This is a genomic window from Vibrio hyugaensis (assembly GCF_002906655.1).
Lineage (GTDB): Bacteria > Pseudomonadota > Gammaproteobacteria > Enterobacterales > Vibrionaceae > Vibrio > Vibrio hyugaensis.
The window spans coordinates 1,095,756-1,153,426 of record NZ_CP025795.1 but is presented as its reverse complement, the minus strand read 5'-3'; the positions used below and the strand labels follow the sequence as shown (position 1 = coordinate 1,153,426).

Below are 57,671 nucleotides of genomic sequence, written 5' to 3'. Positions count from 1 at the left end.
GTCTTCAGTTACTTACCGCTTGGCTTGTTTTGAACATACTTCTTAGATACGTCCACAACAGCAACGTCGCGGAAGAAGCTTCGACCAAGCAGGATTGGGAAATTCATGTGGCCTCGCTCAGCCAGTGTGAATTCCGTTTTCTCTTTTAGATCACCAACTTGAATGTAAGCCACAACAACAGCGCGCTTATCTACTTCTTCTGAAGAGGATTGACGAACTTTTGCCCAACGCTCGACAGGTAACTTGAACTCTTTGCTCGCTTTACCATTAATATCGATTTTGAACTTAACCCAGTCTTTACCATCTCGTTCAAACGGCACTATTTCTGTCGCGCTGATTGATGATGTGGTTGCGCCGGTATCGACGCGACCTTTAAATGTTTGGTCAATGTCTGGTACATAAACCCACTCTTCCGAACCAAGGATCAACATGCCATCAGGTGTTTTCTTTGCCTGTGGTGGTTTTGCCGGTTTAGGATCGGGTTTCTTCTCAGGCTTAGTTTCCGGTTTTTGTTCGGGCTTCAGCTCAGGTTTTGTGTCTACTTCTGGTTTTACATCCGGTTTTTCTACCGGTTGCTCCACGACTGGTTTTTCTGGCTCAACAGGTTCAGTGGTCGTCGGTGTCGACGTACAAGCAATAAGACCGCCGCTCATCATTAGCGGCAGAATCAGTTTCCAGTTCTTCATTAACTCTCCCAATTAACGTTGAGATATTTTTTGGATCGCGTCAGCAACGTAAGGAATATGAGTTTCGGTTAAACCAGCGATGTTGATACGACCATCACCGACACCATAAATGCCATAATCTTCACGCAGTTGCGCCATTTGGTTTTCACTAAAGCCTAGCACAGTAAACATGCCTTTGTGACTCTCAATGAAATCAAATTGATCTGTATTATGGTTGTTTCTCAATTCGTTACACAAAGTTTGACGAAGATTCAACAAGCGCTGCTGCATTTCGTTCAATTCTTGTTTCCAAACGGAAGTGAGGTTTGCATCTTGAAGAATGGTTTTTACTAATGCTGCGCCGTGATCTGGCGGCATAGTGTATGTTGAACGTGCTAGCGTAAGCAGTTTACCTTTCGCATTCGCCACATCTTTTGCATTCTTACCGATCACAATCGCTGCACCAGTACGTTCACGGTACAAACCAAAGTTTTTAGAACAAGAAGTCGTGATCAGCATTTCTTCAACGTTGTCAGCCATAAAGCGAAGACCTTTTGCGTCTTCTTCTAAACCGTCACCAAAACCTTGGTAAGCAATATCTACAAACGGAGTAAAACCATTCTTTTGAGAAAGCTCAGTGATTGCCTGCCACGCTGAAAAATCAATATCTGCACCCGTTGGGTTGTGGCAACAACCATGGAGAAGAACTACATCAGAAGGGCCTGCTTTAGATAGGTCTTCGAGCATTTTTGCTGTATCGACTTGCTTGCTTTCTGGAGAGAAGTAATGGTAGAACTTCACTTTCAGCCCAGCAGCTTCCATCACTGGTTTGTGATTTACGTAGCTAGGGTTTGAAATCCAAACCGTCGTATCTGGTTGTGCGACCTTCATTAGGTCACCCAGCATACGCAATGCACCACTTGCCCCAGGCGTTTGAATAGCAGCAACGCGATCTGTGGCTGACGTTCCCGTTAGAAGGAGATCGATCATGCTTTGGTTGAATTCTTCACAGCCTGCAAGACCAACATAAGATTTGGTCTTTTGGTTCTCGACGACCACTTCTTGTGCCATTTGAATGGCTTTCATGATTGGTGTTTCGCCAGCGCTGTTTTTGTATACGCCAATACCAAGGTCAACCTTGTTCGGACGCTCATCGCCGCGATATGCGACGGAAAGAGATAAAATAGGATCTAATACAGGAGTTGGTAGATTAGAAAGCATGAAAGTCATAACCCTTTGAAATTCAAGTATCGACCCTCACGGTAACACTTTCGTTAAAAATGGCGAAAGGATTTTTAACGGATTTCATCAATTAGAGGACAAAATACTGGGAACCAACGCGTTTTATGATCTCAATCGGTTATAAAAAGAACGATTCACTCATCCGAGTTTGAGTCAAGTTTACCGTTCTTTCTAAATTCACGTGGGGTCATGCTCGACCAGGCTTTAAAACGGGTACTGAAGTTCGCACTAGTAGGATACCCAACGATTTCACCAATGTGTTGAATTGACCATTCTGTCGAACGCAACAATCGAGCTGCATATTCCATCCGCATGCGTGTGAGATGTGCTATGGGACTTCTTCCAAATTGTTGCTGAGTTAAACGATGAAGGTGCGGCTCAGAACAAGGATATAACGCCGCGAGTTGTTCAACTGTCCAATCTTTATGAAGTTGCCGTTGCACTAGATCGAACACACGTCGTAGTTTTAATTGATTACGCGAAAGGGAATCTGAGTGTGGCATATTTAGCATAAGCTCTAACTGAGCAACGCTGTGAGCTCCTACCTCACCTCCGTAGTCAATAGGCAAGTTGATACTGCGCAGTAGAGTTTGAATGCAGGAATACAGCACTTCTGGTGCAGGGGTCAGTTGGTACTCGATCTCTTCATTAACCATTGGCCATTCTTTATCTTGTGAAAGGAAAACCCAAGCGATTTGCCATGTTTCATCTTCCATCCCGAAGCCATTTTCAATGCCTGCTGGCACGATCACTAACGATCCTGGCTCAAGTTCATAACGACAAGCTCCGCTCTCCAACCAGCCTTTGCCACGAACCGTGTAAAGCAACATGTGTTTCTTCTGGTTTTTGCGATAAACCGAAAAGAAATCTCGGCAAGTCGCGATGCCGCATTGGACGATCCCTCTTTCTTCGAGGGCAAGTACTCGAGTGTGATCGACAAATTCTTGATAGGTCTTATCTGAAATAGCGTAGCGTTCTTGTTTTTCTTCCATGGGACGACAACTCACAAATGCACTCAAGGCAAACGTGTTTTATCAAAGCATCGATAAAGACTGGATAGTTTGACAAAACTTTTGGATGTCTTTGAAAAATACACCGCAAAATCATACGGATAAACTACTCGCATTGTTCTTAGAGGAGAAATGCGATGCTCTTAACACGTCAATACATAGACAAAGCATTTTGGAAAAAATTGATTGCGATCGGTGTACCTGTGTCACTGCAATCCATGCTGTTTTCGTTACTCGGTGCCATCGATATTTTTATGGTGAGTCAGTTAGGTGAATCTGCAACAGCAGCTGTTGGCGTTGGTAACCGAATTTTTTTCTTTAATCTCGCCGTGGTGTTTGGATTGTGTGGTGCAGTAACGGTTTTAGCCTCTCAATATTATGGCTCGGGAAACCTTGCAGGAATAAGACGAACACTCGCCCAATCCTGGTTTATTTCGCTGGTAGTGACTTTGCCATTCATTTGGCTGTACGTGGTTTATGACAAAGAAATCGTCTCTTTTATGGCGGACGATCCTGAGTATGTTGGCTATGCGAGAGAATACTTAGTCGTCACAGGTTTGAGTTTGATAGGCACGGCAGTTGTTGTGCCTATTGAATCGGTGTTGAGATCCGTCGGTGAGGCAAAGATGCCGACTTACGTCAGTATTGCCGCTATCATCGTGAACATTTTCCTTAATGCGGTTTTGATCTTTGGCTTACTCGGTTTCCCGCAATGGGGCGTATTTGGCGCAGCAGTGGGGACTTTTATTTCGCGCTTTTTCCAAACTGCGGTGCTGGTTTACTTCTTTTGGCGTCGGTATTCACATCTGCTCCCTACTCGTTCAGATTGGCGTGAAGGTACAGTCAAGAAGTATCGAAACAAATATTTCAAAGTTTCTATGCCAATGCTGATCCACGATGCGTTGTGGACTGGCGGTTTGATTGTCTACAGCATCATTTACGGTCAGTTGGGCGTAACAGAACTGGCGATTATCTCGTTCTTATCTCCGATTGAAGGCGTGTTGATTTCAACCTTTATGGGATTCGCTGTTGCCGCGTCTGTACTGCTGGGGAATGACATTGGCGCTCAGCAATATGACCGTGTAGAGAAAACGGCTTGGTGGTATGTATTAACTAGCGCAGTGTTGGCAACCATTTTGTTCTTTGCCGTATGGATTTGCTCGCCTTTGATTTTGAATTTGTTAGAGATGAGCCCGCTCACAGACACACAAATGGCGTTGAATGTATGTTTGGTGCTCGCATTAGGCATGATACTGCGCGTGTTTAATATGGTTGGTATTGGAGGCGTATTAAAGAGTGGCGCTGATATTCGCTATAGCATTTTCATCGACACGTTTGGTCAATGGGCGATTGGTATTCCGCTTACCTACTACACTGGGATGGTGTTAGGTTTACCACTGCATTGGGTGTTGATGTCCCTACTGGTCGAAGAATTAGTAAAAGGCATTCTAACGACTCACCGAATTCAATCTAAGCGATGGATTAATAACATGGTTGATGATGACTCCAGTGTGACAGCGTAACTGAAGCGTTGTGCTATAGTTGTTGAGTTAACCCTCACACCGCACGATTTCATCAATCAAAGCTTTAAAAGAACTCACACCAAAAGGGCACATTCGAAATATCCGAATGTGCCCTTTTTATATTTGGCTTTTCTTGAGTTGGAACGCTTAAAGCTCAGTGAATCGATGGATAATTTGATTCGAGCTGCCTCGCCATTCTAGATTGAGGTCTCGTTTATCTTGCTCGTATTTGCCATCGATTAATGTGTCAATGTACTGCGTTACTTCACGCTGCGCATCGTCTAACTCTTCAAGCGTGTAACCTGTCCAAACCCAAATATCTTTGCCTGGGCACTCTTCTCTTACGCGTTTTACAAGCTTAAGAATGTGCGGCACGTTTGCTGGATGCAAAGGATCACCACCGGACAGAGATAAACCGCGGCGTTTGATGCGCGTGTCGTTTAGGTCTGCAATGATTTTGTCTTCCGCTTCTTGCGTGAAAAACACACCAGAATCCAAGCGTTGCGTCGACTGGTTATAACAGCCGCGGCACTGGTGTACACAGCCCGACACAAATAGCGTGCAGCGTGTACCTGGTCCGTTAACAACGTCAATTGGATAGTATTGGTGGTAGTTCATAATCGTGCCTTGTTTTGCTGGCTAGAAAAGAAAATCAACCCACGACAGGTTGATTTTCATTATTGGGTTTGAGCTTAAGTAAACCTTACAGGTGTTTAACTCGACGCTTCACTTCTTCTTGCTTACCGAAGTTAAACGGACGTGCATCTGGGCTGCCTAGGTAGCCACAAACACGACGTGTCACTGACACTTTGGTTGAGTCATGGTTGCCACAGCTTGGGCAAGTGAAGCCTTTACTTGTACAGTCAAACTCACCGTTATAGCCACACTCGTAACACTCATCAATTGGTGTGTTTGTACCGTAGTAAGGTACGCGGGTGTAACTGTAGTCCCATACGTTTTCTAGTGCTTCGACGTTACGTTGCATGTTCGGGAACTCGCCGTAACAGATAAAGCCGCCGCTTGAGATTTCTGGGTAAGGCATCTCAAAGTCGATCTTGTCGTATGGGTTCACCTTCTTCTCAACATCTAGGTGGAAGCTGTTGGTGTAGTAACCTTTGTCTGTTACGCCTTCAATGACGCCAAACTCTTTCGCGTCGATGCGGCAGAAACGGCTACATAGGTTTTCACTTGGCGTTGCGTATAGGCTAAAACCGTAACCAGTATCTTCCGCCCAGCCGTTTACTGTGTCTTTCAGGTGCTTGATGATTGCTACTGCTTTTTCACGCAGAACAGCGTCATCGTAAACGTGCGCTTCTGTACCGAATAGCGCGTTAATTGTCTCGTGTACACCGATGTAACCAAGAGAAATAGACGCACGACCGTTCTTGAAGATATCTGCGATTGAGTCGTCAGCTTTCAGGCGAACACCACACGCACCTTCCATGTAAAGGATCGGAGCAACACGTGCTTTCACGTTTTCTAGACGAGAGATACGTGTTTCTAGCGCTTTGCGAGCAAGACGTAGACGATCGTTTAGAAGCTCGTAGAATTTCTCTTCACTGCCGTTTGCACGGATAGCGATACGAGGAAGATTCAAGCTTACTACACCAAGGTTGTTACGACCTTCGTGAATCAGTTCGCCGTTCTCTTCGTAAGTACCAAGGAAGCTACGACAGCCCATTGGCGTTTTGAATGAACCAGTTACTTCTACTACTTTGTCGTAGTTAAGAATGTCTGGGTACATACGCTTAGACGCACACTCAAGCGCAAGTTGCTTGATGTCGTAGTTTGGATCTTCTGATTTGTGGTTCAAGCCATCTTTGATGCCGAATACAAGTTTAGGGAATACCGCTGTTTTACGGTTCTTACCTAGACCTGCAATACGGTTCTTCAGAATAGACTTCTGGATAAGGCGTGATGCCCAGCTTGTACCAAGACCAAAACCAAACGTAACGAATGGGGTTTGCCCGTTCGCCGTGTGCAGTGTGTTTACTTCGTATTCTAGAGATTGGAACGCGTCGTAACACTCTTTCTCAGTGCGTGATTTTGCGAACTCTTCTGGCTCAGCAATGTTCCACTCTTTTGCGATCTCTAGGTGTTTCTCGTAGCTTGTCATTACGTACGGTTCTAGTACTTCATCAATACGGTTGATGGTTGTACCGCCGTATATGTGGCTCGCTACTTGAGCAATGATCTGTGCCGTTACTGCTGTTGCTGTCGAAATTGATTTAGGAGTATCAATCTCAGCGTTACCCATTTTAAAGCCGTGCGTTAGCATGCCTTTAAGATCGATAAGCATACAGTTAAACATTGGGAAGAACGGAGCGTAATCCAAATCGTGGTAGTGAATATCACCTACTTCGTGCGCTTGAACTACATCGCGAGGAAGGATATGTGTCTTCGCGTAGTGTTTCGCTACAATACCAGCCAACAAGTCACGTTGAGTCGGAATCACTTTACCGTCTTTGTTCGCGTTCTCGTTGATTAGATCCAAGTTGCTTTCTTCAATCAGACCTTCAATTTCGCGAGTTAGCGCGCTTTGCTTCTCACGAGCAATATCGCGATCGTGGCGGTATTCAATGTAAGAGCGAGCTAGGGCTTTGTAAGGACCTTGCATGAGTTCATTTTCGACTAAGTCTTGAATCTCATGAATGTGAACTTCATCGTGATCCTGAAGCTGTAACTCAACTGCCAGAGCAACATTTAGTGCATAAATGGCGACATCTTTGTCTTTGTTTTCCGCTGCAGCTTCTACTGCTGCTTGAATACGATCCCTGTTAAACGGAGCTCTTGAGCCGTCACGCTTGATTACGATTGGTTTCACTTTTTCTCCTTACCCCAAAATACTCACAGACTTATCCACAAATACACTATATGGGGTTATTTCTTATTCTGATGACACAATATATTGTGGCGTATTTAACGAGAAGCACCAATTGAAAACATTGACTTTGATCAATAAAAAATGGGTAGCGAACAAGAACAAATCGATCTTATTGGCGTTGATCTCAGTTGCGAAGAAAACTGTGAAAATTGCAAAATTGGAGCGAAATCCACTTGCTTTTTTTAGAGGTCTTATAGGATAAAGGATGGAAAGGAATGCGCTAAAAGATAGGAGTGCAATAGACCAAAATGCGATCACTTTTTGTTACGACGATATTACTTTTTAGTTCTTTTTCATTTGCTCAAAATTCCGTCAACTTAACCAGCTGGAATATAGAATGGTTATCTATAAGTGGTGGTAAAGTCTCGAGAACACCACAAGATTTTGAAAAACTGGCCCACTATGTGGATAAAACACAAGTTGATATTCTCACTTTTCAAGAAGTCGAAAGTGCAGCTGCAATCCAAAAAACGGTTGGTAATGACTTCACTATTTATCTGTCTGATCGTGCGAACGCTTCTAATCGACATCTTCAGTTCAACGATACTAACCAATACACAGGTTTCGCGGTACGCAATGGCGTAAACGTATTAGACAAGCCTGACTTTTCTATCACACGAGGCAACAGCAAGCTCCGCTTCGCCAGCTACCTTGTTTTGAATCCACACCAAGACAACGAGACTCACCTACTCTCTGTGCATCTAAAAGCGGGTTGCAGTGGTGCCTATCGCAATAACCGCGATTGTAAGATAGTGAAACAACAAGGACAGGCACTAGCCAAGTGGATGAAAGCGCGCGAGGACAATAAACAACACTATGTCGTGCTTGGCGACTTTAACCACAATTTGGGGTATCGCGGAGATTGGTTATGGGACGTGCTATCGGACAAGACCGATGCAAAGCTAGTGACCAAAAACACCAAAGCGGAATGCAAAGTGCGCTCTAATCGTAATCCGAATAAAATTCACCAATTCCGCTCGGTGATCGATCACATCATTGTGAGTGGTGATTTAAAGGCGTCGTCTGGTGTTCAGACCGTTTTCAAAACACAAGATGCGCTCGACTATAAACTGAGTGATCATTGCCCGGTTTCTACGACGCTCTCTTTTTAGCGTTGAGATACTCTTTTTAGGGTTGAAGTTCGCTCTTTAGCGACGAACGATTCTTTTAGCGGTGAATGACCCAACCAACATTGCCGCTATAAAGAGCAGAACTTGAGTGTTGCCAGTGAAAAGGCTGGCAACCGCAGGACCAGGACATACACCCAGTAAGCCCCACCCAATACCAAACAGTGCCGCACCGCCGACTAACTTTTTGTCTATCACTTTAGAAGTTGGACAAATAATCTCATCACCAAACACAGATTCACTTCTTGGCTTTATTAATAAAAGATAAGCAGGAACGAAAGCCGCAAGTGCTCCGCCCATAACGAAGGCTAAGCTTGGATCCCACTCACCAGTAATGTTTAGAAAGCCAATCACTTTTGCCGGATCAGCCATACCGGAAATCACCATACCAATGCCAAAAAGCACACCAGAAAATGTAACGATGGAAATTTGCTTAATACTTTTCATTACGTGAGTTTTCATAACGACACTATTCCTCACGATACTAGCAAGACGGTTAACATGGCTGTGGCCATAAAAGTACACGTCGCGACAACAGAACGGACAGAGAAACGCCCCATCCCACAAATACCATGACCACTTGTACAACCATTACCGATACGTGTACCGATTCCGACAAGCAAACCAGCAACGACAACCAAACCAAGAGAACCGCTGTACTCAGTTGGTACGTGTCCGCCAAGGGCATAAACAGCAAATACACCGCCTAATGCCATGGCAATTAAGAACACAATTCGCCAAACGCGATCTGTATTCTCAACAGCGCCATTTAATATCCCGCTGATTCCCGCCGTCTTACCAGTGAAAAGCATCAATATGACCGCTGATGCGCCGACCATGACTCCGCCCAAAAGCGACATCCAAGGAACTTCAAACATAACAACCACCAATATAAAGTTTGAATTATTGCTTACAGAAAACTTGGTTAAACGCTTCAATCAGCGGAGCGACTCTCCCATCAGAGATCGAATAAAACACCTGCTGAGAAACCTTTCGAGCTTTGATGATGTCGTGTTTTCTCAATACGGTGAGGTGTTGTGAAAAGGCTGATTGGCTTAATGTTGAGCCTTCAAACAGTTCGCCGACTCCTTTTTCGCCTTCAATCAGCTTGCACATCACGATTAGGCGCTCCGGATGAGCCATAATTTTAAGTAGCTCACTCGCTTCGGTCGCGCTTTGTAGCATACTGTCGCCCATTCTTATGCCCCTTCATCAATACGTTAAGTTTTATTAGATATTACTAATTAATATTATTAAGTCAATGCTAATGTAGCTTAATTAACATTAGACACAACTAATTTATTTAAGTAAGGTGTAGGCGTTTTCGATCATTCAGTAGGAGAAATCCATGAGCAAAATCGTGATTATTGGTGGTGTTGCTGGCGGTGCATCTGCAGCAGCTCGCGCTCGTCGTCTTAGTGAAGACGCAGAAATCATTATGTTTGAACGCGGTCCATTTGTGTCATTTGCAAACTGTGGCTTGCCTTACCACATTGGTGGCGATATTCAAGAACGAAGTAAACTGCTTCTTCAAACGCCTGAAAGCTTTTTAGCGCGTTTCAATGTTGATGTTCGTGCGATGAACGAAGTGGTTTCAATTAACCGCCAAGATAAAACGGTTACGGTTAAGAATTTGCTTGATGGCTCTGAATACCAAGAGAGCTACGACTTTCTTCTACTCAGCCCTGGTGCAGGTCCAGTTGTGCCGCCTATTCCGGGGATTGATAACCCACTAACGCACTCGTTGCGCAATATTCCTGATATGGATCGCATCATTAAAACGATTGAAACCAACAAAGTTGAACACGCTACGGTCGTTGGTGGTGGCTTTATCGGTTTGGAAATGATGGAAGCCTTCCACCAGCTTGGCGTAAAAACCACATTGGTTGAAATGGCGGATCAAGTGATGACCCCCGTTGACCGAGAAATGGCTGGCTTTGCTCATGCTGAAATCCGTGAGAAAGGCATCGACCTGCGTTTAGGCGTTGCTCTATCTTCAGTTGAATATGTTGCGAACCAATCTGTCGCTAACACTGAAGCGGGCGAAGATGATGCACACCAACACCTTCAAGGAAAGCTGACACTGTCTCTAAACAATGGTGACCAGCTGGATACCGATATCCTGATCATGGCAATTGGTGTTCGCCCAGAAACAAAACTAGCACAAGAAGCCGGTCTTCAAATTGGTGCGCTGGGTGGTATTTACACAAACGAGTACATGCAGACTAGCGATCCTTCTATTTATGCCGTTGGTGATGCGGTTGAAGAGAAAGACTTTGTCACTGGTGAACAAACACTTGTTCCGTTGGCAGGTCCGGCAAACCGTCAAGGTCGTATGGCAGCAGACAACATGCTTGGCCGCCAAGAAACTTATCAAGGTACACAAGGCACGGCGATCTGTAAGATCTTTGATTTAGCCGTCGCTTCTACAGGTAAAAACGAGAAGCAGCTTAAACGTGAAAACATCGCTTATGAAAAAGTGTATGTCCATACAGCAAGTCATGCGAGCTACTACCCTGGTGCAGAAACTGTGTCGTTCAAAATGTTGTTTGATCCAGCAACCGGGAAGATATTAGGTGCACAAGCAGTAGGCAAAGATGGCGTTGATAAACGTATCGACGTAATGGCAGTTGCTCAGCGTGCTGGTATGACGGTAGAACAGCTACAACACCTTGAACTCACTTACGCGCCACCGTATGGCTCAGCGAAAGATGTGATTAACCAAGCTGCTTTCGTTGCGAACAACATCATTAAAGGTGACGCAACAGCGATTCATTTTGATGAAATCGACAACCTCTCAGAAGATCAAGTGCTGCTTGATGTTCGTAATCCGGGAGAATTGGAATCTGTAGGCTTCATTGAAGGCGCAATCAATATTCCTGTCGACCAACTTCGTCAACGTATGAACGAACTGCCAAAAGACAAAGAGATCGTGATTTATTGTCAGGTTGGTTTACGCGGTAACGTCGCTTATCGTCAACTGGTCAACTCAGGCTTTAAAGCACGCAACCTGCTTGGCGGTTACCGTACTTACAAGTTCGCAAAAGCTTAATCTCTGACTTTGCATAGGCAAAGGGGCACGTAATGTGCCCCTTCTTACATTTCGGATTCGACCAAATGAATAATCTTGGTCGCTTTTTCGAAGTGGTCGAGTTGATGAGTTTGAATCCACCAAGTTGCCGCTTCCATCAATAACTCAGGATTGTCATTCTTATTGGCGAAAAAGGCATAAAAGGACACACCAACATTGTCGCCTTTCTGCTCTATTTTCTTCCTACACACCTGAATGATTTTGTCTCTTAACGCTATATTCATTGCCTTTCCCTTTCTCTTTGCGATAGCAAAATTAACCCAAAACAAGAATAACTGCATTTATATACAGTTATTCTTGGTAAGGCAAATAAACATAATCATCTAGATGAATATTCTCGCACGCAAACCTAACACCCAAGTGCTGCTTTTGTTCGAAAATGCAGGGTCTTTGATGTACTGAATATCTGGCGTTATTTGAATGTAGTCGTTCAACTGCATGTTGTAGTAAAGCTCGGCAGTGAACTGTTCAGAGTCATCCAGACCATAAGCGTGCTCTAAGTTATCGTTAACATGGCTCCAGTTGACCGCGAAGCCTAGGTTGTTTGTTGGCTTACCTAAACCAAAGTAACCAATCCCCACCGTTAGAGAGCGATCATAAAGCGCCACATCACCTTCAGAGAAACCACCACGAACAAATGGCATTAATTGTTCTGTTGCAAAGTAGCTTGCTGAAAAGTTGATACCCTGTCCGCTATCTTTATTCGTTAGGTTGTGTTGCGTGTCGCCATCCAAATGCCAAGCCGTTAGGTGAACATTATCGGTATAGATTTGATCTTGTGACGCCGTCCAACCCAGTTCGAACGTCGTAAACAATTTATGATCGTTGAATAAGGTATCGAAGCCATCAAATGGCTCATCTGAACGCCCTTTACCATCAGCCACACCTGCAATTATATAGAAATTGTCTGACAACATGTGACCGACTGCTAACCCAAGAATCCCATCATCCGGCAGACCAATAGAGCCACCACCAGTACTGAATGCAAGGTTGGTAAATCCGGTCCAAGGGCTTGCTAATGCATAGGCATCAACATAGTCAGTCGTATCTAGGAAACCAACCATGAACGAGGTCTTGCCATCATTCAGTTTTTGCTTCCAATATAGGTTGGTTAGACGAGCTCCTTGATCGCTGTACGCTGGGCCAATCATGCCTGCGTAACCTAACCCGTTACCAATAAAGCTAAATTCTTTCGGTGACAAATCGCTATAAGCATGGCGGTGTTCGACTTTCCAAACCAATCCGCCCGTATTGCCAGATTCAAGGCCGATCAGATTCCAACTACCGTAGAAGCGAGCAACTCCAGCGCTTGCTGTATCTTCACCACCACTTTGAGGGTCTGAGGCAGTTAGACCAAGGAATTGATAGTCCAGACCGAAAGTAACATTGTGTTCCTCTGCTAATGACTCACGCCATGAGCGTTTTTCTCGAGCATTTTCTGCAATAGTATTGTCTACCGTATCAGGGCTACCAAAGTTCGCCGCGTTAACCGATGATGCCATTACAAGTGAAAGAGCGATAAAACTAAGCTTGGGAACAGTTACTTTCATGTCTGGGTTCTCATTAAATTGATTTCTAGAAAGAGATTTTAATGATTCAGAGTTTTGAAAATTGCCATTAAGCGACAGCTCACTGCTTTATGTCATTTCGATAATAGACTCTTATTGGTAAGGTCGGATAGAAACCTCGTCCATTTGGTAGATTGTTTCTACGTTCGCAGCACCATCAGAGTATGAAACGTCTGCTTTGGTCTTTTTCACGTGCAGATCCCCTTTCACCCAAATTGGCTCGTAAAGAGAAGTCAGTTTCAAACCTTTCGGGTAATCAACCAACACAATCTGGTTTGCTGGAGGTGGTGGTGTATGGATACATGCGCCCATGGTGGGAACAAGGAAGAATTTTGTGACAACGTCATTGTTAAATTCTACTGGCGTTACAAAGCCAGGAATTTCATAAGTATCTTCGGTAAGTGTTGCGTTTGGCATTGATGCCAACATACGACGATGTTCAGTAATTTCGTTGCGCTTTTTGAACAACCATTCAATGTCTAAGTCGTCAGCTTTTAAACTGTCTTCTAACTCTTTCATGGTTTGCTTCTGTTGCTCATTAAGATTTTGAGAATCGCGGTATCTTGCAAGAGAACCAAGTTCAAAAAGCTGTTGATCGGTAAGTTTTACAAATGGGTCTTCAATTTGAGGAACATTGACTGGCAATAATTGCTGCCAACTAAGTTGGTCGGCGGATACATTTGATGAAGCCAGCAAAACTAAGCCAGCTAATAGGTACTTCTTCATACGTTCCCTTGAATCGTTCTTTGTCTTTTAGAGAAAAATTTGGGGACAACCTCCGTCCCCAAATAGTCGAAAGAGTTTACTACAAGGTGTTCTTGTGGATCTTGCCGTCTTTCATAATTACTTTGAATTTATCTTGGTAATCGTTAAGAACTGTGATGTCTTGCAAAGGATTTCCATCCACCAGCACCACATCGGCATAAGCCCCCGACTCTACAACGCCGAGTTTTCCGTATTTATATGGGTTCATTCCGCCTGACCAACTCAGTACTTCTGCTGCGTTCGATGTCCCCATTTTCATGATCTGGTATGGAGTGAAGCCGACTTTTTCCATCCAAACCATGTTGTCTGCTTGGCGCGTATTGTAAGACGGGCCAAACATATCGCCGCCCGTTACAATCAACAAGTCGTACTTACGCGCCCACTCAAACATCTGTTTCGCGCCTTCGTTTACCTTGGTCGCTTTGGCTTTTTGATCGGGACTGAAGAAGGTGATCTTTTCTGGCTCTGCAAAGGCTTCGAGAGACATCACCGCTTGAGCAGAGAGCGCCACGCCCTTCTCTTTCATTCGCTTAATGGTCTCTTCGGAAATCAAGAAGTTATGCTCAATCACTTTAATGCCAGCATCAATGGCACGGTTAACCGAACGGTCATGATAAGCGTGCGCCATGACATAAGTGCCATAATCTTCCGCTACACCCACAATCGCTTCCATTTCTTCTTTGGAGAATTGCGTCATATGGATTGGGTCAAACTCACTCGCAACACCGCCGCCAGCCATGATCTTGATTTGAGTAGCCCCCGAACGTAGATTCTGACGCGCAGCACGACGAGCCTCTGTTTCACCATCAACGATATAACCAAAGCCATGGCGTTCAAGATCGTCAACACGTCCTGGTACATCATTGAAGCTGCCAGTATCCGCGTGACCACCGGTTTGACTCAAGAAACCGCCCGCTGGGAATAATCGAGGGCCTTCTAGCAAACCATTGTTGATGGCTTTCGCCATACCAAGAATATTACAGCCAGCGTCACGAGCCGTAGTAAAGCCTTGGTCGAGGTACTGCATCATCGAAACGTGAGCACGAGCGCCCATCGCCATTTGGTCATAACCATCGCGCCCTACCAACATGCCTTCCTGAATACACATGTGTGAGTGCATGTCGATCAAGCCAGGAATCATGGTTAAGCCTTCGCCGTTAATCGTCGTGGTTTGCTTATCCGTTTTAATTGGCTTTGGGGAAATCTCTTTAATCAAGTTATCGACAACCAGTACGTTCTGATTTTGCAGTAGCTTTTCATCCTTACCGTTGAAGACATCAACATCGGTAAACAGCGTTGATGTTGCATTCGCGTTGAGCGCAAACGCACAAGATAGCGCAACTAAGGAAAGGTTCTTCTTAGAAATTGTCATTATTACACCTATGTTTTGGATATTTGGGTCCATTTCCCATAACTTCCCTTACGAGAACAACGGTGTTATGAGAAAGCCGATTCCATAAAAACTACATATGAAACAGAGCACTTACACTCAAAACATAGAAGTTATAATGCCGGACTTCAAGGTCGGTTAATTGCCTTTACACGACAACATTCGCAGATTGTGTGGAAATGTGAGTTGCTACGGAAACCTCCGATAATTCAGAGGCTCTATGTGTTACGAATTAAGATAAAGACTGGCGATACGCTTTAGGCGTCATTTTCATCATCCGCTTAAACGCACGAGTGAAGTGGGCAGAGTCTGAATAGCCTGTTTTGAGCGCAATATGCGTGATGCTGAGGTCTCGGTCAGCCAAGAGTTCAAGCGTTTGTTTAAGCACTAAGCTTTCAATCACTTCGCGGTAAGACGTGCTCTCGCTTGCTAGTCGTCTTTGGATCGTGCGAGCGTTCATATCAATAAGCTCCCCAGCAAACTGAATAGAAATTTTACCCATGGATAGATAAGGTGTTAGCGCCCTAGCCAAGGCGTTACTGAACTTATCATCATCACCTCGCGAGCCTTTATCCAGAACCGTCTGAGATGGAATATAAGCTATCGGCTTGTTAATCCATTCATTAGGGATTGAGATTGCAGTAACCGGTCTACCAGTAAAGAACTGCGCGCTCTTCATACCCGGTAATTGATTGAATGGCTCTGCTTCTACGTCTTGAATCCCGACTTCTGCCAGTTTCCATTTCGAACCAACTAGCCTCTTGAGCAGTTCATTCATGAACATTGCAGAGAACATTTCTGCATAACGAAACCACTCTTTCTCAGCGTTTTGCTTTTCTCTTACTAACCACCATTTTCCGCCGCGAGATTGGACCGAAATACTGACGTTATCGGAGATCTGTTTGAGCAGCTGCGATACCTCTTCTAATGCTGCTTTAAGCGAATGCGTCAGGGTAATTTGATTCGCAAATCTAGGCACATAGATGTCGTGACAAAGCGTCCAAGTGAGCAAAGCAAACTTCTCTGGTGATGCGCGTTCACCTAACGTTTGGAAGACTGCTTTTAGCGCGCTCTCGGGAACAAACGCGTCAAGGGATTGGTTAGACAAGATATCCTGTGGCATTCGGGCGGATTCAAGTAATGAGTGAATATCTCCATCAAGCTCATTGAGCATAGTGGCAAAAAGCTTTACTTCTTCCGAGTGAACCAAAGGAATATCTGTATTGGGCATGCAAGCTATCATCTTAAAATACCGAGGATTACTCTAGTTTATGCACAAACTTCCGAGCTGTCATTAATAGCAATCTAAGTGCCATTCCATATTGAGAGAGAACTCACCTGCAGGCATCTGATACTCGTTCATATCAACTCTGGCGCTGATTCGAACTTCTTTACTCGAATCTAATTGCTCAAGGTTTAGCTCAATGCCTTGCCGCCAGTAGTCAAGATTACCGACAAAACGTTCCGGCGTATCCACTTTAAAGTGAATACGCTCCGGACTGATGGTCTCTGCACCCATATCGATATTGAAATAGGACAAACGAAAATAGAGACGCTTATCTCGGTTATTCGCAAGTAGTTTGAGCGTTAGTGAATCACTACCAAATCTTCGACCGAAATGAATTTCGCCACGCTCTTTAATCACTTCAATGCCACAAGACTCATCGATATGTTTATGAAAATGAACTTGCGCCGCACGAGAAAGCGAGCTCACGCTTAACAGCGCGACTGCTAATAATGAAATTAGAAATTGCTTCATAAGAAAACAAGCCCTATTAAAGGGCTTTCATTAATTTATTATTAATCACACTCGATAACCCAATTAGTGACTAATGTATATTGGTCCGCATCTAAATTGCTTTCATCCACATTAATTCGAGCAGACAAGTCAACTAGGTTATTATTTCGAATGTCATCACGGGAATATTCTATGCCTGACTCCCAATCTTTAGCATTCATATTTTCTTCATGGACACCGCCGGATTTAAACCACACATCTTCTTTATCAATATGGTTACCGAGTTCATGCTCTTTTAATGGTTCAAGGCTCAGCTCAATTTTTCCGTCGTCTTCGTTATTAATCAACTTAACTTGAGCTTTGGAATCGTTGTATTGCTCACCAAAAGCAAGATCAGCGTTCGCGATGGTGACATCAATGCCGCATTGTTCTTGAATAGTTGCACTAAACGTGACGTCGTCACTCGTAGCTTCGTCCTTATCTTTAAGCGCTTGAGCCTGTACACCAGTCGCAGCAATAAGGGTTGCTAACAACGCAATGCGGACCGGTCGTTTCTTGAGTTTCATGTTCACTCCGAAAAAGTGGTTTGAGTTTGCTTCATTCTCTTGAGCCTTTGTGTTTCTACTTGAATTTGCAAAAGCTTCAGCTCGTGCTCTGCCTGAGCGAGTTCTTCCTGCCGTTTTCTCTCTCGCAATTCGAATTCATAAAGACGAGTACAATCGACTCGTTCCTCACCACCGAATTGAAAAGTCAGTGACGCGTATACGCCCGCCTCATCTTGGTTTTGCTGGTAATAGTTGTTGTAGTAGTTATCACTGTCTTCTTGACCCGTTGCGCCATACGTACCGACCTGAAAGGTTTTACCAGTTGACACGGCTTGCTCACAGGTTGCGCCTTCAGACGTTCTGATTCTGTCTGTACCCGATGGGTTTGAAACACTGGGAATAGGATTTGCGATAACACCAAAACTCAGCAGTAACAAAGGCAAGCCACAATACAGAACACGCTTGCTAGCAATCGTGATCATGCTTTAATACCTTTTTAACCGGATGTTAGAACACACTTCGTAGCTATTTGGTGTGTTATTCACCATTCGAGTACAAATTTTCTTTTTGCTTATTTGGCCCGCAGGTGTTTTGACTCGAACGTTTAATGACACTTCTTGTTGAGGATCGAGTGTTATTTTACTGTTGAACGTCTTATCATCGATTCTGAGATAATAATCCGCTTTTTTGTTGTACTTATTCTTTAAAAGAAATTGAACTTCCGTCATATCGGTATATGCGGTGAACTCTCTCTCTTTCCAAATATGTAAATTTGCCGATGCACTGCCAGAGATTAGCATCGTTAATATAATCACCTTTCGTATCATGGCTTATTACCTTGAGAAGAAATCAGACAGTGATTTTATTTTGTGCAGTTTTTAATCCTTACCATTTTACGCCAAGGAAGAAACTAACTAGGTAACTGGATGCTTATTGCTCGAATTAAGGCTATCCCGCACAGAATGTGATGATTTTCACGCTTTCTTAATCAGCAATCGTTTTCTAGGAATTTTTCCTAGTCGATCTAAGCCCTCCTCTCATGTGGTTCAAAAGAGGACTCTCTACAATCGCCGACAGCTAAAAGAAAGCGAGCACGCAAGTGCATCACACTAATACAAGAGAGTTCACGATGTTAAAATTCCTTGAACAAGTCCGGAAGCCTACCCTCGATCTTCCTGTCGAAGTACGTAGAAAAATGTGGTTCAAACCATTTATCCAATCCTACCTAGTGGTATTTATTGGCTATTTGACCATGTACCTGATCCGTAAAAACTTCAACGTCGCGCAAAACGACATGATTTCAACTTACGGTTTGTCGATGACCGATCTAGGTTTGATTGGTCTGGGTTTCTCGATTACTTACGGCATCGGTAAGACCGTAGTTTCCTACTACGCCGATGGCAAAAATACCAAGCAGTTCCTCCCTTTTATGCTTATCCTTTCTGGTCTGGCGATGCTTGGGTTCAGCTTCAGCATGGGTGGCGGTAGCGCGAGCTTGTTCATGATGGTCGCATTCTATGCACTGAGTGGTTTCTTCCAAAGTACTGGTGGTCCTTCTAGTTACTCGACCATTACTAAATGGACACCGCGTAACAAGCGTGGTTCTTACCTAGGTCTTTGGAACATGTCTCACAACGTAGGTGGCGCAGGTGCTGCAGGTGTGGCTCTGTTTGGTGCTAACTACTTGTTCGACGGTCACGTAATCGGCATGTTCGTGTTCCCTTCTATCATTGCGATCATCGTTGGTTTCATCGGTATGCGCTATGGTAACGACTCTCCGGAAGCCTACGGTCTAGGTAAAGTAGAAGAGCTATTTGATGAAGCAGTCAGCGAAGAAGACGAAGCGGCTGAAGGCAATCAAATGACTAAGAAAGAGATCTTTGTTGAGTACGTTCTGAAAAACAAAGTGATCTGGCTACTTTGCTTTGCAAACATCTTCCTTTACATCGTGCGTATCGGTATCGACCAATGGTCAACGGTTTACGCATACCAAGAACTTGGTCTATCAAAAGAAGCAGCAATCTCTGGCTTTACCCTATTCGAAGTGGGTGCGCTTGTGGGTACGTTGATGTGGGGTTACCTATCTGACCTTGCAAATGGTCGCCGTGCGCTAGTGGCTTGTGTTTCTTTAGGTTTGATCATCGTATCACTTGAGTTCTACCAACACGCAACCAGTGAGTTCATGTACCTAGCGTCGCTATTTGTTATTGGCTTCCTAGTGTTTGGTCCTCAACTGCTTATCGGTGTTGCTGCGGTTGGCTTTGTTCCTAAAAAAGCAATCAGTGTGGCAGACGGCGTAAAAGGCACATTCGCTTACCTAATTGGTGACAGCTTCGCGAAGTTGGGTCTAGGTATGATTGCAGACGGTACGCCAATCTTTGGTCTAACGGGTTGGAAAGGCACGTTCGCTGCCCTAGATACCTCAGCAATGATTTGTATTGTTTTGCTTGCTTTCGTTGCTATCGCAGAAGAGAAAAAGATTCGTCAAAACAAGAAGAAGCTTGAACTCGCAGAAAACCAAGCTTAATCAAACAGCGCGCTTTGCTAGTCAAAGCGCGCTAGATCATTAAATAAACTTGGTCAATTTAGTATCATTGTAGGTTTTTATTGAGCTCTCTATATCAAAGGTGCCAAAGGATTGTCTCCTATCTAGCGCCAATTGGTATTGAGCTCATTTTCGTTTGTGTATTGCTGAAGTTTGGTATTTAAGATGATTAACGTAGCGCTTGTTGATGACCATGTCATTGTTCGTTCTGGATTTGCTCAGTTGTTGAGCCTTGAGACAGACATGAATGTTGTAGGTGAATTTAGCTCGGTAGCAGAAGCTCGAGTGGGATTACCTGCGTGCAAGCCAGATGTGGTTATCCTAGATATCTCGATGGCAGACGAAAGTGGGCTTGCCCTACTCTCCGAAATCCCTTCTGGTATTGCTTGTGTCATGTTGAGCGTACATGACTCGCCAGCAATGGTTGAAAAGTCACTTAAACTCGGCGCAAAAGGTTACCTAAGTAAACGTTGTAGCCCTGACGAGTTGATTCAAGCCGTAAGAACCAGTGCATCGGGCGGTTGTTACCTAACGCCCGATATTGCGTTGAAGCTTGCGACACCAAGTGACAAAGCGGCGACGCTGACTCAATTGACTCGCCGAGAAAACGAAGTGTGTCAATTGCTGGCTCGTGGTTTGGATGTGAAGTCAATCGCCACTGAGCTTGGCTTAAGCCATAAAACCGTTCACGTTCACCGTGCAAACGCCATGGATAAGCTAGGCGTAAAGAACAACGTTGAACTCGCCAAACTGTTCTCGCAAGAGTCGTTTTAATGCGTAGCTACACCATCACCTCTATTTGCGGTTTATTCATGACAGGATGCTCGTGGTTCTGTCTTTGGGTGATCGCTTATTACTTTGTGAACGATGCCGAGCTTGCGATCTTGTTGTTCCCCTTCGCGTTGCGTTTGGGATTAACACTGCACACGCGCACAAAGTATTGGGCAACGATTTACCTCGCCGAATGGGGATTAACCGTTGCACTCGCTCTACTTCTTGAACAGCCACAATGGTTGATGGTGTTGGTGGCCAGCGTATTGAGCATTCCCGTAGCGTACTTTGCTAAGCGTTATTACAGAGGCGATCAGAATCAGCACTTAGCGGTGATGGCGGTCGTGTTGCTCGTTACGTCTTGCATTAACGTACTTGCGGTTGGTTATCATGTTCAATCTGTATACATGGCATGGTTGGCAAGTATTGCTGGCGGTTTGTTGATTCTGCCAATGTGTTACCTACTCTGGAACTATCTCTTCCAGAGCCCTTGGTCGCCTTTGACCTCGAATCTACTGGCGAACGAAGTCCAATTCAAAGTTCGTCATATTCTGCTTTATAGCGTGCTGTTGATTGCCAGCATTTTGGTTCAAACCAGCTTGCCAGATGAGTTAAAACGCTTCGCGCCTTTCTGCATGGCAATCCCAATCATTGTGCTTGCGCTACGCTACGGCTGGCAAGGTGCACTGCTTGCGACCATGTTAAACAGTATTGCCTTGATCGCTGCGCGAAGCGGTGTTTCGAACCTAGAAATCACTGACCTGCTGTTGTCCCTTTCTGCACAAACCTTAACGGGCATCATGCTCGGTTTAGCAGTGCAGAAACAAAAAGATCTTAACCAAAAGCTACGTGGCGAACTGACGAGAAACCAAACCTTGTCTCGAAAACTCATTCAAGCGGAAGAGTCGGTGCGTCGTGACGTGGCAAGAGAACTGCACGATGAAATTGGTCAGAACATCACAGCGATTCGTACCCAAGCCAGCATCATTAAGCGGGTTGATAATGCCGAAATGAACACACGCTGTGCCGACATGATTGAAAACCTATCACTCAATGTTTATGACACCACCAAACATTTGCTGAGCAAACTGCGTCCGAAAATGCTCGACGATCTGGATTTGAAAGACTCCGTTCACCAGTTAACCCGTGAAATGGAGTTCGACAATCATGGCACTCGCGTTGTGCTTGATTGGCAAGGTGACTATGAGTCTTTAGGCGACACGCTAAAAGTCACCCTATTCCGTTTGTGCCAAGAAGCGTTAAACAACGCTGCGAAATATGCGAACGCGACGTCTATTGTTATCGAGCTGTCTATTGACGAGAACATTTCGTTGAACATCGCAGACAACGGCATTGGTTTCAAAACCGAAGACTGCATGAAAGGCATGGGCGTTCGTGGCATGCAAGAACGCGTACAAGCACTCGGCGGCAAAATGTATATCTACTCTTTGAACGATCATGTGGATGGCACACAAATCGCCATCACATTACCTAAGGTGTAACGAGCATGTTTGGATTATTTCAGTCTCCGAGCTACAACCAAGCTCCCCTTAGTAAAGACCAAGTGGATGAACGTTATCGTTATTGGCGTCTGCACATCATGCTGGGCATGTATCTCGGTTATGCGGGCTTTTACTTCACTCGCAAAACATTTAACTACGCCGCACCCGCGATGATTGCTGATTTAGGTTTAGATAAAGCCGATATCGGTATGATTGGTACGCTTTTCTACATCACCTATGGTTTATCGAAGTTTATCTCGGGCACCATTTCTGACCGTTCTAACCCTCGCTTTTTCATGGGTGTCGGTTTAATCGCGACGGGCTTGATCAATATCGCATTTGGCTTCTCTAGCTCTTTGGTTGCACTCGCAGCACTTTGGGTAATGAACGCTTGGTTCCAAGGTTGGGGTTGGCCTTCGTGCTCTAAGTTACTTACCACTTGGTATTCGCGCTCAGAACGTGGTTTCTTGTGGGCCATTTGGAACACCGCCCATAACGTAGGCGGCGCTTTAATTCCCCTACTTGTTGGATTTCTTACGTTCCATTACAGCTGGCGAGAAGGCTTTATCGTACCGGGCATTATCGGCGTCATTCTTGGTGTCATTGTTTGTTGGCGCTTGCGCGATAAACCGACCACTCAAGGACTGCCAACGGTTGGTCAATGGCGTGATGACAAGTTAGAACTGGCCCAAGAGAATCACGGACAAGGTCTTAACTACAAAGAAATCCTCAAACAATACGTGTTCAACAACAAGTACATTTGGTTGCTCGCATTCAGCTATGTACTGGTTTACATCGTCCGCACCGCCATCAATGACTGGGGTAACTTGTACCTGACAGAACAACACCACTACAGCCTAATCAATGCCAACGCTGCATTGTCGATGTTTGAAATCGGTGGCTTTGTTGGTTCTCTAGTGGCTGGTTGGGGCTCGGATAAATTGTTCGGTGGTAACCGAGGCCCAATGAACCTATTGTTTGCCGCAGGTATATTCCTATCTGTCGCAGCACTATGGTTAATGCCTTTAACCAACTTCGCGTTCCAAGCTGCGGGACTGTTCTCGATTGGCTTCTTTGTGTTTGGTCCACAAATGTTGATTGGCATGGCTGCAGCGGAATGTTCACACAAAGATTCTGCTGGTGCTGCCACGGGCTTTGTTGGTTTGTTTGCTTATATGGGAGCTGCACTTTCTGGCTACCCATTGGCATTGATTCTTGAAGGGTACAGCTGGACTGGATTCTTTATCACTATCTCGGTATGCGCAGCCGTTATTGGCTTGTTGTTATTACCGTTTTTGCAGGCTCAACCTTCGAGAAAGCCGCTCGCTCCCAAGCTTAGGTTATAGACATCTGATTGTAGAAGCGACTTCTACATCTTTTAGGGTGAGTTAACCGCTCACCCGCCCAATCTCCACTATTTTTTGCTTCCGATTCAATTCGGAGGGTTTTCTACGGGTAAAATTCATGAATTCGAATACTATTTCATCAAAATGCTTCTTTAAAATGGACAATAAGATCCAAAACTACGACTGGGGAAGCCGCACAGCTATCCACGATTTGTTTGGCTTTGCTAACGAAGCTCAGCAACCTCAGGCCGAAGTTTGGATGGGCACGCATCCGAATGGTTGCTCTATCGTTAAACAAGGAAGTACAAATGTGTCTTTATCAGAATTGATCAAGCAGGATCCGTCAGCATTTCTATCTCAAAGCACGGCTGAAGCCTTTGGTGACCTACCTTTCCTATTCAAGATTCTTGCGGCGGATAAAGCATTGTCTATTCAAGTGCACCCAAACAAGCAAGATGCGGAGCTCGGTTATGCAAAAGAACAACAGCTAGGTGTACCGCTGAGTGCATTCAATCGTAATTACAAAGATGCCAACCACAAGCCAGAACTGGTTTACGCACTTACTGAATACCAAGCAATGAACGGCTTTCGCCCGTTTGATGAAATCATCGCTGAGTTCCGCCTGTGTGACATTCCAGAGATTAACGGTTACCTAGAGCAATTTAAACGCAACCCTAACCAAGACGGCTTGTGTCAGTTCTTCGTGGAGATTCTTTCCATGGAAGAAGCACGCAAGTTTAACGCAGTGGATCACTTATTAAGTTACGCAGCAGCCAACCAAGCACGCCCTGTGTGTGAATTGATTTTAGACCTTGCTGAGCAATACCCGAATGACGTGGGTTTGTTTGCCCCATTACTGCTGAATGTTATTACGCTAAAACCCGGTGAAGCTATGTTCTTAAGCGCGAGAACGCCTCACGCGTACATTAAAGGTACCGGTCTGGAAATCATGGCGAACTCAGATAACGTACTTCGCGCTGGTTTAACACCAAAACACATGGATGTGGAAGAACTGGTTAAGTGTACCGACTTCATTCCAAAACCAATGAACACGCTACTAACCCAAGCAGTAATCGACGGCTGTGAGCACAACTTCCCAGTCCCTGTACAAGACTTCAAATTCTCTGTGTTCCAAGAGCCAAAAGATCAACAAGTTGAGATGAGCAGTGCGGAAATCCTAATGCCGATCGATGCAGACGTAACGCTTCTTGCAAAAAGCGGCGAAACATTAGTGCTTGGTAAAGGGCAATCGGCTTTCATTCCTGCTTATGTGGGTAGCTACACAATCCGTTGTGAAGGTCGCGTTGCTCGTGCATTTAATGGCTAAGTTCATTTCCTCTTAAAACAAAAATGGCGGAGACTTTTCCGCTCCGCCATTCATTTGTTTACTCACTCTGTGCTTGAGCCAAACGAATACTCACCAAACTTGCCACCATGATGGCTAAGTAAAAGCTCCCGACTATCGCTTCAAAGAAAACGAAGAATTGAGCCACCGGAACCGTCGGTGAAATGTCACCATAGCCCACTGTCGTTAATGTGATAAAGCTAAAGTACAAAGCATTAAACAAGTTCGACAGCCAAGGTTTTGCTTCTAATCCTGTGAAAGAGCTTGGGAAAAACTCCAACACCAACAAGTAAATTACCGCCCACGCAAGCCCTAGCAGCAGATAGATACAAATCGAACCGATGATGTGGTTTGTCGTGACCGACTTGGTCAAAACCACCTGCTTTAGCGCCGAGTATATATGTGAAAACAAGAAAACCAGTAATGCACCTAGCGTCAAAATGGACAGGTCTAAATGCTCTAAAAACGACATACCATAGGAGATGACGGCAACAATCAGTAACACACCATACCATGTACGATTGGATTTGTTCTTCTTGTTGATGCCTGCAATCGAAGCACCTAGCGTCACCACCAAAAGAGCAAGAACAAATTCCTGACCATCGGGATAAAACTGATGCATCACGGCACAGCCAAAAAACAACGCAATAAGTGCAAAGAACAAAAAGTAAAAGTTATCTTCCCTGGTCATCGGTTTCATGATGCCACCTCTGCTTTGTCTTCCTCCTTCGCTTTTTGGTCAATGCTCATTGCTTTGTTTGCTTCAGTGTCATCTTCATCTAACCAGTTCACCATCAACTGGTAAGTCAGACTCAGTACCACGGCACCAACAAACAGACCTACGATACCAGACATTGCCATACCACCCAGAGCACCTAACAATGTAACAAGCATTGGTGTGTCAGAACCACGGCTTAGAAGTACTGGTTTCAGTACCGCATCACTCGCGCTCACCAAAATACACCAGACTAGGAAGATGCCAGCAACCAGTGTCGATTCGACGCTAAACACGTAAATAATCGCAGGAATCAATGCCAGAATCGGCGGCAATTGAACAATCGCAATCAGAATAACGGCCACCATCCAAAGCGCAGCAGCAGGAACGCCTACTGCGACCATACCAACACCTGCCATAACCGATTGAATCAGAGCAACACCAATCACACCTTGAACCACACTGCGAACGGTCGATTTTGAAAGATCAATCAACGCTTCGCCTTTCTTGTTGGTGAGGCGGTCAGCCAGCTTGGTAAAGCCTTTCTGGCACACTTCTGCATTGCTCATGAACGCACCAGCAATCATGGTCGAAATAATGAACTGGATGAATCCACCACTTACCGAGCCAACGATGGACGCTGCTTGAGAAAGGAAGCCTTTCACTTGCTCGCCATACTTGACTAAGAAGCCTTCCATGTTGGTCGATGCGTAGTTAACCGCAACGAACAGCTTGTCGCCCACGACAGGGATCTCTTTTAAGCTTTCTTGTGGCTTAGGTACAACTAAAGTGCCATCTTGCAACCCAGTGACTACCTCGGTACCACTGGTATAAAGACCAGATGAGAGCGCGATAAGTGGAATTAAAAGTAACAGCACACCGATAGTGCTGAGGAGCGCACTCGCCTTACCTTTTGAGATACCTAAGCGATTATGAAGGGACATCATGACTGGGTTGAGAGCGATGGCAATAATGCCGCCCCACACGACCAACATAATGAATGGACTGAGGATAGAGAAACACCACCAGATCAGTAACGCTACGGCTCCGATCTTGATAGCGGCGTCTATCGCCTGTTTAGAGAAATCATTTGAAGCTTTCATAGCGTTACCTTTCACTGTCTGTTAAGTGTTATGTTTGCAAAAACTTCCATTGTCGGGTTTCCAAAAAGAGTGATGCGAGGATCATGTACGTCCCGACCAACACCAATTGGAAGATTCGGATAAATGTATTGCTGTCGATATCTCCAGAGCTCATTAGCGTGCTGCCGATTAAGACAAGCAGGGTACTGAACGCCGTGGCGAATATCGGTGCCTTCTCTGGCACGGTGTAAATCTTCTTCCCTATCAATACCGCCAATAACGCAATAAAGGCGGTGTAAAAGAATATGCTTGGCACAATAGCGAGAATCGAGAAAGCCAAGATGGCAAGTATCCCGCCAATACCGTTACTGATGATTAAGAACGCACTTAATTTGACTGACTTCTCTGACGTAATCATCAAAGACAGCAACGCGACAAACATCATGGTGAGCAGCGCTTCTGAAATCTGAAAGACAAAGAAGAAGCACACCACTGGAAATGAAATCAACATGGCTCGAAATGACGCATGCCAACGTTGTTCACTGCCAATTGGTGGAGCCGCATAACCAGCGAACTCGCTGTCTGGTTCTGGTAAATAGATATGAACCAGAGCAAAAATCGCCACCGATACCGCTCCAGAAATCGCCAAGCCACTTGCGAGAACCAAGGAAACCGCTGGATTGTTTATTGCCATAAATGGCAACATCAATACCGCAATCAACAAAATGGTCGCGAATAGATTCCATTTGGGGTCAGTAAACAAGTAGTAACCCCATGCCATCATCAGACCGACGGCAATCAATAGAACAATTGGATACTGAGTAATGCCTCCTGAAAGAAGCAGCCCCAACCCCATGGTGGCAATCAATGCCAGCAGCAACTCGTAAATCGTTTCTCGATGAAGATTTGGCTTATCGACCAAGAACTTCGCGGTAAATACCGGCGCGACAAACGCCAGTTGCCAATTAATCCAAGCAGCGAGAAACACCGCCAGACCTACACCAATGGTGAAGCGCAGAATCCGACGTTGAGTTGCGTTATCAATGCTCAGATTATCGGACATAAGACAGTACGCTCAGTAGACGAATCCAAAGTTTGCCAAGCGTGTTGAACACGAAGTTGTCACCGCTGTAGACAATCACATCTGCTTGCCCGCCAACACGTAGCATTCCTGTTACTTCTTCACGATCAAACTCGATAGCGATTGGTAGCATTTGCGTTTGGCGTAACCAACCTGTTTGTTGATTAGCTTGCGCGAGCTTACCCGCTTGTTGGTTTTGTCCCCAATCGACACCCCAGTCGATGCTGCTAACTTTGCCTTTGATGACTTTGCCAGGAACAAAATCGAGGGCGATTTCTACTTCGTCACCAATGCTGACGTTGCCTAAACTGTTTTCACGGAAGTACGCCTCAATCCAAATGTCTTCTGTCGACACGAACGTCATGATTGGCTGACCTGCTGAAGCATAGAAGCCTTCGGCCAAGCTGAAGTTTGAAACACCGCCTTGAGTTGGCGCACGAATCACAGTACGTTCTAAGTTCAGTTGAGCTTGCTCAAGTGCCAGCAATGCTGCTTTTACTTGGCTGTTATCTTCGCCTTCGGCACCCAGTTGTTGCTTCGCTTTTTCAAGATCCGCTTCTGCATTTACTACGTTCGCTCTTGCGGTTGCCAATGACGCTCGTGCTTTGTCTGCATCTGATTTAGAAACCACACCTTTCTCCGCCATCGCAAGAACACGGTTGGCTTGCGCTTCTGTGTTTTGGCGTTCAACAATCGCTGAAGTTAACCTTGCTTGTGCCGAAGCGATTGATGCGGTTTGCGCACCAACGTTTTGCCCTGCGATTTCAAGATTCTCTTCGGCTTGCTTCACTGCAATTTCATAATCTGATTTGTCGAGAACGGCGAGCTCGTCACCTTCTTCAACAAGTTGGTTCGGACGAACCTTAATATCTAAAACGTTGCCAGAAACCTGAGGTTTTATCGGCACGATATAGCCTTTAACGCGCGCATTATCAGTCACTGGAATGATGCGGTCTGACACAATGCTGAACCCGAGCATGACGACAATGAACAAAAGCAGATAGTTGGTAACCGTCTTTACTTTGTCTTTTTTATTCGTCTCTTTGTTTTCTGCCACTTCCGTTGGCTGTTTTTGTTTTTCGTTCTCGGACATGTTATCCCCTTGCCATTGAATAGATTGAACATTTTAAGAATATACCGTCCTGCTCAACCTTCAATTAATTGAATAATAAATAGCGAGCTATATCTAAAACCGTGCGTTATGCGCTAAGATAAAATGGTATTTATACCCAAGTGACCTCTTAGTGCCGGATTCAGAGCGCTGTCACTGGCTTAAGTTCAAGGAAAGCAACTGGGAAATAGCTAGCTATTTCCCAGTTGTTTGACGCGGAAATCAAGTCAGTGACACGCTCCCTAAGGGCGAGTTGGCTTGGTATGTATACTTTGTAGCACCACTAGATCTTCAAATCGTCGCCGCGTCTACAAACCAAGCCATTCTCGCTGAACCTCGCACTTAGAGGTTACTTGGGTATACAAGGAGTATCCGCTAAAATGCCAAATCAAACGTTTCATCTACCTGTCATTCAGACTAACTATGCTCGAATCCTAGTCGAAGTCTTTGCCGACTATGGCTTGGACAAGCATAAGCTACTGAGTGACGCTGGCTTACCAGCGGACTTATTCCAAACCGAGAGCGACTACATTCCGTCTGAATCGATAAAACGTTTGATTCATCTTACTTCTTCCCAACTTGGTATAACGAAATTCACCGACTTATTGGTGTTAGTCTTTCGCCGCCGCGTCATACCCAATGTCTTGCATCAGTTTGTGCCATTTCAAACCATCGGCGATTCAATGCAGCACATCGATGAAATCTTCAGTTTAGACTCGCCTGGCAGTAACGTTTCTTTCGAAACCCATCATGGTCATGCCTGGTTCTGTCGATATTCGGAACAGAAAGACACGCAAATCGCTAACTGGTCTGAAGCATTTGCTGTGATTTACATCATTGAGCTCATTAGCATTTTGACCAAAACCGCTTGGTATCCAAGCAAGGTACGCCTGCAAGGCAGCAACAGCGATATCGTAAAAAGTGTTGTTCCTAGCCAGTGCCAGATATTTGTGGGTCAAGAGAAGACCGGTGTTTACATTCCCGCGGACATTCTTAACGTACCAATCCAAATATCGGACTCACAGTTAGGCGCTGAACCGAGTCAGATTCAGTGGCATACAAGTTTTACCGATAGCGTGTTTGAACTCCTGCGCCCTTATGTCCGAGAGCGTAATTTGTCGATAGAAGAAGCGGCTCAGTTGCTGAGCTATTCTGTTCGAACCTTTCAAAGAAAGTTAAAGAATGAAGGCACTTCTTTTCGACATATTAAAGAGTCATTGATGTTCTCTGTTTCTTGTGAATTGATGGAAGAAGGACACTCTCTCACTTATATATCCAATCAACTTGGCTACACCAGTATTTCGCACTTTTCGCGCGCCTTTAAAAGAGTGTCCGGGTTATCTCCTAAAGTGTATAAACAGTCGATTGCGCTGAACGCATCCAGCACTTCGTGACGTTATACTGCTCAGTCCATATGAGGCTTGGTACTTGGTAATTGTTTGAGTTTGGCTTGCATCAGTGTTGCGAGGTCTATTTCATCACACAACACTTCTACGTCCTGAACTCGAAAGTAAACAATCATACGTTACCCTCAATTGAAAACGTGGGGCTATTATGCCGCGGCGCAAACCAAGTTATTTACCATTTTACGCCACTTGACCACATTTCAACCTATTATTTTTTTGTCTCAAATTAGAGTAGAACGCCCACTTTGCATAATCTTTACAGAAAGAAGAATTTTCTATTCAAGCTCTTCATTGCTCGACTTTAACCTTTCAAATCCGCCCACCCTTTCTCTTCTTTTCAATAATATAGCGGCAAAAGGTGCGAAAACCAGACGCTTTATACCAATCATTTAAGGGGCCATTTATTCGCCAAGTAAGATTTCAGTGAGTTTGAAGTTAAGCAGCCTTTTGTTGCAAAACGTATACGCGGGATTGTAATCACGTTTTGTATCACTACAATTCCAAACCAAATGAATAAAGAAACGTTTGTATGCCGAAATTAAATTTAGACAGCGCAAGGAATAGCTCTGCACTCTCTGATAATGAAACCTGCGAAAAAGTACAGTCGGCATTAGAACCGAAATACCACAAACCAGAGAAGAAACTTTGCCTCAGTGCAGGTCTGACGGAAAAAACACATCGAGCGCCGATGGAAAGTCCTCGAATCCATGACTGACAAAGATCTTCTTCTGGATCCTTTCACGCAATCGCATTACGACCAATACGCCAACAACATCGAGCACTTTATTGGCACGGTGAATCTGCCTGTAGGTGTTGCTGGACCTCTACGTATTAACGGCTTGTTCGCGAATGACGACTACCTAGTACCGCTCGCCACAACAGAAGCCGCTCTCGTCGCTTCTTATAACCGCGGCGCGAACTTAATTACCGCTGCTGGTGGTGCAAGTACCCTTTTGATCAGCGAAGGGGTCAGTCGTACACCTGTTTTTGGATTCCAATCACTTGCAGAAGCCGCGCAGTTCGTCAGTTGGGTGGTGACTCAATACGATATCTTCCGTAAAGAAGCCGAATCAACCACTACGCACGGCAAGCTGAAAGACATCAACGTCAACATCGAAGGTAATCATGTTTACTTGGTGTTCGAATACGTGACGGGCGACGCATCTGGTCAGAACATGGTGACCATCGCAACGCACAAAGTATTCCACTACATTCTTGAGCACAGTCCTATCCAACCAAAAGATGCATTCTTAGATGGCAATCTCTCTGGCGATAAGAAGGCAAATGCGCACACATTGCGCTCTGTGCGGGGCAAAAAAGTATCAGCGGAAGTCACCATTCCAAAAACGTTGGTTGAGAAATACCTGCATACCACCCCAGAAGCCATGGTGAAATTTGGAAAAATGACTATGGTCGGTGGTTTGCTTAGTGGATCGATCGGTATTAATGCACATTATGCGAATGCTCTCACTGCACTTTATATTGCATGTGGCCAAGACGCGGCATGTGTTGCCGAATCAGCAGTTGGTATTACAAGAATGGATATCGACACGAATGGTGATCTGTACGCCTCTGTGACATTACCAAACATCATGGTTGGCACCGTCGGCGGTGGTACTGGCTTACCAACTCAAAAAGCGTGTTTGGATATACTTGGCTTGCACGGTAATGGCAAAGCAAAAGCGTTAGCAGAAGTCGCTGCTGGCCTATGCTTGGCAGGTGAGCTTTCCATTGTTGGCGCATTCTGTGCCGATCATTTCTCTCGTGCGCACCATAAACTAGCGAGAAAATAAACCGTTAAGCATAAAACGTTAGAATATAAAGCCGCTCACTCATGTTAATACAATGAGTGAACGGCTTTTTAGTTGAAGCTCTTCTGCTTATTTCGTTATCGATGCTATAAGCAATTTCGCTTTTTACTCTGGTTGCGGTGGTATGTATAAATCCACAGTATCAACAAAATACGTACTCCACATCTCGTTCATACTCGTATCTGAGTACTCGTCAAAGATGATAACCGCAGCGCCATATTCACCTTTGAAGTAAGGTGCTATTAACCTGACGAAGTCATCTCCTTTACTCAGTTTCAAATACCCTTCTGACGTGATACTCCAATCCCAACCGAGATTTTCAGTATTGCCATCGGCTTTCCAAGTCGCGCGATCGGCCATGCCACCTTCATAGATGTCCCAGAAACGAACTTCGACTCCGTTTCCTTTGCGTCTCGTCAGTCTTGAATCGACAACATCATCCGCCGTTAATGGTTGAAGACCGCCACAGTTTGTCAGCTCCGACGACAACAGCACTGCATTCACCGATGCGCCAGTGGCATTGACCTCACAGTAATCGTAACCTTCACTGCGACTCACGCCACGGATAGACTCACCAATTACTCGCAACCAGATCGCTTGTTCAGACAGTCCTTCTTCGAGCCAACCGTCGACCAGTTCGTCTAAGTCTTCAATATAAGGACCGACGTACTCAGGATAACCTGTGTAATTGTCGTTGATCAGAGTACTGTATTTTTGTCCACCATCATTAAAGGTGTAGTCATACCCTTCAATTGCAAAGTGTTGCCATTCAACATGAGTACGAATATCTGTCTCTGACCAATAGGTTTTAACTTCATCCCAACGGTTGAACATCATGCCTTCACCGTTTTCATTAACCTTCTTAACGGTGTTAGCTTCGTCGAGAATGTATTTACCGCCAACGCTCGTTTCAACTGTTTGATAGTCGTCGTTCACATCTTTGGTGTACGTGTACTCTTCCCAATAGTTGACTCGATATTCCAAGTTAACCGAACCATCCCAGTTCCAGATAGGTCCAGCTGTAGTAAAGGATTCAGATCCGTCCGCATTGTTCATACTCGTCGTGGTTTCATTGTAAGACCCATCTGCATCCCAATCGTGCATGATGGTTTCTTTGTTACCTCCATCAACGTAGTCCCAGCGCTCACGGACTTGCGCATAGGTAGCGGCTTCTAATGGAACTACAGCATCTAGTTCGTACTCTTTAAATTCACGAGATTCGTAATCGTATTCGGTCGTTGTTTCTTCCACCTCAACCATGGTTTGCAACAAGTCCACACCGGACATGTCGCCAGCCATGACGGCTTCTGCCAGCAAATCAACTGTGCTGTAGCTTAACTCTCGTTCTGGGTCATCTGTAGTGACGCTGTCACCACCAGAATCGGCGGGGTTGGATTCATCAATATAGCGAGTGAATTTCCATTGGCTGCGCGTCTCTCCCTCATTCGCCACCCCGACATCATATACATGGCTGGTGAAATCAAACTCGCCATCGAAGTTCAAGTCTGCTTTAAACGTTATCTTGGCCGTGAACGCACCGTCATCTAGGTTCTGTACCGCTTCCTCTGTGAAGGTACTGAACACCGTTTTTACGCCGGCTCGTTCATAATATTCTGTAGCCGTCGCTTGGTAGGTCAATGTATTCGCTGTTTCATCGACGATCTCCGTTTCACTGCCCTCTACCGTAAAGTCCAATGAGATGTCCATGTTGTCTGGCGTACCATAGTAACTGTCGGTATACGAGTAATGGGTCACCTTGCCATCCGGATATTCATCTTCCAGTTCCTCGGCGACTCGCTCATCCGATATGCGTTCATCGACTTTGCTTTCGGCAAGTTCTAAGATCTCTCCCGAGTCGCCCTCAGCGATGAAGTCTCCCATCAAACGTTTTTTTAACTCCTCATCAGTCAGTCCACTGCCTTCGAGTTCCTCTTTTAACTCCTCAACGGCATCGTCAATCGCTTGGTTCACTAAACTACCGAGAGCGATAAGCAGTGCTTCCTGTTCTTCATCACTGAGTTCATCGACGTTTTGATCTTCTAATACGGCACTTACTCTAGAGGTCAGCTCTTCATGAACTTGGGTAGTAAAAGGATTAATAACCTGACCATCGAGTTCGCCGTCTTCAAGATCATCAAAGTCGGCTTGTGTTAAAGGGGGCATGCCTAGAACAATGGCATGACTATCTTCAGCATCTTTAAAGACTTTCTCAGCTTCATTAGCCGTAAGCTTCTGTTCCAACTCTTCCATTGTGGTTGGGGGTTCAATCCCCACATCGACAGAGTAATTCGTCAGTTGAGCAAGAATAGGCACACCGACTAAGGCACTCTTTTGCGCTTCTGTGATTTGAAATGAATATGTCCCATCGAGCCCAGAATTCGCCTGAGGTTCATCGGCATCGGGCTCACCATCTCTATCGATGTCCATCCAGACCAATGCGTTATAGATGTAGCCATCAACGACGGTGCCTTTGATCGTGTATGTTTGACTGGCGCTTTCGTCATTATCATCACTGCCACACGCGGCGACGGCAGATGCAATAACAACAGCAAGCATAGTTTTACGAGCTTCCATTTGTGCTCTCCTATCCAACATTTATTGTGCAGCTATTACGTCTCCCATCTTCTAGCTGCAACTCCATTAATGTCGACTGATCGACTTGATAAATGTTAGTAACAGATCGCATTCCCCTGTGTGATTTACGTACAATCGTGAACATATTCACGCTTTAGGCGCCCCAATTGGCATTTTTATTATTAGTGAGTTCGTGTTGGCATGTTTTTTAGACCAAATTTCCTTAAAAGCTCAAAGCAATCAAACTAAGCGTTATATTTGATGTAATTATCACCACGACTTTGACTTACCGATTCCTCATCTCACAGTAACGATTCAAAAAAGTTTCATATTTTATTTGAGTTAGCTCACATCTTATCGGTATTTCGATGATTCAGTCACTTATATATTTTTTCTCATCATAAATTAAGCGTACTCGAAACTATTTTCTGCAATTAATAACTTTGCTAGTGATTTTTACCGTCTATAATCCGTTCTGCAGCTGCTTGATTTCACTAAATTTATTAATTAGCTCACCATGAGCTTCATTACTCCCGTTAAATGGATTTAAGTCGTTCCTTGGGTAAGCGAGTTAACTATGAGACGTCAGAAACAAAACGAAATATCTTGTTGGGTGCTTGGCTTTGTCGCAATGTTGCTGTTCTTTGTAGGCCCTGTATCTGCCGATGAAGACGACCCAGATCGAGCGATCGCCCGTTTTATCTATCAAACTACATTTGGTCCAACGCCTGAATTGCTCAAGCAAGTTGAACAAATCAGTTATCAAGACTGGATTACAAAACAAATTCTTCTACCTCCTACTTTTCACAGCGATCTTTACTCCACGCCCTTCAATAAAGGTGCACAAGCCAATCGAGAAAATGCTTGGTATCAAATAGCACTTACCGCCGACGATCAACTTAGACAAAGAGCAGCATATGCTCTTAGTCAAATTTTAGTGGTTTCCCGATATGGTGGCATTCTGTCTAGCAAGCCAGATGGCTTAACAAATTACTACGATTTGCTGGTTGAACATGCATTTGGCAACTATCGAGATTTGCTTTTACACACCGCCAAGCACCCTGTGATGGGTAATTACCTATCTATGATGGGCAGCGCGAAAGAAAACACCGTAACAGGAGCCCTACCAGACGAAAACTTTGCTCGGGAATTAATGCAGTTATTTACCATTGGTTTGTACCAACTCAACCTTGATGGCAGCGTTAAATTTGATCAAGAAACGGGCCAACCGTTAGCGACGTATTCACAAACAGACATACAAGAATTGGCACGCGCTCTGACTGGTTGGAACATGTCAGATACTGCGTTTGTGAAGCCGATGCGGGTGATTAGCAACCGTCATGATACAGGAGAAAAAACGGTACTTGGCACCACCATCCCTGCTGGCTTAACAGCAGATGAAGAACTAAATCGAGTGGTTGATATATTGATGGCACACAACAATATTGGCCCATTTGTGTCTAAGTTGTTGATTCAACGGTTTGTGACTTCTAATCCAACACCAGAATACGTTTCACGAGTCGCGTCGGTCTTTAACAATAACGGTGAAGGAGTGAAAGGCGATTTAAGTGCGGTAATTAAAGCCCTTTTGTTAGATGACGAAGCCAGAGGCTTAACCACTCACCGCCCAATGAAAATCAAAGAGCCAATTCTTGTTCTTACCAATTTTCATCGTGCTGCGGGATTAACCCTTACCGCATCGCGATACGATGGCGCTGTGACGTTAATGAACATCGCTAATCAAGGACCTATGCGTTCTCCTTCCGTATTCAACTTCTACTCACCCGATTACCAACCTTCATCAGATTTCGTTTTCACGGGCATGGTCTCACCCGAATACGAGTTGTTTGATTGGTCTGTCTACAGCGAACTGGTCGACTTTATGCTCTATAGCGTTCGAAAAGAATCCGATGCCACTTATACCCTTGATATGGATGAACTCTACAGCTTGTTAGACAACCATCCAGCGTTGGTCGAAGCCATTGATACTCGCTTCTTTGCTAAAACCGCTTCTGCGGAGCTGAAACAACTCATGCTCGATGTACTCGATAATTATCAGACTAACTATGTACCAAAAACCAAACTAGCCTTGGTGATCTTTACAGCGATTTCTGGCAGCGAATTTTACATTCAAGATTAGGAGCGAACTATGAACACTTCACGACGAAATTTTATCAAAGGAACCGCTTCTCTTGGTGCATTAGCGACCGTTGGACTTCCGGCTTACACTCTCGCTTCCCCGAATGACGATTTTAGAGCCCTAATCTGTGTCTATTTGGCGGGGGGTAACGATGCGATTAACACCATATTGCCACTGTCTGATTTTCATTATGACCAATATGCAGACGTGAGAGGCAAGTTATCCGTTGCAAAAAACACTATTATTCCGATTGGGCTAAATGCGACAGACAAACAAGGTAATACCGTCCCTTTAGGGATGCACCCCAAACTTGCAAGGTTATCAGAGATGTTTGATAACGGTGACGCTACCGTTGTGCTCAATAGCGGAATTCTAGAGCAACCAATGACTAAGCAGGCGATTGAATCTGGTGAAGTCCCTTTACCAAACCAATTGTTCTCACATAATTCTCAAACAAATTCTTGGCTACGTGGTGGGATGGACGAATTTACCAACCTAGGTTGGGCAGGCAGAATGTTAGACGTAATGAACCCTTCTTCCGAAATTACGCCACTGTATAGCGTACATGGTGATTCCCTTTGGTTGCGTGGATTAGAACAACGTCAAACGGTGCTAAAAAAAGACCGAGCAGTACAACTGAGTGCCTTGGGCAATCCGTTATACAAAGAGATTTATGACCAACTCCAATCAACACCAACAAATAACCCTTTCAGTGGCCATTTCAATCTCATGGTTGATGAATCTATGACCATGAGTGGCGTTTTAGCTCAACAATTAAATGATGTTGATAACGCCCCTCTTTTTACTTCAAGTACGTTAGGTAAACAAATGCAAACCGTCTACAAACTGATTGCGAGCCAAGGTGCGTTGAATCAACATCGCCAAGTATTCTTCGTTAAGCACACTGGCTATGACGTCCATGATTCACAGTTGTCTAAGCATCCAGCATTACTTGGCGATCTCGCCACGAATTTGTTTGCTATGTACCGCGCCATCGAAGGTCTAGGCATGAGTGACAATGTCACGACATTTACTATGTCTGACTTTGGGCGAAGAATGACAAACAATGGTAACGGCACTGACCATGGTTGGGGTGGACATCAGCTCGTAATCGGTGGTGCGGTGAAAGGCTCTCAACCCATTGGAACTTGGCCTGAGTTGGTATTAGGTGGCGAAGATGACTATTCCAAAGGTCGTCTGATTCCGAAAATAGCAGCGGACCAAGTTGGCGCGACACTCACGCAATGGATGGGCATTGGTGATAACGCGGCGTTGGATTATGTATTTCCAAACATCCGTAATTTCTCAACCTCAAACTTAGGCTTCATGTCTTGATTTACTCAGTGACAAACACAACAAAGGGAGCGCGATGCTCCCTTTGTTGTGTTTCAGTTTTCATGAACTGCCACTATTTAACCAACTGGCTTAAGCATCTTCGCCACGTGGACGTTCATTACAAAGCTTGATAGCACGCTCTAGCAGTTCAAGAGCTGACTTATCTGATGGTGGTAATACAGCGTCGCTCTCAGCAACTGGCGTGACGCGGTCACCCCATTTAAGCACCGCAGCCCCCCATGTTAAACCTGCACCAAATGCTGCAAGTAGCATGTTGTCCCCTGGCTTGACGCGGCCTTGCTCTAGTGCTTCGCATAGCGCGATTGGCACCGTCGCCGCCGATGTATTGCCGTAGTTTTGAATGTTAACAAACGCTTTTTCTTGAGGGATCCCCGAAAGGTCACACAAGGTTTGAATGATGCGGATGTTCGCTTGGTGTGGAATAACCACATCAATTTGGTCAGTAGTTAGTTGAGATGCTTTCAATACGGTTTTCGCGGCTAAGCCCATGCCTTTAACTGCACGTTTAAAGATCTCTTGACCCACAAAGTTGAAATCCCAGTAACCGTTGTCTTCAGCAAAACGGTCCATGCATGTACCAAACTTTGGAACAGCGAGAATGTCACGCCCTTTTGCATCACAACCAATTTGTGATTGTAGAAGACCGGTTTCTTGTTCTGTACGTGTCAGAACTACTGCACCAGCACCATCACCGAACAATACCGCAGTATCACGCATTGCCCAGTCAATGTAGAAAGAAAGACGTTCAGCACCAATGATGATCGCATTACGGTAGTTGCCCGATTGAATCAAACGCGTGCCAGTTTCAAGACCGTAGACAAAACCCGTACATGCCGCGTTTAAATCGAACGCAGCAGCAGAGCGAATACCAAGATTTTGTTGCACCTTAGAGGCAATGTTTGGGATAAGAGAATCAGGAGAGCATGTCGCAACAATGATAAGGTCGATGTCACTCGCTTCTACACCAGCACGTGCCATTGCATGTTGCGCGGCTACCGTTGCCATGTCTGACGTATTTACGTGACTAATGCGACGGTTTTCAATACCAGTACGGGTGCGAATCCATTCATCTGAAGTTTCAAGGAAAGTGCTAAGGTCGTCGTTAGAGAGCGTAGCTGGTGGAAGGCATTTTCCCCAGCCAGTAATTTCAGCGTAGTAATTTGTCATCGCAGACCTATTTATTGTTGTATTTTAATGAAATTTCTTAGAACCTGTTCAGGTCCAAATACAAACCTGTCATATCGTATTTCGACAGGTTAAAAAATAAGTATACAAATAATGAGGCTGACTGGTAAGTCATGTTTTCATCAAGTTGTCATAAAGGAAGAAGTCATGTCATCGTTTAAAACTCGTTGCCCGTCTTGTGGCGGTTTAAATCGTGTCCCTAATGAGCGAGTCGCTGAATCAGCAAATTGTGGCAAATGTAAGAATGCCCTATTTGATGGCGCGCCAGTAGAAGGCACTATCGATAATTTTTCTGCATTACTACAAAGTGAGACGCCAGTTGTGGTCGATTTCTGGGCACCATGGTGTAATCCATGTGTTGGTTTTGCACCTGTTTTCTCGGATGTCGCACAAGAACAGGCCGGAACCGCTCGTTTTGTCAAGATTGATACGGAAGCTCAACAACAATTGGCTGCTCAGTTCGGCATTCGTAGTATCCCAACCATCATGGTTTTCAAGAATGGCCAACGCGTTGATATGATCAACGGAGCTTTACCGAAAACTCAATTCGATCAGTGGTTAAATCAAGCACTTAACAAATAAACTTCTTCGCCGGCCTAGCTCTCAGGCTGGCGTTTTTATGCAGCTTTTCTTCATAGAATTTCGATAAATATCTTTTGTCGAAACGACTCAAATATATCGTTTTACTTGCCTATTAATTAGCCTCATATTCGCGCCGAATAACCCCTGAATTTTACTTAACTTATAGGCGCAAAACATTGGAAAACACAGTCGTTCCCGCAGCATCACCACGAGTCACAGTTCCTGTCGTAGCACTGTCTCTTTATGCAGTGGCATCAGGCTATTTGATGAGTTTGATTCCGCTCATGCTTGGTGAATACAACATCTCTGCTGATTACGCGAGTTGGTTGGCGAGTGTGTTCTATGGCGGCCTATTAGTTGGTGCCATCTTCTTTGAGCGTATAGTGCGAAGTGTTGGTCACCGCAAAGCCTTCGTTGGCTGTCTGGCGACTTTCTCTCTAACGATTGTTGCGTTACCAATGATTCCAAATGGAATCGTATGGCTCGTAGCGCGTTTTATCGCTGGTATGGCGGTTGCTGGCGTGTTTGTGATTGTTGAATCATGGCTAATGTCTGGCGATGAGTCATCTCGTGCAAAACGCTTAAGCCTGTACATGCTTTCTCTATACGGAGGTTCGGCACTTGGTCAATTTGGTATTGGCATCCTGGGCGTAAGCGGCGGTGTGCCTTTCGTAGCGATCACAACGTTGATCCTAATGGCAATGCTAGTATTACTGTTCATTGATTGCGAGCAACCAAACAGCCATGAATCAACCGCACTATCGTTTAAACAAATTTCTAAGCTAAGCCACGCCGCGATCATTGGTTGTATCGTTTCTGGCCTTACCTTGGGCGCGATCTACGGTTTAATGCCAGTCGAGCTAGCAAACCGTAAAATCAGCCACCAAGACATTGGTACCTTAATGGCACTTGTCATCCTTGGCGGCATGTTGGTTCAACCTATGGTGACCACGCTAAACAAATACATGGCTCGTACAGTATTGATGGCGTTCTTCTGTATCTTGGGTATTTTCTCTATCGGTTTGACATTTGTTTCAACGTCAGCGGTGGTTCTAGCAGTAGCTCTGTTCCTATTGGGCATGGCAACCTTTGCACTATACCCAATTGCGATTAACTTGGGCTGTGAAGGCTTAGAAGAGCGTTTCATTGTGTCAGCGACGCAAGTTATGCTGTTCAGCTACAGTGTTGGCTCAGTGGCAGGTCCTGTGGTAGCAGACAAGTTCATGGGTCAAATGCACGGCTTGCTAGGCTATCTTTTTGCGGCTTTGCTTGCGACTTGCATCTACATGCTCATCGCTGCAACAAAATCAAAGCATCAAATGGCTGCGGGTTTGTAAAATCCTGACCAAATCAATCTGAAACGAGGACCTAGTGTCCTCGTTTTCTTATTTGTTCATTCTCCTGTGCCGATTCGATGCATTGGGAGCAGGCTTTTCTGGAACCTCACGTTTCTCATGCACCAAGTGGCGAATCGCTAAGATTGGATGCCTGAGTAACATTCGAGGCCCGGAATAGCGCATGATTAAGCGCATTTGTTCTTTAGGGGCTGGTTGGTAGCAGTGAATTGGACATTTGTTGCAGGTAGGCTTGTCTTCACCGTAAGGACAACGATCAAGGCGCACTTCTGCATATTCTAATAATTCACGACATTCCGCGCACAACTCACCTTTCGTACCATGGTGATATTTGCAATAGACCTCTACCATGGCTTTGACGGTTTTAAATTCAGTGGCGAGTTTGCCCAGTAAAATGTCGCTCATTGTTCACCCTTTGATTACAGCGTCATGGTGTAGAGTTGTAAAGTTCGACCATTATCGTAAGTCTGCTCAATACGTTCAAACTGAAAACCTAATTTTTCTAGCAAACTTATACTGCGAATATTGTCATTATTGGTGATCGCCACCAAGTTTTCTATCTTCATGCTGTCACGAGCAAACTCTACCACGGCTGTGGCAGCTTCGATGGCGTAACCTTTCCCGTAGGCGTGAGGTAGGTATCCATAGCCGATATCAAATGCCGTCAGGGTGTCTCTCTTCACTAAGCCACAAATGCCGATGGGTTGTTTGTCGGCTTTCGTTTCAACCACCAGCAAGCTAACGCCTTTTGATTCTTGCATGTGGAGCATGTTTTCTTGGATGTAGCGTCGAGCTTCTTCAACAGTGCGTATTTGCTTGTCTCCAACGAAGCGATAGAAGTCAGGATGGTTGTAGAGCTCTAAAATAAACGGGGCATCATCTACACTAACAAGGCGAAGTGTCAGGCGTTCTGTAATAAGTGTTTTCATAAGGAATCCATTAGGCTTGTAACTTGGTGGAAAAATCACTATCCTGCCCCGCTAAATTAAAGGACCAACACCATGAACCGCAAGAAGAAAATCAACTCGATCTTAAAAGCGAAGTTGAAAAAACAAAATGCAAAGCTTCATAAGAGCAACAAGCCTCGCTACATCTCAAAAGCAGAGCGTGCGAAGATGGAAGCTGAAGAGCAAAACCAGACGGCAGAACAAACGTCTGAAAATGTGGCTGAAACGCAAACCACTGATGAAGCTTAAATAAGAAAAGCCGCATAACGCGGCTTTTTTTATCCAAATTTAACGTGCTTATTTGTATTTCGAATACTGACGTTTAGTACTCAAGGCTGTAGTTAAGCGTGAACGTACGGCCTCTTCCCTTGTAGTCATAAGCAGAAGACTCATAGTGAGTCGCATACAGGATTTGCGCACGTTGTCCCCACACCGTGGTGTAATCCTCGTTAAATAAGTTTTGGATTCCGAATCCTAACTGACCCATAGGTAGCGTCACGTTACCCAATAGATCAAACGTTGTGTAGCCGTCTAACTTGTTATTGGCATCATCTTCATAATCAAACATGGTTTGGCTCTGTAGGCGTAACGCGTAGTCGTTTTGATACCAAGCCGCCCAAGCATTCGCCTTTGATGTACTTGCTTTGCCTGCATTTAAATCTTCCCATTTGCCGTCAGTTTTTAGCTCAGACACCACATAGTGACCAGATGCACCGACGAGAATATCGCCAGTCACCCAGTAGTTGATGTTCGCTTCAGCACCGTAGACGCGTTGTTCGTCATCGACATTCGTAATCAAAAGTGTGTTACGATCGTACTTGATTGAGTTGTCGGATAATGAATAGTAACCCGCTGCTTGTAATGAGAGCGTGTCTTTATCCAGTCTGTAACCAATCTCATAACTGTCTGTTTTAATACCAGACATTTTTGAATCAGAGACGTTAATACTGTCTTGCAATGCATAATGACCATTTGCATCGACCGCTTCGTACGTCCCTTGACCATAATACTTCGCGGGGTCTGCTAATTGGAAACCTTGCGAGAAGTTCGCCCAAACTTGCGATTCATTATTGATCTGATAAATCGTGCCTAGGTTAAACAGACTTACCGAATAATCAGTACTGCCACCCGGTACAGAATCGGCAGATGTTCCTGCGCCCGCCGCAATTTTCTTCTGTGCGCTGTAGGCGACAAAGTCATCAATCTTGTTATCCATATATTGGTAGCGATAACCAGCTTGTACAGACCAATCCGGATTGATTTGGTAGTCACCTTGAACAAACAACGCATAAGAAGACACGTCGACACCAGGGTAACGACCGACTTCGGCGTATGTTTTATTTATCAGGTTGCCAGAGTCATTTGCAATGTTGGGATCAAACAGTGCTTGATTGCTGTCAAATCGGTCTAGATAGGCATCTACCCCATAAACTAAATCGAAAGATTGCCAAGCCTTCGCCAACGCTAAACGACCAGTAAATACTTCGGTTTCTTGTTGAGATGCACTTTGGAAGTATGGAGTAAACGTCTGGTCTTCATTACGGTAAGAAAGCTCACCAATTAACTGATGGCCAAATACCGCGTCATGGCTGTAGCTAGCGCTCAGGAGCAAACGCTCTGTGCCGTGTTCACGATCTGAATCAAACCCTTTACGTACATCCACAAAGTCGCGCCCGATAATGTACAAACCATACGGCGAATCTTGCTGGCTGTCGTAATACTGAGCAACAAGGTTAAGCTGGCTAGTTTCAGACGTTTGAATTTCTGTTGACCCCATGACATCGAGCGTCGAATTGTACTGAAGTGATCCTTGAGAGATATCTGGTGTGACAATGTCACCGTTCCCATCGTAAAAACCTTGCGTTTCACTGTACACGACAGCGCCACGCGCTGTGACTTTTTCGTTGCCACCAGAAATAGACTGTGCGACTTTGTAATCGAAGTCTTCACTGCTGTTAAAACCCGATGTACCACTAACAAAAGACTCAAATGCAAGATCTTCAGAAGCCGCTTTCTTAGTTACGATATTAATCACACCACCTGTCGCGCCAGCACCATAAATCGATGTAGCCCCTGAAAGCACTTCAATTCGTTCAATATTAAATGGGTCTATGGCTTCAAGTTGACGACTGATTGGGCGAGAAGATTGCAGCGACACCCCATTTATCATCACAAGCATGGCTCGGCCGCGTAAGTTTTGACCGTAGTTGGTTCTTCCGCCGGTACCAACGTCCAATGACGGAATTGTCGCAGAGAGAATATCACCCAGCGTTTTACCCGCTCGATATTGTTGAGAAATTTGTTCTTGATCGACAAACCAAACAGTGCCGGGTATATCCGAAATGGATTTAGGAACAACGCTACCTACGACCACCATTTGCTCGTCGGCATTTTCCTGTTGAAGAATAGATTGGTCAGCGAGGGCCTGTGCTGCATAGCCACTGCTCATCGCGAGCATGATGAGATTAAGAGAAAACTTCCTTTTTATCATTGTCTTTATCTTTTTATAAACTTAAAGAGGTGATAATAATACTCATTCGCACTCACATATCGAGCATTGTTACATATGTTATCAATATGTTAGCCCTGCATGTTTCTCGATCTGATTAACTGTTTATTTTTATCCGTTCTTGGGCAGTCTTCGCAGAGTTGTCTTCCTTCGCATTTGTAAACCAGACAGCAGCTCTTGCGTACTAATTTTAGTGGCTGCTCTTCGCCTACATTATACAAAGACGAGACGTTAGTCGTATTCAATCCAAGCGCCTCTAACCACAAATTGGCTTGGGCTTGAATCATCTCATTAGTAAATTGCGGAAAGTTTTTTTGTAGTCGTAGTAAGCAAGACATAACGCCATCAGACATCAATTGTTGAGTAAATCCGGGGCGAATTCTTGTCCATTCGCTCATTTGGGTTTGGTAAAAGTCGTAAACCTCACGTATTTGCCCACCCGCTTCTTTTATTAAGTCCTCGATTTCCCCGTGAACATGTTGTTCATCAGGGAAACGGTACCCCGTGACAAAACCGGAGTGAACGTATTGCCCCATGCCTCTTAGGTTAGGTAGCGTGTGAAAGCCATAAATAGAGATGAACGCCACGAACATCGGTTGCCAACACAGTAAGTCCCATGTTCGCGTAAGCCAATACGCCTTACCCGCTTCTGGGTGCGCCTCTGAGAGCGTTTGATAGAGTCCTTGAACGATTGGATTGATATCATTGTCGATATGGATAGCATCAGTTTCAATTGCACCAATACTGCCATGTAAATAAGGCGTAACCTCTTTGGAGTAATGAAATAGTTGTGGGAAGAATTGCTCGGACATGGCTGTGCTTACTTGTTTACTGATGTTTTTATTTGAAAGCAGTTATACTCAAGCATCAAAATGAATGCAAATAGTTATCAGTATGATTCGCCGCTCTGTGCAAGTGATCAATAAGAAGAATCTCTTGTTTTTATCAAGTCCAAACTCAAGCCAACAGCCACATAGGATGAAATTTAAACAAACATGGGTCAGATCAATGCACCAAAATAGTCAGGTTTAACCTTAGACACGGACGATTCAAACATTCCCACAACACCCTTTCAATGCACCATTAACACTGATGCTGCTCAGCGTGAGTTAATCCCAATAATTGGACATTGCTGTTTCCTATAAAACGGAATGTGAACAAAGCTAAGTATTTTTTCCTTGAATATCGAAACAATAGAAATCCCTGTTTCTAATAAGGAAATTAAACATGTTGTATCTTGAGTTTATGTTCTTACTCGTGATGCTGTATATCGGCTCACGGTATGGCGGCATCGGTCTTGGTGTCGTTTCTGGTATTGGTTTGGTGATTGAAGTCTTTATCTTTAAAATGCCGCCTACCTCCCCACCTGTCACCGTTATGCTTATCATCCTTGCGGTGGTCACTTGTGCGTCAATCTTAGAAGCGGCTGGTGGCTTAAAGTACATGTTGCAAGTCGCTGAGCGTGTGCTGCGTAAGAACCCAAAACGCGTGACCTTAATTGCGCCATTTGTCACTTACTTTATGACTTTCTTATTAGGTACAGGTCATGCCGTCTACTCAATCATGCCAATCATTGGTGATGTAGCGTTGAAGAACGGCATTCGTCCTGAGCGCCCAATGGCAGCGGCATCGGTTGCTTCTCAAATCGCGATCACTGCGTCACCAATCTCAGCAGCAGTGGTTTACTACCTTGCACAATTGTCTGATATCCAACACGAGATCACCCTACTTTCTATTTTACTCGTTACTGTGCCTGCCACATTGTTCGGTACTTTGCTGATGTCCCTTTACAGCTTAAAACGCGGTAAAGAACTTGAAGACGATGAAGAATACCAAGAACGTCTAAAAGATCCGGTTTGGAGAGACAAAATCCTGAATACAACCGCAACTTCGCTCGATGAAATATTGCCCGTAAGCGCACGTAATTCAGTATTGCTATTCATTCTGTCGATTCTCGTGATTGTAGTGATTGCTATGTGGCCGGAAGTTCGAACTATTGTCGACGGCGGCAAGCCAATCAGTATGGCGGTGGTTATCCAAATGATGATGCTCTGCTTCGGCGGTATCATTCTGCTTGCGACAAAAACCGATCCACGTGATGTTCCGAACGGCGTGGTCTTCAAATCCGGTATGGTGGCTGCGATTGCGATCTTCGGTATCGCATGGATGTCAGACACCTACTTCCAATACGCAATGCCTCAATTTAAATCTGGCATCGTTGAAATGGTAACTAGCTACCCTTGGACCTTCGCACTTGCACTATTCATCGTATCGGTTGTGGTCAACTCTCAAGCGGCGACAGCACGAATGATGCTACCGGTTGGTTTGGGCCTTGGTTTGGAACCTGCGCTACTTATCGGTTTAATGCCTGCCGTTTACGGTTACTTCTTTATTCCCAACTACCCTTCAGATATCGCGACTGTGAACTTTGATACTTCAGGTACAACGAAGATTGGTAAATGGTACTTCAACCACTCTTTCATGTCGGTAGGTTTAATCGGTGTGATTGGGGCGTGCTGCTTGGGTTACTTATTGGGACAAATGATCATCCCATCATAAATCACGTTTAATATTTTGGGGCGAGTCATTGTACGTTTACGTACAGCCTGAAGTGACTCGCCCTTTCTTTGATTCTCGAAGCTATACAGCTGGGCGAGATTAGAGAAGAAAGTCTTCATCGATGGCGACGAAGTTATCGGCACAATCGATCAAGGTTTGCGACGTAAGCCTAGGTACGCCATACACTGTGACTCTCTTATTGAAGCGCTGCTGAATTCGCTCAACCAGCAAGCAAAAATCACCATCACCAGAGACCAATACGACTTCATCTACGTCTTGTGCTACCTCGATGGCATCCAGTGTAATACCCACATCCCAATCGCCTTTTGCACTGCCGTCACGTCGCTGAATAAACGGTTTAAGCATGACTTCGAAGCCGACACCACGCAGGATATGGTGAAATTGACGCTGCTTCGGGTCATTACTCGCAATCGCATAAGCTTTTGCACTCGCCACTTCTTTCCCTTGTGTCGCAACATACCAAAACTGGTTGTAATCAAAATTGCTGCGGTACGCTTCGCGGCAGGTGTAATACACATTCTGCACATCAACCAAGATGGCGATCTTTTGTTTGCTTTCCGAATTCATCGAGTTCTATGCCTTATTTGTTTGTGCCATACCCTAAGCGAACTTGCGCCAAAGCACAATGAACTAATTCCACTAAACTTATCGTATAACCTGATAATCGGTGTTTCGCGTTTCAAGGAGGGAAACCATGAACAAGTCTACTATAGTCGTGTTGCTTTCATGCCTCATATCAAGTGCCGCGTTCGGTTACCCTGCCCACTCTCAATATTGGCCACACCGCAGCGTCTTATATTTTGCGCCAGAAAACGACAATCATGTGAAACAGTTTTTGCTCGAGGCTCTAATGAATGAGTGTGAACTTGAAGACAGAGACGTGATAACGCTCGTCATTGCAGAAGATGGGTATACAGAGCCGTCTTGGTTGAAAGAAGAGTTTGACCTTAAGATGCTCGCCGCACTTTACGAAGTTGAAAAAGGTCAACATACCGCGATTCTACTAGGCAAAGATGGCCAAGAAAAACACCGTTGGGGAGCGCAAACGGATTGGCAGTTCATCAACAATCTTATCGATGAAATGCCAATGCGAAAAAGGGAAATGCAGCAAAAACGCAATCCCTGTGCAATTTAATGTCCGGCGATAAGGGCGTTTACGATTTGCCGAACCAATCCAGTTTGTTGTGTAGTTTTGTGACACTGCCTACCACAATCAATGCAGGGCTGATTGCTTTCTCCGCCATGTTCGATAGCTCGTTCAACTTTCCTTGGAACACACGTTGTTCCTCACGAGTACCGTTTTCTATGATAGCGCATGACATTTCTGGGTCTAAGCCATGAGTAATCAGTTTGTCCATGATATGACCGCTTTGTTTCAAACCCATGTAAAACACAAGCGTGTTGTTAGATTGCGCTAATGAATGCCATTCAATTTCGCGCCCATCTTTTTGTACATGGCCCGTGATGAACTGTACGCTTTGTGCATGGTCACGGTGCGTTAATGGAATACCGGCATAAGCCGTTGCACCCGCCGCCGCCGTAATACCCGGCACCACTTCGTATTTGATGCCAAATTCTGCCAGCTCTTCCAGCTCTTCACCACCACGGCCAAAGATAAATGAATCACCGCCCTTTAGACGCACAACGCGTTTACCTTCTTGCGCTTTCTGGACCAAGATTTGGTTGATTTGATCTTGAGGTACGCAGTGAAAGTCCAACTTCTTGCCAACGTAGATCATCTCTGCTGATGCGTGAGCCAATTCTAGAATGTCTTTCGACACCAATCGGTCGTAAACCACAACTTCGGCTGCTTGAATGGCTTTTAAGCCTTTTACTGTGAGCAAATCAGGATCACCAGGACCGGCACCAACAAGAGAAACAAAGCCGCTGTTTAAAGATGAGTTAACAGTAGTCATATCAACGCCTATCGAAAAAATTTAGATATAAAGAGTAACACTCGCGTTATGCACTTAGGGCTAAAACCACTCTAAGGAGTTATTACTTTTTATAGCTAAACCAATAAATATGTCGCGAAAGCGAAAGTTAAAAATTGAAATCCAAGTTAGAGAATGGTCCCGCCCATCCAGAAGCGGGACCATATTAAGCGAGTTACCAGTTAATGGTTATTTAGCCATTGCAGGTTGTGCTTTTACTTCTTGTTCAGCATTGATAGAAGGCGCAGTTTTTGCGTGAGTTAGGTACAGTGGAATACAAGTCATCACTAGACCACCAACAATGTTACCTAGGATGGTTGGGACAAGGTTGAAGTTCAACCAAGTCGCGATACCAAAATCAGCACCTAGGATCATACCTAGTGGGAATAGGAACATGTTTACTACTGTGTGCTCAAATACTAGCGCGAAGAAGATGAAGATTGGGAACCACATCATTGCCACACGGCCAGACACTGAACGTGCAGTCATGTTGCCGATAACGCCTAGACACACCATTAGGTTACAGAAGATGCCGCGTACGAAACACGTGATCCATCCGTCCATACCCATGTTTTCAAAACCAAGGCTACGCGCGGTAGAAACAGCGACAAATTTCTTCGCTACTGCGTTCAGTTCTAGAGAGAAGTTACCTGTCAGTGAGATAGCCACTAGGTAAGCAACGATTAGAGAACCGATAAGGTTACCCAAGCCTACAAGACCCCAACAACGGAAGATACGACCCCAAGTGATACCAGGACGGTTTGCAAACTTAGCCAGAGGCGCTAGACCAAAAACACCTGTTACTAGGTCGTAACCCATCACACTTAGAATCACGAAACCAACTGGGAAGACAAGCGCACCCACGATGCCAATACCGGTTTGAACCATAGTGGTAATTGCAACGACAACCGCTAGCGAGAGGATGATACCCGCCATAGTACCGCGAAGTAACAAATCACGAGTGCTAGTGTTGGTTTTCGCTTCACCCACGTTGATCATGGTTTGAACGAATTCTGCAGGCTTATAATCAGTAGACATGAATGTGTCCTTATTCAAAAGTGAAAGTTAAAAATTAAAGATTGAATAGAGAAAGGCTTGCCGCTGAGTAACACCTAGCTTCCCTGTCCCCGCAGATGAACCACGGAAAGCCTTTACCTATTAAATCTAGATTTCGGTTCATTCCCTCCCCCTTAGAGGAGGGAATAGAAACCAAGCTTATGCAGAAATTTCTACTTCGCCGTTGGTTACGCGCGTTTTGTATGCTTTCACGCTAAAACGCTCGTCTTCCATGCACGCACCTGTTGTCAGGTTAAAACGTTGCTTCTTAAGTGGGCTAGCCACCCAAAGCTCGCCTTGGTGCTCACAGATCAAACCGCGAGAAAGCACGTTTGATTGGAAGAACGGGTCTGTGTTGCTGATCGCCAGCACTTCTTCTGCTTGTGTTGGGCGGAATACCGCAACTTGCTGACCATCAACCAGTGCACAAACACCCGTGCCCGGTACGATGTCGCTGATTTGGCAAATCTTTTCAAATGACATAATCAACCTTCCCTTATGCTTCAGTGATCGCTACGTGTAGGATGTCGCCTTTCGCTTCAGGGTGTTTTTCCGTGAAGGTTGCTGGGCGGTGCTGTTCACGCTCTTGTACAAACACAACGTTGTCATCGCGCTTGTCAGAGTTGATGAAGTGCGCGAAACGAGTCAGTTGTGATTCGTCGTTGATAGTCGCAGTCCACTCACACTCGTACTCGTCTACAAGCTTCGCTACGTCAGCTTCTAGTTGAGCGTTGATGCCAAGTTTGTCGTCAACAATCACTTCGCGTAGGTAGTCAACGCCACCTTCCATGTTTTCCATCCAAACTGATGTGCGTTGTAGTGGCGCAGCAGTACGGATGTAGAACATCATGAAGCGGTCGATGTACTTGATTAGCGTTTCTTTATCTATGTCACTTGCAAGTAGGTCTGCGTGACGAGGTTTCATACCACCGTTACCACATACGTACATGTTCCAACCTGCGTCAGTCGCGATGATGCCAAGGTCTTTACCTTGTGCTTCTGCACACTCACGAGTACAGCCTGAAACACCGAACTTCATCTTATGAGGTGTACGGATGCCTTTGTAACGGTTCTCGATGTAAGAACCTAGACCAACAGAATCTTGGACGCCGTAACGACACCAAGTAGAGCCCACACATGTCTTCGCCATACGAAGTGCTTTTGCGTACGCTTGACCTGTTTCGAAACCAGCGTCGATAAGCTTGCGCCAGATCTCTGGAAGATCGTCTTTTTGAGCACCAAACAGACCAATACGTTGAGCACCGGTTACTTTGGTGTATAGGTTGTATTCTTCAGCAACGTTCGCTAACGCACCCAGTGCTTGAGGTGTTACTTCACCACCCGCCATACGTGGGATGACAGAGTAAGTACCGTCTTTTTGGATGTTACCTAGGAAGTTATCGTTCGTGTCGTGCAGCTTAACCAGTTGTGGCTTAAGAATGTGCTCACCCCAGCAAGAAGCCAAGATAGAACCAGCCAGTGGTTTACAAACTTCACAACCGTAACCTTTACCGTATTTCTCTAGAAGCTCATCAAACGTTTTGATCTCTTCAATGCGGATTAGGTGGAACAACTCTTGGCGTGAGTATGCAAAGTGCTCACACACGTCGTTCTTCACTTCGATACCAGATTTAGCAAGCTCAGCATTTAGAACAGACGTCACGAGAGGAATACAACCACCACAGCCTGTACCTGCGCCAGTCACTGCTTTGATGTCACCCAATGTGTGGTGACCATCAGCAACCGCTTGAGCGATCTTGCCTTTGGTTACGTCGAAACAAGAACAGATCACTGCGCTTTCTGGTAGAGCGTCTGCACCTAGTGCTGGTTTCTCTGCGCCTGCGTGTGCAGGAAGGATCAACGCATCTGGGTGTTCTGGTAGGTCGATTTCGTTCAACATAAGTTGAAGCAGGTCGCCGTAGTCAGACGTATCGCCAACCATAACCGCGCCAATCAGTTTCTTGTTGTCTTCAGAAACGATAAGACGTTTGTAAACTTCTTGCTCTTCGTTTTGGTAAACGTAACTCTTACAGCCTTCAGTACGACCGTTCGCGTCACCGATAGAACCAACTTTCACGCCCAACAGTTTCAGCTTCGCAGACATGTCAGCGCCTTCGAATTTGCTTTCTGTGTTACCTAGTAGGTGATCAACAGCAACTGTCGCCATCTTGTAGCCTGGAGCAACAAGGCCGTAGAACATTTCGTTCCAAGACGCACATTCACCAATCGCGTAGATGTTCTCATCAGAAGTCTGACAATGGTCGTTGATAGCAACACCACCACGAGGTGCCACTTCTAGCTCCATTTGGCGTGCAAGTTTGTCTTGTGGACGAATACCAGCAGAGAATACGATGAAGTCTGTTTCTAGCTCAGAACCGTCAGCAAAACGCATAACGTTGCGTGCGTTTGTGCCTTCTGCCGCAATCTCAAGCGTGTTTTTGCTGGTGTGAACGTTCACGCCCATACGTTCGATTTTTTGACGAAGCTGATTACCACCAGCAAGATCAAGCTGCTCAGCCATCAGTTTTGGTGCGAACTCAACCACGTGAGTTTCCACACCCAGAGCTTTTAACGCGCCTGCTGCTTCAAGGCCTAGAAGACCACCACCGATAACCACACCAGATTTGCTTTTCTTCGCACACGCTTCGATCGCTTTTAGATCTTCGATAGTGCGGTAAACAAAACAATCTTTGCTTTCATGACCTTTGATAGGCGGTACAAATGGGAATGAGCCAGTAGCAAGAATCAGCTTGTCGTATTTAATTTCACGACCTGTGCTTGAATAAACAATACGGTTTTCACGGTTGATATTAATCGCGCGCTCGCCGATCAGCATGTTAATACCGTGTTTCTCGTAGAAGCCTTCTTTCACTAAAGAAAGTTCATCTGCAGTATGGTGAGAAAAGTAAGAGGAAAGGTGCACACGGTCGTATGCGACACGAGGTTCTTCACAGAAAACCGTAATGTCCATATTAGACATATCAGCTTTCTCGACTAAGTCTTCAATGTAACGGTGGCCTACCATACCGTTACCGATGACTACTAGCTTCAACTTGCTCATTGTACTTCCTAAGGGTTAGGTTCTTATCACTGAGCGCATTGTTAATTGTGAAAGAAAATTAATACATGATGTAAATCAATTACGGAATTAAACTACCCTAAAGGGGTAGGAGCAGTTTTTAAACAGCGTTTAAACCTTTGCTTTCGTAATTTAAACAAAATTCATGTAATCGAGCCGAAATGAACTCAACATATTTGTCACATTTCTTCATAACAAAGAAAAAGCAAGCGAATAACCGCTTGCTTTTTAATCACATTTGAGTGGATTTTATAGGTTCGCGTTAAATAATGCCGCGTGATGTCCCTACTCTACGCCCTTCTTCCATCTCCCATTGAATACCGTATTTGTCTATCCAATAGAAAAAGGTGATCGGGAAGCCATTCAATTTTTCTGGGTGGTAACTTTTAGACTCATCAATCATAGTGACCCCCTCTTGTTGTTTTAAGTATCGAAATACCTCACCACAGTTGGAAACTTCGAGTGCAATATGACGAGGACCACCAAGATCATAGGTTCTTGGTTGAGGCGGTATAGCCGTCGCACCAACAGGCGAATGGTATTTCATCAGCTCCAGATAAACCGACGCATAAGGATGCTTCACAAACAGCACGTCAACGACGACGTCTTGTCCAGCTAAACCTGCATCTTGGTTAAACTCGGCCATACTCACGCCGCGGTAATCCATTTGTTGCCCCTGAGCATCAAGTGCGCGTTCAAAACCGAGTACTCGCTGATAGTAATCAGCCGCCGTATCAACATCATCGACAATGACGTTGATATGAGATAAACCAAGTACAAATGCGCCAATATCACGCTCTGCTAAACGCTTAAGCATTTCCGGTTCAGCATCTGGCGATACTTCAACCACATAGTCGACCACTCGTCCCTGCTCTATCGATTCGTTGCAAACCAGATAAGCTTTCTCTTTATGTTTGTCCGTATCACTTGCTGCGATCTCCACCTTGGACTTCCAAGAGTGAGAAACAAACCACTCTGGATTCACCACATAAGCTGCAGCAACCATGTCGAAAGGAATGAACCCTTCCTTTGCACCAAAGATCAGTTTCCACTCTGTCCACCAAATCATTGAGTGTTGTTCCAGAAAGTGGCTTAAACTGCTGGCGTGGCTCATGGCTCTTAGTTCAGAAAAGTTCACCCAGACATCCGCACACACCTCAAAAGGAACCAATGTTAAAGGTACATCGCTACTTAAAAGTACTTCGAAAGCCGCTTCGTCGACCTCAAAGTTGAGATCGCGAAATGGACGCGTTTGATGTTTGCTCGCGACAAAATGCTGGTCGGTACTGCGGCGGCCTGCAACACAAACGATCTTTTCGATGTTGTGAAGCACATCAGGGTAATGTTTAATCAGCAGTGCAATATTGGTTAACGCACCAATTGCCAAAATAGTCAGAGGCTCTTGTTTTAGTTGTTCAGCAAGATCGGTAACGGCTTTTGGAACCTCCACAGCAGAGTCAAAGAAGCTTGCACTTCCCTTTGAAACACTCAGATATGTCGGACCAAACTTTTGGATAAAAGACTGTGCGATTTCAGTCGCCACTTCAATATCGTCGCAGTTACCCAATGTAGAGCTTACTCCAACAATATCCACTTCTTGGCTTCGAAGTAACAAGCCCAGTGCATACCCGTCATCGACATCACATGGCTTTAAACCACTCTTGTGACCAATGGTGATATCAGTATCCACCCATAAACGTGTTTGTGAGCCGCAAAACTGTTTATCTTCCCCAATATGATGCATGGAGACTCCTTTCTCTTTGCTATTTTTTGAATTTAGTTTGGCCAGCGTGGGCCGGTGAAAAACTGGACAAATACCAGTTAAATTTGGATAGGCTTCGCCATGATCACCGTATTTCGGCCAGTGTCTTTGGCGGTGTATAGGTTTTTATCTGCAATTTCAAAAGCACGCTCTAATGCCGCCTGACAAGATTCAAAGGTTGGCTCTTCTGTCGAACGTGTTATCGGTACCGCTCCGACAGAGATGGTAACGACACCAGATGGTTGATTCTTAACATGAGGAATAGCGAGCGTTTCTATCGCTTGCCTTAAACGTTCTACTTTTGAATTTAAAACCTCGGGGTTATTGCCATAAACAAGTAGAGCAAACTCTTCGCCACCTAAACGATAAGAAGGTTGATCCGTACCAAGTTGCGAGCGGAATACTTGGGCTACATCACACAATGCGTTATCCCCTTCGGTATGACCGTAGGTGTCATTAAACTTTTTAAAGTTATCGATATCACACAGAACAAAGCAGACGTACTCCATAGTCTTGAGTGAATCTCGAACAAAGAACGGCGCGCTACGTTTATACAAAAACCGAGAACCAACCCCTGTCAGCGTATCAGTATCTGTTTGTTGACGAAGCACACGAAGTTGATTTTTGATCTTGGTGATCAGGCTAGAATATGAGCGTGCTAACTCACCAATTTCATCAGAACGTCGGATTTCCGGAATATGGGATTGATCTATTTTCTCAATGTCTTTCTTCATTGAAGTAGACAAGCGCTTTAATGGACTGACGATCCACATCGTGACGACGTATATGAGTATCATTGATATCAAAGTCGCGATGAGTGCTTCGCTACTCAGTTCTTTGATGAGGTGCAGTTTGATGTTGTCGAGCTGACTTGCATCTAGAACAGCCCAAATATACCCACCATTGTTATTGCGCAGTGGAAGGCAAACATGCAAGACCGACAAGGCCGAATCGTAATAAAAGTCAGCGTTACGCAAAGCGTCTTTGTTCCAAGGCAACTCGGTTTCTCTGTTTAAACGCTGGCTATCTAACAACGCATCGAGATCGACACTGGTTTTGTTCACCAGATATTGAAGCTTATTGCGCTTTATCTCCTCCCCGCTAGGAGTCATTGAAAGCATGCGAAGTAGGTTCTGTTTCTGCCCTTTTAGGCTACCTACTTCATAATCACTAACATCAATACGCCATACTTGGTTGGTTTTTGCGAGATAACGAACTGCCACCTCTTGAGTTTTGTAATCCGATACACCCGAGACCTCAACGAAAAGCAGATCGTCGATAGCACTCAAATTCGCCTTGGTGGATGGCATCATCAAGTTGGCGTAGTTGCGCCCGGCAATGGAGCCAGATAGAAACGTCATTTGAGAAGAGAGATGAGTTTTTGCCATGGTCGCTGCGTGTTCAATTCGCATATCCCATTCACTCTGGAATCGCGTAAATGACAAGCCCAATATGATCGACAGCACCAAAACCAGATGCGAAGCAAACAGCATCTGGTTAATCGTCAACCAGCCAAAAACTCGCGTGCTCATTTTTGCTACTACTTGTCTTTGTACACACCTAAGACAGGCTCTGCACACGTTCCGTTGATACAGATATCTTGATAGGTCGTATGACAGCTTTGACAAAAAGAAGGTTCGAGAGATGGATGAGTATGACTAATGTCTTTTCCTTGACGATCATAACTTCCGTATATCGCCATACCGCCAATGTGCTCTGTTACCCAAACTATGCCATCGACTTCAGAAATGGCAACGGCTGTTGGACCATCGGTATATGGTCCGTGGGTTTTGTACTGTTCAATCTTTTTCGGATTCACACGGATCGTCAGTGGCGAACCCTGACCATTATTGATCCAGCTATAAGCTCGAACAGATTCTTGTATAAAAAGAGAGGTATCTGGAGGTAGAACCGTGTCTGCTGGTAGGTTTTGTGACTCTTTTACAACAGGCCAATCGAGCCACCCTTCTGGGTAACTGGCCATTGAAGCAGCGAAAGTTGAACAAGACGCAGCACTTAACACCAAGGCTAGCATTCGCCTGCTTTTACGACTAAACACGTGTTTTTCTCCCTAAAACAACAATGGGCTCGTCCTGAGCCAAAATCTAACAATGTCATATATTAACAATACGTTACATATGATGTTATCAATTAGCCTTTAGTAATGCACCAAGTTTATAATTAACAACGTTCTGTTAATAGAGTTGAATGTGCAAAACTGGAACATAAAATTGTGGTGTTAAGTCGAAAATGAGGATTACGTCGAATTTGACGCAATAAATATCGGTTACTGATGAGTAAATTTATGAACAAACGTCTTAAATTTTGACTTATTGAGTGAATGGTCAG

At 44.9% G+C, this 57,671-nt stretch carries 50 protein-coding genes and 1 pseudogene; 17 read left to right on the top strand and 34 right to left on the bottom strand.

The window, feature by feature from the left end:
* Window positions 1-8: 8 nt before the first annotated feature.
* The 3 genes from C1S74_RS22260 to C1S74_RS22250 form a co-directional block, all read right to left on the bottom strand.
* Window positions 9-686 carry an ATP-dependent zinc protease family protein gene (locus C1S74_RS22260; RefSeq protein WP_045401784.1) on the bottom strand — a complete coding sequence of 226 codons (678 nt, stop codon included), beginning with the start codon at window positions 684-686 and terminating at the stop codon, window positions 9-11.
* A 12-nt stretch (window positions 687-698) separates the two neighbouring features.
* Window positions 699-1,886 (bottom strand): amino acid aminotransferase, encoded by a 1,188-nt coding sequence (locus C1S74_RS22255; RefSeq protein WP_045401781.1) that lies wholly within the window; start codon window positions 1,884-1,886, stop codon window positions 699-701.
* 155 nt (window positions 1,887-2,041) lie between these two features.
* Entirely contained in the window at window positions 2,042-2,899 is an 858-nt protein-coding gene (locus tag C1S74_RS22250) for an AraC family transcriptional regulator (RefSeq protein ID WP_045401779.1), read from the bottom strand.
* 155 nt (window positions 2,900-3,054) lie between these two features.
* Here C1S74_RS22250 and C1S74_RS22245 point away from each other — a divergent pair, with 155 nt between their 5' ends.
* Window positions 3,055-4,440 (top strand): MATE family efflux transporter, encoded by a 1,386-nt coding sequence (locus tag C1S74_RS22245; RefSeq protein ID WP_045401777.1) that lies wholly within the window; start codon window positions 3,055-3,057, stop codon window positions 4,438-4,440.
* A 147-nt stretch (window positions 4,441-4,587) separates the two neighbouring features.
* On the opposite strand, the gene nrdG is transcribed toward C1S74_RS22245, so the two are convergent.
* Both nrdG and nrdD read right to left on the bottom strand, forming a co-directional pair.
* The gene (nrdG, locus tag C1S74_RS22240; protein WP_005435220.1) at window positions 4,588-5,058 is read right to left on the bottom strand and encodes an anaerobic ribonucleoside-triphosphate reductase-activating protein; all 471 of its coding nucleotides are present in this window, start codon (window positions 5,056-5,058) and stop codon (window positions 4,588-4,590) included.
* An 85-nt stretch (window positions 5,059-5,143) separates the two neighbouring features.
* Entirely contained in the window at window positions 5,144-7,264 is a 2,121-nt protein-coding gene (gene nrdD, locus C1S74_RS22235; RefSeq protein WP_045401774.1) for an anaerobic ribonucleoside-triphosphate reductase, read from the bottom strand.
* 308 nt (window positions 7,265-7,572) lie between these two features.
* Between nrdD and C1S74_RS22230 the strand changes: the two genes are divergently transcribed.
* Entirely contained in the window at window positions 7,573-8,436 is an 864-nt protein-coding gene (locus tag C1S74_RS22230) for an endonuclease/exonuclease/phosphatase family protein (protein WP_045401771.1), read from the top strand.
* Between the two features lie 36 nt (window positions 8,437-8,472).
* Here the strand turns inward: C1S74_RS22230 and C1S74_RS22225 are convergent, their stop codons facing one another.
* From C1S74_RS22225 to C1S74_RS22215, 3 genes are read right to left on the bottom strand one after another with little or no spacing between them, the layout of a single operon-like run.
* Complete coding sequence (locus C1S74_RS22225) at window positions 8,473-8,913, bottom strand: YeeE/YedE family protein (RefSeq protein ID WP_045401767.1); 441 nt, start codon at window positions 8,911-8,913, stop codon at window positions 8,473-8,475.
* A 14-nt stretch (window positions 8,914-8,927) separates the two neighbouring features.
* Complete coding sequence (locus C1S74_RS22220) at window positions 8,928-9,341, bottom strand: YeeE/YedE family protein (RefSeq protein ID WP_269424914.1); 414 nt, start codon at window positions 9,339-9,341, stop codon at window positions 8,928-8,930.
* A gap of 13 nt (window positions 9,342-9,354) precedes the next feature.
* Complete coding sequence (locus tag C1S74_RS22215; RefSeq protein WP_005435229.1) at window positions 9,355-9,648, bottom strand: ArsR/SmtB family transcription factor; 294 nt, start codon at window positions 9,646-9,648, stop codon at window positions 9,355-9,357.
* Between the two features lie 151 nt (window positions 9,649-9,799).
* Here C1S74_RS22215 and C1S74_RS22210 point away from each other — a divergent pair, with 151 nt between their 5' ends.
* Window positions 9,800-11,503: an FAD-dependent oxidoreductase gene (locus C1S74_RS22210; protein WP_045401762.1), complete on the top strand. Its 1,704-nt coding sequence runs from the start codon at window positions 9,800-9,802 to the stop codon at window positions 11,501-11,503.
* A gap of 44 nt (window positions 11,504-11,547) precedes the next feature.
* Here the strand turns inward: C1S74_RS22210 and C1S74_RS22205 are convergent, their stop codons facing one another.
* The 8 genes from C1S74_RS22205 to C1S74_RS22170 form a co-directional block, all read right to left on the bottom strand.
* Window positions 11,548-11,766 (bottom strand): DUF6500 family protein, encoded by a 219-nt coding sequence (locus tag C1S74_RS22205; protein WP_045402006.1) that lies wholly within the window; start codon window positions 11,764-11,766, stop codon window positions 11,548-11,550.
* Between the two features lie 99 nt (window positions 11,767-11,865).
* Entirely contained in the window at window positions 11,866-13,092 is a 1,227-nt protein-coding gene (locus C1S74_RS22200; protein ID WP_045401760.1) for a carbohydrate porin, read from the bottom strand.
* Between the two features lie 111 nt (window positions 13,093-13,203).
* Complete coding sequence (locus C1S74_RS22195) at window positions 13,204-13,836, bottom strand: DUF3299 domain-containing protein (protein WP_038877363.1); 633 nt, start codon at window positions 13,834-13,836, stop codon at window positions 13,204-13,206.
* Window positions 13,837-13,915: 79 nt separating this feature from the next.
* Entirely contained in the window at window positions 13,916-15,247 is a 1,332-nt protein-coding gene (locus C1S74_RS22190) for a metal-dependent hydrolase family protein (protein ID WP_045401758.1), read from the bottom strand.
* Between the two features lie 250 nt (window positions 15,248-15,497).
* Window positions 15,498-16,496 (bottom strand): helix-turn-helix transcriptional regulator, encoded by a 999-nt coding sequence (locus C1S74_RS22185; protein ID WP_045401755.1) that lies wholly within the window; start codon window positions 16,494-16,496, stop codon window positions 15,498-15,500.
* Between the two features lie 63 nt (window positions 16,497-16,559).
* On the bottom strand, window positions 16,560-17,024 hold the full coding sequence (locus C1S74_RS22180; protein WP_045401753.1) for a hypothetical protein: 465 nt from the start codon (window positions 17,022-17,024) through the stop codon (window positions 16,560-16,562).
* 41 nt (window positions 17,025-17,065) lie between these two features.
* Window positions 17,066-17,569: a hypothetical protein gene (locus C1S74_RS22175; RefSeq protein WP_045401750.1), complete on the bottom strand. Its 504-nt coding sequence runs from the start codon at window positions 17,567-17,569 to the stop codon at window positions 17,066-17,068.
* 2 nt (window positions 17,570-17,571) lie between these two features.
* A complete protein-coding gene (locus C1S74_RS22170; RefSeq protein ID WP_045401747.1) occupies window positions 17,572-18,030 on the bottom strand; it encodes a hypothetical protein in 459 nt (152 codons plus the stop codon).
* A 647-nt stretch (window positions 18,031-18,677) separates the two neighbouring features.
* Here C1S74_RS22170 and uhpT point away from each other — a divergent pair.
* From uhpT to manA, 5 genes are all read left to right on the top strand, one after another.
* Window positions 18,678-20,075 (top strand): hexose-6-phosphate:phosphate antiporter, encoded by a 1,398-nt coding sequence (uhpT, locus tag C1S74_RS22160; protein ID WP_045401745.1) that lies wholly within the window; start codon window positions 18,678-18,680, stop codon window positions 20,073-20,075.
* Window positions 20,076-20,258: 183 nt separating this feature from the next.
* Window positions 20,259-20,867, top strand: coding sequence for a response regulator transcription factor UhpA (gene uhpA, locus C1S74_RS22155; protein ID WP_045401742.1), 609 nt, complete (start codon window positions 20,259-20,261; stop codon window positions 20,865-20,867).
* Window positions 20,867-22,366: a signal transduction histidine-protein kinase/phosphatase UhpB gene (uhpB, locus tag C1S74_RS22150; RefSeq protein ID WP_045401740.1), complete on the top strand. Its 1,500-nt coding sequence runs from the start codon at window positions 20,867-20,869 to the stop codon at window positions 22,364-22,366. The genes uhpA and uhpB overlap by 1 nt, the downstream gene beginning before the upstream one ends.
* A 5-nt stretch (window positions 22,367-22,371) precedes the next feature.
* The gene (gene uhpC / locus C1S74_RS22145) at window positions 22,372-23,712 is read left to right on the top strand and encodes an MFS transporter (RefSeq protein ID WP_045401737.1); all 1,341 of its coding nucleotides are present in this window, start codon (window positions 22,372-22,374) and stop codon (window positions 23,710-23,712) included.
* 118 nt (window positions 23,713-23,830) lie between these two features.
* Entirely contained in the window at window positions 23,831-25,039 is a 1,209-nt protein-coding gene (manA, locus tag C1S74_RS22140) for a mannose-6-phosphate isomerase, class I (protein WP_045401734.1), read from the top strand.
* Between the two features lie 58 nt (window positions 25,040-25,097).
* On the opposite strand, the gene C1S74_RS22135 is transcribed toward manA, so the two are convergent.
* From C1S74_RS22135 to C1S74_RS22120, 4 genes are read right to left on the bottom strand one after another with little or no spacing between them, the layout of a single operon-like run.
* Entirely contained in the window at window positions 25,098-25,757 is a 660-nt protein-coding gene (locus C1S74_RS22135) for a potassium channel family protein (RefSeq protein ID WP_045401733.1), read from the bottom strand.
* The gene (locus tag C1S74_RS22130) at window positions 25,754-26,875 is read right to left on the bottom strand and encodes an AI-2E family transporter (protein WP_045401731.1); all 1,122 of its coding nucleotides are present in this window, start codon (window positions 26,873-26,875) and stop codon (window positions 25,754-25,756) included. The genes C1S74_RS22135 and C1S74_RS22130 overlap by 4 nt, the downstream gene beginning before the upstream one ends.
* A 28-nt stretch (window positions 26,876-26,903) precedes the next feature.
* Window positions 26,904-27,917: a DUF2955 domain-containing protein gene (locus tag C1S74_RS22125; RefSeq protein WP_045401730.1), complete on the bottom strand. Its 1,014-nt coding sequence runs from the start codon at window positions 27,915-27,917 to the stop codon at window positions 26,904-26,906.
* Window positions 27,907-29,028: an HlyD family secretion protein gene (locus C1S74_RS22120; protein WP_045401727.1), complete on the bottom strand. Its 1,122-nt coding sequence runs from the start codon at window positions 29,026-29,028 to the stop codon at window positions 27,907-27,909. The genes C1S74_RS22125 and C1S74_RS22120 overlap by 11 nt, the downstream gene beginning before the upstream one ends.
* Before the next feature lie 398 nt (window positions 29,029-29,426).
* Between C1S74_RS22120 and C1S74_RS22115 the strand changes: the two genes are divergently transcribed.
* Window positions 29,427-30,440, top strand: coding sequence for a helix-turn-helix domain-containing protein (locus C1S74_RS22115; protein ID WP_045401725.1), 1,014 nt, complete (start codon window positions 29,427-29,429; stop codon window positions 30,438-30,440).
* Between the two features lie 541 nt (window positions 30,441-30,981).
* A pseudogene (locus C1S74_RS22110) lies at window positions 30,982-32,245 on the top strand (hydroxymethylglutaryl-CoA reductase).
* A 123-nt stretch (window positions 32,246-32,368) separates the two neighbouring features.
* Here C1S74_RS22110 and C1S74_RS22105 read toward each other — a convergent pair.
* Window positions 32,369-34,837, bottom strand: a complete 2,469-nt coding sequence (locus C1S74_RS22105; RefSeq protein WP_045401721.1) for a hypothetical protein — start codon at window positions 34,835-34,837, stop codon at window positions 32,369-32,371.
* A 577-nt stretch (window positions 34,838-35,414) separates the two neighbouring features.
* Between C1S74_RS22105 and C1S74_RS22100 the strand changes: the two genes are divergently transcribed.
* Both C1S74_RS22100 and C1S74_RS22095 read left to right on the top strand, forming a co-directional pair.
* Window positions 35,415-36,977: a DUF1800 domain-containing protein gene (locus C1S74_RS22100; protein WP_045401717.1), complete on the top strand. Its 1,563-nt coding sequence runs from the start codon at window positions 35,415-35,417 to the stop codon at window positions 36,975-36,977.
* A gap of 9 nt (window positions 36,978-36,986) precedes the next feature.
* Entirely contained in the window at window positions 36,987-38,312 is a 1,326-nt protein-coding gene (locus C1S74_RS22095; RefSeq protein ID WP_045401714.1) for a DUF1501 domain-containing protein, read from the top strand.
* A 90-nt stretch (window positions 38,313-38,402) separates the two neighbouring features.
* Here C1S74_RS22095 and C1S74_RS22090 read toward each other — a convergent pair whose 3' ends face one another.
* Window positions 38,403-39,500, bottom strand: coding sequence for a ketoacyl-ACP synthase III (locus C1S74_RS22090; RefSeq protein ID WP_045401712.1), 1,098 nt, complete (start codon window positions 39,498-39,500; stop codon window positions 38,403-38,405).
* Between the two features lie 165 nt (window positions 39,501-39,665).
* On the opposite strand from C1S74_RS22090, the gene trxC reads away from it, so the two are divergent.
* Both trxC and C1S74_RS22080 read left to right on the top strand, forming a co-directional pair.
* Window positions 39,666-40,100: a thioredoxin TrxC gene (trxC, locus tag C1S74_RS22085; protein WP_045401709.1), complete on the top strand. Its 435-nt coding sequence runs from the start codon at window positions 39,666-39,668 to the stop codon at window positions 40,098-40,100.
* A 176-nt stretch (window positions 40,101-40,276) separates the two neighbouring features.
* Entirely contained in the window at window positions 40,277-41,437 is a 1,161-nt protein-coding gene (locus C1S74_RS22080) for an MFS transporter (RefSeq protein ID WP_045401706.1), read from the top strand.
* 48 nt (window positions 41,438-41,485) lie between these two features.
* Here the strand turns inward: C1S74_RS22080 and C1S74_RS22075 are convergent, their stop codons facing one another.
* Entirely contained in the window at window positions 41,486-41,860 is a 375-nt protein-coding gene (locus tag C1S74_RS22075; RefSeq protein ID WP_045401703.1) for a nitrous oxide-stimulated promoter family protein, read from the bottom strand.
* A 14-nt stretch (window positions 41,861-41,874) separates the two neighbouring features.
* Window positions 41,875-42,384 carry a GNAT family N-acetyltransferase gene (locus C1S74_RS22070; RefSeq protein ID WP_045401700.1) on the bottom strand — a complete coding sequence of 170 codons (510 nt, stop codon included), beginning with the start codon at window positions 42,382-42,384 and terminating at the stop codon, window positions 41,875-41,877.
* 72 nt (window positions 42,385-42,456) lie between these two features.
* Between C1S74_RS22070 and C1S74_RS22065 the strand changes: the two genes are divergently transcribed.
* Window positions 42,457-42,651 (top strand): DUF2986 domain-containing protein, encoded by a 195-nt coding sequence (locus tag C1S74_RS22065; protein WP_038865783.1) that lies wholly within the window; start codon window positions 42,457-42,459, stop codon window positions 42,649-42,651.
* Window positions 42,652-42,724: 73 nt separating this feature from the next.
* Here the strand turns inward: C1S74_RS22065 and C1S74_RS22060 are convergent, their stop codons facing one another.
* The gene (locus tag C1S74_RS22060; RefSeq protein ID WP_045401698.1) at window positions 42,725-44,893 is read right to left on the bottom strand and encodes a TonB-dependent receptor; all 2,169 of its coding nucleotides are present in this window, start codon (window positions 44,891-44,893) and stop codon (window positions 42,725-42,727) included.
* A gap of 89 nt (window positions 44,894-44,982) precedes the next feature.
* Window positions 44,983-45,723, bottom strand: coding sequence for a siderophore ferric iron reductase (locus C1S74_RS22055; RefSeq protein WP_045401695.1), 741 nt, complete (start codon window positions 45,721-45,723; stop codon window positions 44,983-44,985).
* 415 nt (window positions 45,724-46,138) lie between these two features.
* On the opposite strand from C1S74_RS22055, the gene C1S74_RS22050 reads away from it, so the two are divergent.
* The gene (locus C1S74_RS22050; RefSeq protein ID WP_045401689.1) at window positions 46,139-47,470 is read left to right on the top strand and encodes an anaerobic C4-dicarboxylate transporter; all 1,332 of its coding nucleotides are present in this window, start codon (window positions 46,139-46,141) and stop codon (window positions 47,468-47,470) included.
* A 99-nt stretch (window positions 47,471-47,569) separates the two neighbouring features.
* On the opposite strand, the gene C1S74_RS22045 is transcribed toward C1S74_RS22050, so the two are convergent.
* Window positions 47,570-48,058 carry a LabA-like NYN domain-containing protein gene (locus C1S74_RS22045; protein ID WP_038865790.1) on the bottom strand — a complete coding sequence of 163 codons (489 nt, stop codon included), beginning with the start codon at window positions 48,056-48,058 and terminating at the stop codon, window positions 47,570-47,572.
* A gap of 127 nt (window positions 48,059-48,185) precedes the next feature.
* Between C1S74_RS22045 and C1S74_RS22040 the strand changes: the two genes are divergently transcribed.
* Window positions 48,186-48,626, top strand: a complete 441-nt coding sequence (locus C1S74_RS22040) for a DUF4174 domain-containing protein (RefSeq protein WP_045401686.1) — start codon at window positions 48,186-48,188, stop codon at window positions 48,624-48,626.
* Window positions 48,627-48,645: 19 nt separating this feature from the next.
* On the opposite strand, the gene cobA is transcribed toward C1S74_RS22040, so the two are convergent.
* From cobA to C1S74_RS22005, 7 genes are all read right to left on the bottom strand, one after another.
* Complete coding sequence (gene cobA, locus C1S74_RS22035; protein ID WP_045401683.1) at window positions 48,646-49,407, bottom strand: uroporphyrinogen-III C-methyltransferase; 762 nt, start codon at window positions 49,405-49,407, stop codon at window positions 48,646-48,648.
* A gap of 207 nt (window positions 49,408-49,614) precedes the next feature.
* Window positions 49,615-50,463, bottom strand: coding sequence for a formate/nitrite transporter family protein (locus C1S74_RS22030; RefSeq protein WP_045401681.1), 849 nt, complete (start codon window positions 50,461-50,463; stop codon window positions 49,615-49,617).
* Window positions 50,464-50,640: 177 nt separating this feature from the next.
* Entirely contained in the window at window positions 50,641-50,964 is a 324-nt protein-coding gene (gene nirD, locus C1S74_RS22025) for a nitrite reductase small subunit NirD (protein WP_005387969.1), read from the bottom strand.
* 13 nt (window positions 50,965-50,977) lie between these two features.
* A complete protein-coding gene (gene nirB, locus C1S74_RS22020) occupies window positions 50,978-53,542 on the bottom strand; it encodes a nitrite reductase large subunit NirB (RefSeq protein WP_045401678.1) in 2,565 nt (854 codons plus the stop codon).
* Between the two features lie 280 nt (window positions 53,543-53,822).
* Window positions 53,823-55,304, bottom strand: coding sequence for a nucleoside hydrolase (locus tag C1S74_RS22015; RefSeq protein ID WP_045401674.1), 1,482 nt, complete (start codon window positions 55,302-55,304; stop codon window positions 53,823-53,825).
* A 77-nt stretch (window positions 55,305-55,381) separates the two neighbouring features.
* On the bottom strand, window positions 55,382-56,734 hold the full coding sequence (locus tag C1S74_RS22010; protein WP_341871628.1) for a sensor domain-containing diguanylate cyclase: 1,353 nt from the start codon (window positions 56,732-56,734) through the stop codon (window positions 55,382-55,384).
* Window positions 56,735-56,862: 128 nt separating this feature from the next.
* Window positions 56,863-57,357: a hypothetical protein gene (locus C1S74_RS22005; RefSeq protein ID WP_045401672.1), complete on the bottom strand. Its 495-nt coding sequence runs from the start codon at window positions 57,355-57,357 to the stop codon at window positions 56,863-56,865.
* Window positions 57,358-57,671 lie beyond the last annotated feature (314 nt).

Bases quoted from the DNA above. Each gene is read 5' to 3' on its own strand.
- C1S74_RS22170 (WP_045401747.1), bottom strand. From the start codon at position 18,030: ATGATCACGATTGCTAGCAAGCGTGTTCTGTATTGTGGCTTGCCTTTG.
- C1S74_RS22210 (WP_045401762.1), top strand. From the start codon at position 9,800: ATGAGCAAAATCGTGATTATTGGTGGTGTTGCTGGCGGTGCATCTGCA.
- C1S74_RS22175 (WP_045401750.1), bottom strand. From the start codon at position 17,569: ATGAAACTCAAGAAACGACCGGTCCGCATTGCGTTGTTAGCAACCCTT.
- C1S74_RS22120 (WP_045401727.1), bottom strand. From the start codon at position 29,028: ATGTCCGAGAACGAAAAACAAAAACAGCCAACGGAAGTGGCAGAAAAC.
- C1S74_RS22060 (WP_045401698.1), bottom strand. From the start codon at position 44,893: ATGATAAAAAGGAAGTTTTCTCTTAATCTCATCATGCTCGCGATGAGC.
- C1S74_RS22185 (WP_045401755.1), bottom strand. From the start codon at position 16,496: ATGCCCAATACAGATATTCCTTTGGTTCACTCGGAAGAAGTAAAGCTT.
- C1S74_RS22250 (WP_045401779.1), bottom strand. From the start codon at position 2,899: ATGGAAGAAAAACAAGAACGCTACGCTATTTCAGATAAGACCTATCAA.
- C1S74_RS22135 (WP_045401733.1), bottom strand. From the start codon at position 25,757: ATGAAACCGATGACCAGGGAAGATAACTTTTACTTTTTGTTCTTTGCA.
- C1S74_RS22055 (WP_045401695.1), bottom strand. From the start codon at position 45,723: ATGTCCGAGCAATTCTTCCCACAACTATTTCATTACTCCAAAGAGGTT.
- uhpT (WP_045401745.1), top strand. From the start codon at position 18,678: ATGTTAAAATTCCTTGAACAAGTCCGGAAGCCTACCCTCGATCTTCCT.
- uhpC (WP_045401737.1), top strand. From the start codon at position 22,372: ATGTTTGGATTATTTCAGTCTCCGAGCTACAACCAAGCTCCCCTTAGT.
- C1S74_RS22010 (WP_341871628.1), bottom strand. From the start codon at position 56,734: ATGCGAATTGAACACGCAGCGACCATGGCAAAAACTCATCTCTCTTCT.
- manA (WP_045401734.1), top strand. From the start codon at position 23,831: ATGAATTCGAATACTATTTCATCAAAATGCTTCTTTAAAATGGACAAT.
- C1S74_RS22065 (WP_038865783.1), top strand. From the start codon at position 42,457: ATGAACCGCAAGAAGAAAATCAACTCGATCTTAAAAGCGAAGTTGAAA.
- C1S74_RS22050 (WP_045401689.1), top strand. From the start codon at position 46,139: ATGTTGTATCTTGAGTTTATGTTCTTACTCGTGATGCTGTATATCGGC.
- nirD (WP_005387969.1), bottom strand. From the start codon at position 50,964: ATGTCATTTGAAAAGATTTGCCAAATCAGCGACATCGTACCGGGCACG.
- C1S74_RS22130 (WP_045401731.1), bottom strand. From the start codon at position 26,875: ATGAAAGCTTCAAATGATTTCTCTAAACAGGCGATAGACGCCGCTATC.
- C1S74_RS22125 (WP_045401730.1), bottom strand. From the start codon at position 27,917: ATGTCCGATAATCTGAGCATTGATAACGCAACTCAACGTCGGATTCTG.
- C1S74_RS22230 (WP_045401771.1), top strand. From the start codon at position 7,573: ATGCGATCACTTTTTGTTACGACGATATTACTTTTTAGTTCTTTTTCA.
- uhpB (WP_045401740.1), top strand. From the start codon at position 20,867: ATGCGTAGCTACACCATCACCTCTATTTGCGGTTTATTCATGACAGGA.
- C1S74_RS22005 (WP_045401672.1), bottom strand. From the start codon at position 57,357: ATGCTAGCCTTGGTGTTAAGTGCTGCGTCTTGTTCAACTTTCGCTGCT.
- uhpA (WP_045401742.1), top strand. From the start codon at position 20,259: ATGATTAACGTAGCGCTTGTTGATGACCATGTCATTGTTCGTTCTGGA.
- C1S74_RS22090 (WP_045401712.1), bottom strand. From the start codon at position 39,500: ATGACAAATTACTACGCTGAAATTACTGGCTGGGGAAAATGCCTTCCA.
- C1S74_RS22190 (WP_045401758.1), bottom strand. From the start codon at position 15,247: ATGACAATTTCTAAGAAGAACCTTTCCTTAGTTGCGCTATCTTGTGCG.
- C1S74_RS22180 (WP_045401753.1), bottom strand. From the start codon at position 17,024: ATGAAGCAATTTCTAATTTCATTATTAGCAGTCGCGCTGTTAAGCGTG.
- C1S74_RS22045 (WP_038865790.1), bottom strand. From the start codon at position 48,058: ATGAATTCGGAAAGCAAACAAAAGATCGCCATCTTGGTTGATGTGCAG.
- C1S74_RS22260 (WP_045401784.1), bottom strand. From the start codon at position 686: ATGAAGAACTGGAAACTGATTCTGCCGCTAATGATGAGCGGCGGTCTT.
- C1S74_RS22195 (WP_038877363.1), bottom strand. From the start codon at position 13,836: ATGAAGAAGTACCTATTAGCTGGCTTAGTTTTGCTGGCTTCATCAAAT.
- C1S74_RS22255 (WP_045401781.1), bottom strand. From the start codon at position 1,886: ATGCTTTCTAATCTACCAACTCCTGTATTAGATCCTATTTTATCTCTT.
- C1S74_RS22215 (WP_005435229.1), bottom strand. From the start codon at position 9,648: ATGGGCGACAGTATGCTACAAAGCGCGACCGAAGCGAGTGAGCTACTT.
- C1S74_RS22200 (WP_045401760.1), bottom strand. From the start codon at position 13,092: ATGAAAGTAACTGTTCCCAAGCTTAGTTTTATCGCTCTTTCACTTGTA.
- C1S74_RS22070 (WP_045401700.1), bottom strand. From the start codon at position 42,384: ATGAAAACACTTATTACAGAACGCCTGACACTTCGCCTTGTTAGTGTA.
- C1S74_RS22245 (WP_045401777.1), top strand. From the start codon at position 3,055: ATGCTCTTAACACGTCAATACATAGACAAAGCATTTTGGAAAAAATTG.
- nirB (WP_045401678.1), bottom strand. From the start codon at position 53,542: ATGAGCAAGTTGAAGCTAGTAGTCATCGGTAACGGTATGGTAGGCCAC.
- C1S74_RS22015 (WP_045401674.1), bottom strand. From the start codon at position 55,304: ATGCATCATATTGGGGAAGATAAACAGTTTTGCGGCTCACAAACACGT.
- C1S74_RS22100 (WP_045401717.1), top strand. From the start codon at position 35,415: ATGAGACGTCAGAAACAAAACGAAATATCTTGTTGGGTGCTTGGCTTT.
- C1S74_RS22115 (WP_045401725.1), top strand. From the start codon at position 29,427: ATGCCAAATCAAACGTTTCATCTACCTGTCATTCAGACTAACTATGCT.
- C1S74_RS22225 (WP_045401767.1), bottom strand. From the start codon at position 8,913: ATGAAAACTCACGTAATGAAAAGTATTAAGCAAATTTCCATCGTTACA.
- trxC (WP_045401709.1), top strand. From the start codon at position 39,666: ATGTCATCGTTTAAAACTCGTTGCCCGTCTTGTGGCGGTTTAAATCGT.
- C1S74_RS22075 (WP_045401703.1), bottom strand. From the start codon at position 41,860: ATGAGCGACATTTTACTGGGCAAACTCGCCACTGAATTTAAAACCGTC.
- cobA (WP_045401683.1), bottom strand. From the start codon at position 49,407: ATGACTACTGTTAACTCATCTTTAAACAGCGGCTTTGTTTCTCTTGTT.
- C1S74_RS22205 (WP_045402006.1), bottom strand. From the start codon at position 11,766: ATGAATATAGCGTTAAGAGACAAAATCATTCAGGTGTGTAGGAAGAAA.
- C1S74_RS22030 (WP_045401681.1), bottom strand. From the start codon at position 50,463: ATGTCTACTGATTATAAGCCTGCAGAATTCGTTCAAACCATGATCAAC.
- C1S74_RS22040 (WP_045401686.1), top strand. From the start codon at position 48,186: ATGAACAAGTCTACTATAGTCGTGTTGCTTTCATGCCTCATATCAAGT.
- nrdG (WP_005435220.1), bottom strand. From the start codon at position 5,058: ATGAACTACCACCAATACTATCCAATTGACGTTGTTAACGGACCAGGT.
- C1S74_RS22105 (WP_045401721.1), bottom strand. From the start codon at position 34,837: ATGGAAGCTCGTAAAACTATGCTTGCTGTTGTTATTGCATCTGCCGTC.
- C1S74_RS22095 (WP_045401714.1), top strand. From the start codon at position 36,987: ATGAACACTTCACGACGAAATTTTATCAAAGGAACCGCTTCTCTTGGT.